Annotated in this window: 59 protein-coding genes (2 of these 59 only partly in view); 34 read left to right on the top strand and 25 right to left on the bottom strand. The window is 63.3% G+C overall.

The genetic code is table 11. The annotated features are described in order from the left end of the window. Positions 1-480: the 5' portion of an LLM class F420-dependent oxidoreductase gene (locus ACFT1A_RS08630; RefSeq protein ID WP_378446620.1), read on the bottom strand. Its footprint begins 366 nt before the window's first position; 480 of the gene's 846 nt are visible here — the first part of the coding sequence; its start codon is at positions 478-480; the stop codon falls past the left edge of the window. 181 nt (positions 481-661) lie between these two features. Here ACFT1A_RS08630 and ACFT1A_RS08625 point away from each other — a divergent pair, with 181 nt between their 5' ends. The 5 genes from ACFT1A_RS08625 (at position 662) to ACFT1A_RS08605 (ending at position 4825) form a co-directional block, all read left to right on the top strand. Beyond that, positions 662-1510 carry a class I SAM-dependent methyltransferase gene (locus ACFT1A_RS08625; protein ID WP_378446619.1) on the top strand — a complete coding sequence of 283 codons (849 nt, stop codon included), beginning with the start codon at positions 662-664 and terminating at the stop codon, positions 1508-1510. Between the two features lie 243 nt (positions 1511-1753). Continuing rightward, positions 1754-2611: an ABC transporter permease gene (locus ACFT1A_RS08620; protein ID WP_317825617.1), complete on the top strand. Its 858-nt coding sequence runs from the start codon at positions 1754-1756 to the stop codon at positions 2609-2611. Then, the gene (locus tag ACFT1A_RS08615) at positions 2608-3705 is read left to right on the top strand and encodes an aliphatic sulfonate ABC transporter substrate-binding protein (protein WP_378446618.1); all 1098 of its coding nucleotides are present in this window, start codon (positions 2608-2610) and stop codon (positions 3703-3705) included. The genes ACFT1A_RS08620 and ACFT1A_RS08615 overlap by 4 nt, the downstream gene beginning before the upstream one ends. Next, positions 3689-4516 carry an ABC transporter ATP-binding protein gene (locus tag ACFT1A_RS08610; protein WP_378446617.1) on the top strand — a complete coding sequence of 276 codons (828 nt, stop codon included), beginning with the start codon at positions 3689-3691 and terminating at the stop codon, positions 4514-4516. The genes ACFT1A_RS08615 and ACFT1A_RS08610 overlap by 17 nt, the downstream gene beginning before the upstream one ends. An 81-nt stretch (positions 4517-4597) precedes the next feature. Beyond that, complete coding sequence (locus ACFT1A_RS08605; RefSeq protein WP_007733785.1) at positions 4598-4825, top strand: hypothetical protein; 228 nt, start codon at positions 4598-4600, stop codon at positions 4823-4825. 24 nt (positions 4826-4849) lie between these two features. On the opposite strand, the gene ACFT1A_RS08600 is transcribed toward ACFT1A_RS08605, so the two are convergent. From ACFT1A_RS08600 to ACFT1A_RS08575, 6 genes are all read right to left on the bottom strand, one after another. Then, on the bottom strand, positions 4850-5038 hold the full coding sequence (locus tag ACFT1A_RS08600; protein ID WP_230814709.1) for a helix-turn-helix transcriptional regulator: 189 nt from the start codon (positions 5036-5038) through the stop codon (positions 4850-4852). Then, positions 5038-5448 carry a hypothetical protein gene (locus ACFT1A_RS08595; RefSeq protein WP_378446616.1) on the bottom strand — a complete coding sequence of 137 codons (411 nt, stop codon included), beginning with the start codon at positions 5446-5448 and terminating at the stop codon, positions 5038-5040. The genes ACFT1A_RS08600 and ACFT1A_RS08595 overlap by 1 nt, the downstream gene beginning before the upstream one ends. Positions 5449-5538: 90 nt before the next feature. Continuing rightward, positions 5539-6057, bottom strand: coding sequence for a GNAT family N-acetyltransferase (locus ACFT1A_RS08590; RefSeq protein ID WP_378446960.1), 519 nt, complete (start codon positions 6055-6057; stop codon positions 5539-5541). Between the two features lie 19 nt (positions 6058-6076). Next, positions 6077-6955, bottom strand: a complete 879-nt coding sequence (locus ACFT1A_RS08585) for an SDR family oxidoreductase (protein WP_317825615.1) — start codon at positions 6953-6955, stop codon at positions 6077-6079. Then, on the bottom strand, positions 6952-8484 hold the full coding sequence (locus tag ACFT1A_RS08580) for a flavin-containing monooxygenase (RefSeq protein ID WP_378446959.1): 1533 nt from the start codon (positions 8482-8484) through the stop codon (positions 6952-6954). Before ACFT1A_RS08580 ends, ACFT1A_RS08585 begins: the two co-directional genes overlap by 4 nt. 13 nt (positions 8485-8497) lie before the next feature. Further along, positions 8498-9502, bottom strand: a complete 1005-nt coding sequence (locus ACFT1A_RS08575; RefSeq protein ID WP_378446615.1) for a patatin-like phospholipase family protein — start codon at positions 9500-9502, stop codon at positions 8498-8500. 130 nt (positions 9503-9632) lie between these two features. On the opposite strand from ACFT1A_RS08575, the gene ACFT1A_RS08570 reads away from it, so the two are divergent. Beyond that, positions 9633-10223, top strand: a complete 591-nt coding sequence (locus ACFT1A_RS08570; protein ID WP_317825612.1) for a TetR/AcrR family transcriptional regulator — start codon at positions 9633-9635, stop codon at positions 10221-10223. On the opposite strand, the gene ACFT1A_RS08565 is transcribed toward ACFT1A_RS08570, so the two are convergent. After that, the gene (locus ACFT1A_RS08565; protein ID WP_378446614.1) at positions 10209-11300 is read right to left on the bottom strand and encodes an alpha/beta hydrolase; all 1092 of its coding nucleotides are present in this window, start codon (positions 11298-11300) and stop codon (positions 10209-10211) included. The two genes, ACFT1A_RS08570 and ACFT1A_RS08565, sit on opposite strands and share 15 nt — an antisense overlap. A 19-nt stretch (positions 11301-11319) precedes the next feature. Here ACFT1A_RS08565 and ACFT1A_RS08560 point away from each other — a divergent pair, with 19 nt between their 5' ends. The 3 genes from ACFT1A_RS08560 to ACFT1A_RS08550 are packed head-to-tail and all read left to right on the top strand — an operon-like array spanning position 11320 to position 13341. Further along, positions 11320-12084: an MBL fold metallo-hydrolase gene (locus tag ACFT1A_RS08560; protein WP_347874614.1), complete on the top strand. Its 765-nt coding sequence runs from the start codon at positions 11320-11322 to the stop codon at positions 12082-12084. Further along, entirely contained in the window at positions 12081-12746 is a 666-nt protein-coding gene (locus ACFT1A_RS08555; protein WP_378446613.1) for an alpha/beta fold hydrolase, read from the top strand. Before ACFT1A_RS08560 ends, ACFT1A_RS08555 begins: the two co-directional genes overlap by 4 nt. A gap of 43 nt (positions 12747-12789) precedes the next feature. Further along, complete coding sequence (locus ACFT1A_RS08550; RefSeq protein ID WP_378446612.1) at positions 12790-13341, top strand: SRPBCC family protein; 552 nt, start codon at positions 12790-12792, stop codon at positions 13339-13341. A 4-nt stretch (positions 13342-13345) separates the two neighbouring features. On the opposite strand, the gene ACFT1A_RS08545 is transcribed toward ACFT1A_RS08550, so the two are convergent. Further along, positions 13346-14416 (bottom strand): LacI family DNA-binding transcriptional regulator, encoded by a 1071-nt coding sequence (locus ACFT1A_RS08545; RefSeq protein WP_378446611.1) that lies wholly within the window; start codon positions 14414-14416, stop codon positions 13346-13348. Between the two features lie 149 nt (positions 14417-14565). Here ACFT1A_RS08545 and ACFT1A_RS08540 point away from each other — a divergent pair, with 149 nt between their 5' ends. Both ACFT1A_RS08540 and ACFT1A_RS08535 read left to right on the top strand, forming a co-directional pair. Continuing rightward, positions 14566-15738 (top strand): acyl-CoA dehydrogenase family protein, encoded by a 1173-nt coding sequence (locus ACFT1A_RS08540; protein ID WP_046380332.1) that lies wholly within the window; start codon positions 14566-14568, stop codon positions 15736-15738. Then, positions 15735-16883, top strand: coding sequence for a CaiB/BaiF CoA transferase family protein (locus tag ACFT1A_RS08535; RefSeq protein WP_378446610.1), 1149 nt, complete (start codon positions 15735-15737; stop codon positions 16881-16883). Before ACFT1A_RS08540 ends, ACFT1A_RS08535 begins: the two co-directional genes overlap by 4 nt. Positions 16884-16951: 68 nt before the next feature. On the opposite strand, the gene ACFT1A_RS08530 is transcribed toward ACFT1A_RS08535, so the two are convergent. Continuing rightward, positions 16952-17953 (bottom strand): NADP-dependent oxidoreductase, encoded by a 1002-nt coding sequence (locus tag ACFT1A_RS08530; RefSeq protein ID WP_378446609.1) that lies wholly within the window; start codon positions 17951-17953, stop codon positions 16952-16954. 111 nt (positions 17954-18064) lie between these two features. Between ACFT1A_RS08530 and ACFT1A_RS08525 the strand changes: the two genes are divergently transcribed. Both ACFT1A_RS08525 and ACFT1A_RS08520 read left to right on the top strand, forming a co-directional pair. Continuing rightward, positions 18065-19000: an alpha/beta fold hydrolase gene (locus ACFT1A_RS08525; protein ID WP_378446608.1), complete on the top strand. Its 936-nt coding sequence runs from the start codon at positions 18065-18067 to the stop codon at positions 18998-19000. Next, entirely contained in the window at positions 18997-19428 is a 432-nt protein-coding gene (locus ACFT1A_RS08520; protein ID WP_378446607.1) for a nuclear transport factor 2 family protein, read from the top strand. The genes ACFT1A_RS08525 and ACFT1A_RS08520 overlap by 4 nt, the downstream gene beginning before the upstream one ends. An 18-nt stretch (positions 19429-19446) precedes the next feature. Here the strand turns inward: ACFT1A_RS08520 and ACFT1A_RS08515 are convergent, their stop codons facing one another. Continuing rightward, positions 19447-20220: an SDR family oxidoreductase gene (locus ACFT1A_RS08515; RefSeq protein WP_378446606.1), complete on the bottom strand. Its 774-nt coding sequence runs from the start codon at positions 20218-20220 to the stop codon at positions 19447-19449. 235 nt (positions 20221-20455) lie between these two features. On the opposite strand from ACFT1A_RS08515, the gene ACFT1A_RS08510 reads away from it, so the two are divergent. Continuing rightward, complete coding sequence (locus ACFT1A_RS08510) at positions 20456-21367, top strand: hypothetical protein (RefSeq protein ID WP_378446605.1); 912 nt, start codon at positions 20456-20458, stop codon at positions 21365-21367. Here ACFT1A_RS08510 and ACFT1A_RS08505 read toward each other — a convergent pair. Beyond that, a complete protein-coding gene (locus ACFT1A_RS08505) occupies positions 21355-21966 on the bottom strand; it encodes a phosphoribosylanthranilate isomerase (protein WP_378446604.1) in 612 nt (203 codons plus the stop codon). The two genes, ACFT1A_RS08510 and ACFT1A_RS08505, sit on opposite strands and share 13 nt — an antisense overlap. Before the next feature lie 69 nt (positions 21967-22035). On the opposite strand from ACFT1A_RS08505, the gene ACFT1A_RS08500 reads away from it, so the two are divergent. From ACFT1A_RS08500 to ACFT1A_RS08480, 5 genes are all read left to right on the top strand, one after another. Beyond that, positions 22036-23337, top strand: a complete 1302-nt coding sequence (locus tag ACFT1A_RS08500) for an alpha/beta hydrolase (RefSeq protein WP_378446603.1) — start codon at positions 22036-22038, stop codon at positions 23335-23337. A 91-nt stretch (positions 23338-23428) separates the two neighbouring features. Continuing rightward, the gene (locus tag ACFT1A_RS08495) at positions 23429-24658 is read left to right on the top strand and encodes an acyl-CoA dehydrogenase family protein (RefSeq protein WP_230814689.1); all 1230 of its coding nucleotides are present in this window, start codon (positions 23429-23431) and stop codon (positions 24656-24658) included. 187 nt (positions 24659-24845) lie between these two features. Beyond that, positions 24846-25442, top strand: coding sequence for a CatB-related O-acetyltransferase (locus ACFT1A_RS08490; protein WP_378446958.1), 597 nt, complete (start codon positions 24846-24848; stop codon positions 25440-25442). Positions 25443-25742: 300 nt separating this feature from the next. Beyond that, positions 25743-26096 (top strand): VOC family protein, encoded by a 354-nt coding sequence (locus ACFT1A_RS08485; RefSeq protein ID WP_378446602.1) that lies wholly within the window; start codon positions 25743-25745, stop codon positions 26094-26096. Positions 26097-26184: 88 nt separating this feature from the next. After that, positions 26185-27504, top strand: a complete 1320-nt coding sequence (locus tag ACFT1A_RS08480) for a M18 family aminopeptidase (RefSeq protein WP_378446601.1) — start codon at positions 26185-26187, stop codon at positions 27502-27504. Positions 27505-27515: 11 nt separating this feature from the next. Here the strand turns inward: ACFT1A_RS08480 and ACFT1A_RS08475 are convergent, their stop codons facing one another. Then, positions 27516-28502 carry a Dyp-type peroxidase gene (locus ACFT1A_RS08475; RefSeq protein WP_378446600.1) on the bottom strand — a complete coding sequence of 329 codons (987 nt, stop codon included), beginning with the start codon at positions 28500-28502 and terminating at the stop codon, positions 27516-27518. Between the two features lie 251 nt (positions 28503-28753). Between ACFT1A_RS08475 and purL the strand changes: the two genes are divergently transcribed. The 9 genes from purL (at position 28754) to purM (ending at position 39124) form a co-directional block, all read left to right on the top strand. After that, positions 28754-31042 carry a phosphoribosylformylglycinamidine synthase subunit PurL gene (gene purL / locus ACFT1A_RS08470; RefSeq protein ID WP_378446599.1) on the top strand — a complete coding sequence of 763 codons (2289 nt, stop codon included), beginning with the start codon at positions 28754-28756 and terminating at the stop codon, positions 31040-31042. Between the two features lie 3 nt (positions 31043-31045). Then, positions 31046-32830: an alpha/beta hydrolase gene (locus tag ACFT1A_RS08465; protein WP_378446598.1), complete on the top strand. Its 1785-nt coding sequence runs from the start codon at positions 31046-31048 to the stop codon at positions 32828-32830. Then, complete coding sequence (locus ACFT1A_RS08460) at positions 32827-33483, top strand: CPBP family intramembrane glutamic endopeptidase (RefSeq protein ID WP_378446597.1); 657 nt, start codon at positions 32827-32829, stop codon at positions 33481-33483. Before ACFT1A_RS08465 ends, ACFT1A_RS08460 begins: the two co-directional genes overlap by 4 nt. After that, positions 33483-33872, top strand: coding sequence for a sterol carrier family protein (locus ACFT1A_RS08455; protein WP_214883455.1), 390 nt, complete (start codon positions 33483-33485; stop codon positions 33870-33872). The genes ACFT1A_RS08460 and ACFT1A_RS08455 overlap by 1 nt, the downstream gene beginning before the upstream one ends. 147 nt (positions 33873-34019) lie before the next feature. Continuing rightward, positions 34020-35597 carry an amidophosphoribosyltransferase gene (purF, locus tag ACFT1A_RS08450; protein WP_003940541.1) on the top strand — a complete coding sequence of 526 codons (1578 nt, stop codon included), beginning with the start codon at positions 34020-34022 and terminating at the stop codon, positions 35595-35597. Positions 35598-35787: 190 nt separating this feature from the next. Then, positions 35788-36396, top strand: a complete 609-nt coding sequence (locus tag ACFT1A_RS08445; RefSeq protein ID WP_378446957.1) for an AIM24 family protein — start codon at positions 35788-35790, stop codon at positions 36394-36396. 3 nt (positions 36397-36399) lie between these two features. Then, positions 36400-37077 carry an AIM24 family protein gene (locus tag ACFT1A_RS08440; RefSeq protein ID WP_003939918.1) on the top strand — a complete coding sequence of 226 codons (678 nt, stop codon included), beginning with the start codon at positions 36400-36402 and terminating at the stop codon, positions 37075-37077. A 13-nt stretch (positions 37078-37090) separates the two neighbouring features. Next, positions 37091-37837: an AIM24 family protein gene (locus ACFT1A_RS08435; protein WP_003939813.1), complete on the top strand. Its 747-nt coding sequence runs from the start codon at positions 37091-37093 to the stop codon at positions 37835-37837. A gap of 207 nt (positions 37838-38044) precedes the next feature. Then, positions 38045-39124 (top strand): phosphoribosylformylglycinamidine cyclo-ligase, encoded by a 1080-nt coding sequence (purM, locus tag ACFT1A_RS08430; RefSeq protein WP_003940225.1) that lies wholly within the window; start codon positions 38045-38047, stop codon positions 39122-39124. 149 nt (positions 39125-39273) lie between these two features. Here purM and ACFT1A_RS08425 read toward each other — a convergent pair whose 3' ends face one another. The 4 genes from ACFT1A_RS08425 to ACFT1A_RS08410 form a co-directional block, all read right to left on the bottom strand. Then, a complete protein-coding gene (locus tag ACFT1A_RS08425; protein WP_003940337.1) occupies positions 39274-39477 on the bottom strand; it encodes a DUF3073 domain-containing protein in 204 nt (67 codons plus the stop codon). 202 nt (positions 39478-39679) lie between these two features. Further along, positions 39680-40633 carry an asparaginase gene (locus ACFT1A_RS08420; protein ID WP_003940365.1) on the bottom strand — a complete coding sequence of 318 codons (954 nt, stop codon included), beginning with the start codon at positions 40631-40633 and terminating at the stop codon, positions 39680-39682. Further along, on the bottom strand, positions 40630-41298 hold the full coding sequence (locus tag ACFT1A_RS08415; protein ID WP_378446596.1) for an MOSC domain-containing protein: 669 nt from the start codon (positions 41296-41298) through the stop codon (positions 40630-40632). The genes ACFT1A_RS08420 and ACFT1A_RS08415 overlap by 4 nt, the downstream gene beginning before the upstream one ends. Then, positions 41295-42416, bottom strand: coding sequence for a YgfZ/GcvT domain-containing protein (locus ACFT1A_RS08410; protein WP_378446595.1), 1122 nt, complete (start codon positions 42414-42416; stop codon positions 41295-41297). The genes ACFT1A_RS08415 and ACFT1A_RS08410 overlap by 4 nt, the downstream gene beginning before the upstream one ends. A 79-nt stretch (positions 42417-42495) precedes the next feature. Between ACFT1A_RS08410 and ACFT1A_RS08405 the strand changes: the two genes are divergently transcribed. The 5 genes from ACFT1A_RS08405 to cydC all read left to right on the top strand — a co-directional run bounded on the left by ACFT1A_RS08405 (position 42496) and on the right by cydC (position 49491). Further along, positions 42496-43359 (top strand): aminodeoxychorismate lyase, encoded by an 864-nt coding sequence (locus tag ACFT1A_RS08405; protein ID WP_378446594.1) that lies wholly within the window; start codon positions 42496-42498, stop codon positions 43357-43359. Between the two features lie 154 nt (positions 43360-43513). Next, the gene (locus tag ACFT1A_RS08400) at positions 43514-45013 is read left to right on the top strand and encodes a cytochrome ubiquinol oxidase subunit I (protein ID WP_020970618.1); all 1500 of its coding nucleotides are present in this window, start codon (positions 43514-43516) and stop codon (positions 45011-45013) included. Between the two features lie 9 nt (positions 45014-45022). Next, positions 45023-46066: a cytochrome d ubiquinol oxidase subunit II gene (cydB, locus tag ACFT1A_RS08395; protein WP_003939727.1), complete on the top strand. Its 1044-nt coding sequence runs from the start codon at positions 45023-45025 to the stop codon at positions 46064-46066. Between the two features lie 58 nt (positions 46067-46124). After that, positions 46125-47813 carry a thiol reductant ABC exporter subunit CydD gene (cydD, locus tag ACFT1A_RS08390; RefSeq protein ID WP_378446593.1) on the top strand — a complete coding sequence of 563 codons (1689 nt, stop codon included), beginning with the start codon at positions 46125-46127 and terminating at the stop codon, positions 47811-47813. Continuing rightward, complete coding sequence (cydC, locus tag ACFT1A_RS08385; protein ID WP_378446592.1) at positions 47803-49491, top strand: thiol reductant ABC exporter subunit CydC; 1689 nt, start codon at positions 47803-47805, stop codon at positions 49489-49491. Before cydD ends, cydC begins: the two co-directional genes overlap by 11 nt. A 233-nt stretch (positions 49492-49724) precedes the next feature. On the opposite strand, the gene ACFT1A_RS08380 is transcribed toward cydC, so the two are convergent. From ACFT1A_RS08380 to ACFT1A_RS08345, 8 genes are all read right to left on the bottom strand, one after another. Beyond that, positions 49725-50765, bottom strand: coding sequence for a type IV toxin-antitoxin system AbiEi family antitoxin domain-containing protein (locus ACFT1A_RS08380; RefSeq protein ID WP_378446591.1), 1041 nt, complete (start codon positions 50763-50765; stop codon positions 49725-49727). Positions 50766-50908: 143 nt separating this feature from the next. Next, positions 50909-51547 (bottom strand): FABP family protein, encoded by a 639-nt coding sequence (locus tag ACFT1A_RS08375; protein ID WP_214884598.1) that lies wholly within the window; start codon positions 51545-51547, stop codon positions 50909-50911. A gap of 258 nt (positions 51548-51805) precedes the next feature. Then, a complete protein-coding gene (locus tag ACFT1A_RS08370) occupies positions 51806-52111 on the bottom strand; it encodes a DUF1416 domain-containing protein (protein ID WP_003939797.1) in 306 nt (101 codons plus the stop codon). A 2-nt stretch (positions 52112-52113) separates the two neighbouring features. Continuing rightward, entirely contained in the window at positions 52114-52947 is an 834-nt protein-coding gene (locus ACFT1A_RS08365; RefSeq protein ID WP_003939859.1) for a sulfurtransferase, read from the bottom strand. Positions 52948-53021: 74 nt separating this feature from the next. Next, positions 53022-53492, bottom strand: a complete 471-nt coding sequence (locus ACFT1A_RS08360) for a DUF4395 domain-containing protein (RefSeq protein ID WP_378446590.1) — start codon at positions 53490-53492, stop codon at positions 53022-53024. 131 nt (positions 53493-53623) lie between these two features. Next, complete coding sequence (locus tag ACFT1A_RS08355) at positions 53624-53710, bottom strand: putative leader peptide (RefSeq protein ID WP_350318872.1); 87 nt, start codon at positions 53708-53710, stop codon at positions 53624-53626. 10 nt (positions 53711-53720) lie between these two features. Next, positions 53721-54197 (bottom strand): thioredoxin family protein, encoded by a 477-nt coding sequence (locus ACFT1A_RS08350; protein ID WP_378446589.1) that lies wholly within the window; start codon positions 54195-54197, stop codon positions 53721-53723. Then, positions 54194-54973, bottom strand: coding sequence for an LmeA family phospholipid-binding protein (locus tag ACFT1A_RS08345; protein WP_347874593.1), 780 nt, complete (start codon positions 54971-54973; stop codon positions 54194-54196). Before ACFT1A_RS08345 ends, ACFT1A_RS08350 begins: the two co-directional genes overlap by 4 nt. 141 nt (positions 54974-55114) lie before the next feature. Here ACFT1A_RS08345 and ACFT1A_RS08340 point away from each other — a divergent pair, with 141 nt between their 5' ends. Continuing rightward, positions 55115-55793 carry the 5' portion of a response regulator transcription factor gene (locus ACFT1A_RS08340; RefSeq protein ID WP_003939728.1) on the top strand. The gene runs 74 nt beyond the window's last position, so 679 of the gene's 753 nt are visible here — the first part of the coding sequence; the start codon lies at positions 55115-55117; its stop codon lies off the right edge, out of view.

Raw genomic sequence — 55793 nt, 5'->3', positions numbered from 1 at the left:
TTGGCCGTCGTACGAAGCTTCTTCCTTCGACCACAGTTCTCCCATGGCTTCGAGGTACTCACGGAGTGCGGTCCGGCGTTTGTTGGGCGGTACGCCGTGGTCTGCGAGTTCCTCTGCATTCCAGCCGAATCCGACGCCGAAAACCACGCGGCCGTCGGAAAGGTGGTCCAGCGATGCGATGGTTTTTGCGAGAGTGATCGGATCGTGTTCGAGGGGGAGGGCAACGGACGTACCCAACCGGATGGTGCTCGTGACTGACGCCGCGGTACCCAGGGCGACCCAGGGGTCGAGTGTGCGCATGTAACGGTCGTCGGGTAATTCGGCGGACTGGGTTCCGGGGTGATCGGAATCCCTCGACACCGGGATGTGAGTGTGCTCCGGAACGTAGAAGGCGTCGAATCCATTCGCCTCGGCAACCTTTGCCGCCTCGGCGGGGCGAATGCCGCGATCACTGGTGAACAGGCTGAGTCCGTAGCGCACTGGTTCTCCTTCGATGGTCCGTCGAAAAACTGTAACCTGTTCCAGGATCGTTCGGATAGGTTTCCGGCCGAGTTAAATCGATTGCCGCCGTGACCGAGGTCGTGGTGAACTCGTGCGGACTTGTTGTGTGAGGTTGTGGGCCGGATAGGTTGGGGCCGAGAGGTTGGACAAGGTGGGCACCGTGGATGCAGTGCAGATGAATCGGTTGTCGTGGAATGCGGCGACTGTCGCTCACAACAGCCACAAGGGAGACCAGGCACAGTTCTTCCGCAACGGCGGGTCGACCCTGTTTCCGGAAGAAGTGGCGCTGCTCGGCGAGATTGCAGGCTCCTCGATTTTGCATCTGCAGTGCAATTCCGGTCAGGATTCGTTGAGTTTGGCGGCCCTCGGTGCCAACGTGACCGGCGTCGACCTCTCGGATTCCGCGATCGACTTCGCCCGAACCTTGTCCACGGAATCCGGCATTGCTGCCGAGTTCGAGCGAGCGGAAGTATCTGGATGGCTCCGCGAAGCTGCCGCCGCTGAAAGAAAGTTCGACCGAGTCTTTTCTTCGTACGGGACTGTGATCTGGTTGCCCGATCTCGACGAGTGGGCAGATGGGATTGCCGGTGTTCTGGCGCCTGACGGTCGATTCGTTCTGGTGGAGTTTCATCCATTTGCCATGTGTTTCGACGAGAAGTGGTCGCTGACATACCCGTACGGAGGCGGGACCCCGGTGACCGAACCCGGTGGCGTCGGCGACTACGTGGCAGATTCAGTCGACCTTGTCTTGCCGGGTGCTCCGGGAGGTGGAAACGCGCGTTTCGAAAATCCTTTCCCCTCATGTGAATTCAACTGGTCTATTGCCGAGGTACTCGGCGCGTTGCGGCGGGCCGGATTGCTGCTCGAGTCCTTCGACGAATACCCGTACGCCAACGGCTGGCAAGGATTCGAGGAGATGACCGAACTCGGCGCCAAGCGCTGGGGAGTCCCGGCCGGACGTCCCGAGCTGCCGCTGATGTATTCGCTGTCCGTTCGCTTGGCAGCCTGACGCCTATTTCCCCCGCATTTGCGGGTAATTGACGACACAGGTACTAATTACCCCCATGCCCACGACGCCACTGACACGACGCATCGCCGTCGACCTGTGCCGTCTTGGTGCTCACTGCTGTTGCTGTTGATTCCTTCCGACTCTCCTGAGTGAGAATGGCGCCTCCCTGTGCGCCTGCGTCCTTGCATATGCACTCGTAGCTGCATATGTGCCGGAATTTCCGTACGTCGAGGAAGAACAGCGATGTCGACTTCTGTCGAAGCAAAAGAACCAACACCGGCCTCGGAATCGAACCGTGAGCCGCGCCGGCCGTGGGCTTCGAGTGTGACCACCGTAGGACTGCCAGTGCTTTCGGTGATCGCATTCTTGGCGCTGTGGCAGGTCGCGGCAGCCAGCGGGACCTGGAGTGAGACCTTCGTGCCGTTTCCGAGCACGGTCTGGCATGCCTTCGTCAACACGATGACCACACATGACGGAGTGCGGGGCTACCAGGGGTATTTGCTCTGGGAGCACCTTTACATGACGCTGCGACGGGTGCTGGTCGGTGTGATCATCGGCGTCGGATTGGGCGTCATTCTCGGATTGGCCATGGGATCGGTGTCATGGCTGCGGAGTCTGCTCGAACCGTGGTTGACGTTCCTGCGTGCACTGCCGCCCTTGGCGTACTTCTTCCTGCTGGTGATCTGGCTGGGAATCGACGAGGCGCCGAAGATTACATTGCTGGCGCTCGCTGCTCTCCCGCCCGCAGCAGTGGCCACCACAGCTGCTGTCGTCGCGGCGCCCGTCGGGCTGGTCGAAGCGGCCAGAGCGTTGGGAGCTTCACGGGCACAAGTGATCCGAGACGTCGTCGTCCCGTCGGCCTTGCCGGAAACTTTCACCGGAATTCGGCTGTCGGTGGGTATGGCGTACTCGTCGGTGGTCGCAGCCGAACTGTTCAACGGCATCCCTGGAATCGGCGGAATGGTCAAGGATGCAAGCAATTACAACAACACACCGGTTGTGCTGGTGGGGATCTTCGCCATCGGATTCTCCGGCCTGATCATCGATGGACTGCTGCGGGCTGCAGAGCGCCGCGCCGTTCCCTGGAGGGGAAAAGTATGACTGACAATCTGAAGCGCAACAGTATTCCGAAGCGCAGCAGTAATCTGACGCGCAATGAGGGAAAGGCTTCCCGGACGGCGTTCACGGTGCTGATCGGTGTCCTCGCACTGGTTCTCGGTGCGTGCTCGGTGGATCATTCCGGCCAGGATTCGTCCAAGGAAACGATTCGCATTGCCTACCAGTCCTTCCCGAGTGGCGATTTGATAGTCAAGAACAACCGTTGGCTCGAAGACGCGCTGCCCGAGTACAACGTGAAGTGGACGAAGTTCGATTCGGGAGCCGATATCAACACCGCCTTCATCGCAGGTGAAATCGACTTCGGTGCAATCGGTTCGAGTCCGGTTGCCCGTGGACTCTCGGCACCGCTGAACATTCCGTACCAGGTTGCGTTTGTTCTCGATGTGGCCGGTGACAACGAAGCTCTGGTGGCCCGCAATGCAACCGGAATCAAGACCGTGGCAGATCTGCGGGGCAAGAAAGTGGCCACGGCATTCGCGTCGACCGCTCACTACAGTCTGCTGGCGGCTCTGAACCAGGCCGGACTCAGCGCAGATGACGTTCAGTTGGTGGATCTCCAGCCGCAGGCATCACTCGCCGCCTGGCAGCGAGGTGACATCGACGCCGTCTACACCTGGCTGCCGACGCTCGACGAACTGCGCAAGGACGGAACACAGTTGATCGCCAGCCGCGAGCTGGCGACGGCGGGAAAGCCGACGCTGGACCTGGGTGTGGTGTCGACCGCGTTTGCGAAGGATCACCCCGAGATCGTCGACACCTGGCGGCAGGTTCAGGCCCGCGCGCTCACGACGATCGCCACTGACCCGAACGCGGCAGCGGAAGCTGTTGCCGCGCAATTGGGCGCCTCCAAGGAAGACGCGGCAGCGCAGCTGAAGCAGGGTGTGTTCCTCACTCCCGAGCAGATCTCCTCGCCGGAATGGCTGGGCACCGAGGGCGCTCCCGGAAATTTGGCAGTGAACCTGCAGAGTGCAGCGCAATTCCTGGCCGAGCAGAAGCAGATCGACAGTGTGCCTGATCTGACGGTGTTTCAGAATGCTCTCTATGTGAAGGGGCTTCCCGATGTCCTTGACCAGTAGCGTGACCGCACAGCAGGCGGTCGGTGGGTTCGCAACCGACCGCCCGGGGGCGATCAGAATCGACACCGTCTCACACAAATACGGCCACGGCCGAGAGTCCGTAACGGCGCTCGGACCGGTATCGATCGACGTCGCACCTGGTGAGTTCCTGGTCCTCGTCGGAGCGTCGGGTTGCGGCAAGAGCACCTTGCTGCGGTTGATTGCGGGATTCGAAAACCCATCCAGCGGAACGGTTCAGGTGTCGGGATCCGACCCGATCCCCGGGTCGAGTGCGGGAGTGGTGTTTCAGCAGCCGCGGCTCTTCCCGTGGAAGTCCGTCGGCGGCAACATCGATCTGGCACTCAAATACGCCGGCGTTGCAAAGAGTGACCGCGGGCAAAGACGCGAAAAACTCCTCGACCGCGTCGGGCTGGGCGGCACTGCGGACCGGCGAATCTGGGAGATCTCCGGCGGGCAGCAGCAGCGGGTGGCAATTGCCCGGGCCTTGGCGGCCGAAACGTCGTTGCTTCTGTTGGACGAGCCCTTTGCCGCGCTGGACGCCCTCACCCGCGAGCGTCTGCAGGAGGACCTCCGCAACGTCAGCGCCGAGTCCGGGAGAACGAGTGTCTTCGTCACTCACAGCGCCGACGAGGCAGCATTTCTCGGCTCCAGGGTCGTGGTCCTGACAAGCAGGCCGGGCAAGGTCGCGCTCGATCTGAAAATCGATCTGCCACGAACAGGCGTCGACCCTGACGACCTCCGCGGCTCACCCGAATATGCGGCATTCCGAGCCGAAGTCGGCCACGCCGTCAAGGTTGCCGCTGCAGCGTAGGTACCCTGCGCGTCGACTACCAGGCGACCGCGTCGATAATAGGAGGGAGAACGTGCAGGACACGACGAACAAGGAGTGGTCATGGCAACTGAGGTGGAGTCCGGTGACCTCGTGCAGGCAGCCGGCCATGCGGGTCCGTGGACGGTAGTCGAAGTTCGCCAGGGCATGGCGCTGCTCGAACACAGTGACGGGCACAGGTTGTCGCGTCGAACGACGACGCTGACCGTCGTCCGCAAGGGCTCGGGCAAGAAGGCAACGGCCGTCGAAGACGGGAACGACGAAAACGGATCGCCAACTCTGTTCGACTGAAACCGCAGCTCGACTGATTTTCCGTCAGTTCGAGAAGACGTCGTCGACGCGTTTGTCGAAATATTCGGCGATTCGGAACGCCAGTGACAGACGTGGGTCGAAGTGACCCTTCTCGATTGAGATGACGGTCTGGCGTGTGATGCCGAGCGCGTCGGCGCACGCTTGCTGTGACAATCCGGCTGCCGTCCGGAGTTCTTGAAGGTTGTTGCGCATCAGATCTCGATAGTGGGGGTGCGGTCCCTCGACACTGCCCAGTACCGGATTCCGAAGTCGGCCAGCCCGAGGGCTGTAAACATTACGAGCGGCAGTTCGGGAGCGCCGAAGACATTGTGCGCGATCAGTGCGATCCCCATGGCAGTGATCAAGTCGGTGAACGCACCGAAGCCGGCCTTGCGACTCCATTCGGTTTCGACAGTGTCCTCAGGGTAGGCGGGGGCCTTGTTGTTCTCCGATGGAAAAAGGGCCCACGCCGACCCGATACAAGCCGGTGCCATGACGACAGCGAAGACTATGAAGGCCAACGTCTTCCGGTCGTCGGCGGTCAACGCTGCAAAAAAGCTGAAGGCCAGCGTTGCTGCGACGCCGATACCGATGATCAGGCTCCACCGTGCAGTGGTGCTCATGAAGCCTCCCAGGTGTAAGAGTTCTTTGACATGCCTGAGCGTAGGTCTACGTATGCCTGATGTCAAAGAACTCTTACATCGCGCTGCGGGTCAAGCGATCCCGAAAGGCGCGGCGTAGGAAAACTTCCCCGTCTGATCAGCGCGGTACGCGGTGAGGGTCCTGATCTGAAAGTGAGCGCCCCACTCGGCTTCCGGAGACTCGACTCCGACGTCGGTACTGGTGACGAATCCGAACCGGGGGTAGTACTCGGTGCTTCCGAGAAGCGCGAGCAGTGGCACGTCCTGGGCGTCGGCCGCACCGATTACGGCGTGCATCAGGGCCGAACCGACGCCGCTGCGCTGGTTGCCCGGCGTGACTGCCAACGGCCCGAGACCAACCGCCTCGACTTTTCCGACCCATCCGCGTGTCCCGATCACGAAACCGACGATCTCGCCGTCTGCCACGGCGACCAGTGACAACTTCGGCAAGTAGTCGTCCGAGGCGAAGAGTTGACGTGTCAGTTCGATCTCGATGGGAGTCTCGCCGGGCGGCGCCTGGTCGGCAAACGCCGCCCCGAGCAGTGAATAGACGGCGTCACGGTCGGAAGAAGTTTCGCGGCGGATGTACATGGCCACGAAACTACCCGCTTCATCTCCGATCGTGCTCCTCGTTTTCGGCCTGACGTGCCACTCGCTTTTCGTAGTCCGCACGCCCGTTCGGATCTACCGATGTCAGTGCGCGGCGATCGTCGATCACCCGGCGTCCGATATTGATCATCCATTCGGGTACCACGGCGTCGATGAGGTCCCAGCCCGCAAGGTAACGCGGAACCGTAGTTTCGGCTCGTCGATGCGTGACGGTGTCGACGACGGCTTTGGCCACGACCTCGGGTTCAACGGTCGGCATGCCCTTTCCGAGTGGCACACCGGAGGAGAGTCCGGTGCGCACGGCGCTGGGCAGGATGGCGCTGACGCTGACTCCGGAATCTGCGAATTCGACACGGGCAGAGGCCGAAAGACCCACCGCGCCGAACTTGCTTGCGTTGTACACGGCCATTCCGGGCACGGGGAGCTTGCCTGCCATGGATGCGATGTTGACGACGTGGCCGCGTCGTCGTTCCACCATGCCGGGCAGCACTGCGCGCATCCCGTGAATCGGCCCCCAGACGTTGACGTCGAGGGTGACTCGACTGGTGGCGTCGGACTCGTCGAGGAAGCCGCCGAGCGGCATCACCCCAGCATTGTTGACCAGAATGTCGATGTGACCGAATTCGCCGATCACTGTGGAGATGAACACATCCCAGGATTCGCGCGAGGTGACGTCAAGTGCGTAGCCGCGGGCCCGCGCGCCGATGGACGCGGCTGTGTCGACGGCTGTCTCCTCGTCGAGATCGCCGACGCAGACGAGTGCGCCGCGAGTTGCGAACAACTCCGCTGTGGCCCGGCCGATTCCGCGGCCGCCGCCGGAGATGACAACGACTGCTCCGTCGAGATCGATCGGCGGGTAGGTGGTGCCGAAGAGGCTCATGCGGTGTACTCCGGTTCGAGGGTGGTGGTGGGCTCAGAGGGCGTGGTATCCGACGAAGGGTTGTCGGAGAGCGTGTGGTTGTAGGCATACGGATCGAAGTCTCGTAGGCGTCGACGCATGGCGCCGGACGACCACGGCCAGTTGAAACTGTTGCGGCCGTTGACGTCGAAGAAATAGCTTTCGCAACCCCCGGCGTTGTAGACCGTGGTTCCCAGGGCTTCCTGAACCTGAGAGTTGAAGGCTGCCTGTACTTCCGGCCGCACGTCGATGGTTTGCCAGCCGTGCCGACGAGCGTGGCCGATCGCCTGCGCCACATAGTTCAGCTGGGCTTCCAAGATCATGAATGCGGACGTGTGCCCGGTGCCGAGGCTCGGCCCCAGCAGAATGAACGCGTTGGGAAATCCGCTGACGGCGGAACCGAAGTACGCCTGCGGGCTTCCCTGCCAATGGTCGTCGAGTGATCGACCTTCTCCGTCGAAAACCTTGGAGGCGATGGGCATGTCGAGGATGTGAAAGCCCGTTCCGAAGATGATGGCGTCCACCTCCGATTCCGCTCCGTCGGCGCCGATCACGGTGTTGCCGCGGATTTCTTCGACTGCATTGGCATGGACGCTGACGTTGGGTTTGCCGAGTGCCGGATAGTACGAATTCGACATGAGCAGTCGCTTGCAACCGAGGGTGTAGTCGGGTGTCAGCGCCTTGCGCAGCTTCGGATCACGGACCTGCAGGCGCAACTGGGCCGAACCGAGTTTCTGCACGATTCGCAGGATCCACGGATTGCGAAATCCCAATCCGAGCGCTTCCATGATTCCGTATTCGATGCTGCGCAGGGCTTTGTGTGCTCCCGGTACGAATCGCATGACGGACCTTTCGATCCGCGGCACGTAGTGGTCGGGTTTGGGGAGAACCCATTGAGCGGTTCGCTGGTAGAGGTGAAGTGTGGAGACTTCGGAGACGATGCGCGGAACGAACTGGACTGCCGAAGCGCCGGTACCCACGACAGCGACGCGTTTTCCGGCCAAGTCGTAGTCGTGATTCCACTGCGAGGAATGAAACACCTCGCCCTCGAACGCTTCCAGTCCGGGGATTGCCGGTGTCAAGGGTTCGTTCCACGGACCCGTGGCCGCGATCACGAAACGAGCAGTGAGTTCGCCACTGGAAGTTGTTATCTTCCACAGGGATTGCGACGCATCCCACTGTGAGGAGAGCATTTCGACCCCGAAGCGAACATGCTTGTCGATGCCGTGGCGGAGGGCCATATCGTCGATGTACTCGCGGATCTCCGGCTGCTCCGCGAACAAACGCGTCCAATCCGGATTGGCGGCAAAGGAATACGAGTACAGGCCGGACGGAACATCGCAGGCACAACCGGGATAGGTGTTGGCGCGCCAGGTTCCACCGAGCGAATCGGCCTTTTCGAGCAGGCCGAAATTTTCGATCCCGAGGCGCTGCAGATGAATGGCTGCGCCGATTCCGGAGATCCCGCCGCCGATGATCACGACCTCGAAGTGGTCAGGTTCGTTGTTCACTGAGTCTGCGCTTTCACTGGTGGGAATGGGTGGTGTGGAACGGGTGCGCATCGAGTTCACGCTTGACGCTCGCACGTGTTGTGCGCAGGGATGATTCGAAGGTGGCGAGCCGACGTCGGCCGTCCATGAAGTTGGCGCCCATGACGGCGAGATCGTCATCGGTGGCATCGATACGCAGGACCTTGGTGCCCGCAGCGCGAACCAGCTCGATCTCGCGGTCGAGGCCCTTGGACATGGCGTTGCGCAGGGCGCCGCGTTCGATGCGGGCAGCACCGCGCGCCGGCTTGAGCGTTCGAGACGCCATGGGCGCCAGTACAACCAGCTCGTCCAGCTCGAGGGGGAGCAGGAGGTCTACTGAAGCCGTGGATGCCGCGCCGCCGTCGATGTACCTGACGCCGTCGATGGTGACAGGTGGGAACCAGCCGGGAATCGCCCAGGACGCTCGAAGTGCTTCACCGACGGTCGCTTCCGGAGCCCCCTGTGCCCCGAATGCGACCCGCCGCCCCGTTCTGTAGTCCATGGATACCATGTACGCGTTCGGATGTGGGAGCCACGAATCGCCAGGGGCAAGTGATGCGGCGAGCGCGGTGAGCCAGGACGGGTCGCCGCCACCAAGCGGTGCTATGCCGCTCATCCGGCTCAGAACCGGAAGATCTCGACGCGCCACCAGTCGTGGATTGCCGATCCCCAAGCTCGGTAGTGGTGGGATTTTTCCGGGTGCCGACGCGATGTGGGCGAGGAGTTCGGGGCGGGCCGCGGGATCACCGAGTTGCATGGCGACCAGCTCGTCGACGCCGACTCCGCTGCCGAGCATCGTCACGAACTCGGCTCCGGCGGACGTGCCGATGATGGCGGTGGCTTCGCGGGGATCCCAGTCGAGTGCCTCCCGAACCGAGGCGAGCGCGGCAACGGTCCAGGCGAAGCCGAGAGTGCCGCCGCATCCGATTGCCAAGCCGCGTTTCGGCGCGCTGTTTCGCCTGAACCCGGTCGCGGTGGTGCCGGTCACTTCTGAAGTCATATTTCGGAGACTATCAGTATCTGAATAACGTGGGTACCCCAAATGTGGTTTTCCGGAGTGCGCCCGCGGGCCGCTCCCGGTATTCGGCTACCGTTGGAATCTCGATACTCAGAACCACTAGGAGGTTCCGATGGCACGATTGACCAGGCAGGAAGCGCAGGCGTTGACCCGCGAAACCTTGTTGGCGACGGCCGTCGAGCATTTTCTCGATCGCGGGTACGCCGCCGCGTCACTCGATCAGATCGCCGAGGATGCCGGCTACTCCAAGGGTGCGGTGTACTCGAACTTCAAGAACAAAGACGAGTTGTGCGCTGAAGTGCTCGGCCGAATCAGGTTGACCAAGGTCGGTGAGATCACCGCACAACTCGGAGCGAAGTCGACGCTCGACGACGCGGTGGCCGAGTTCGCGCGATGGGCCGAGCGCACGATCGGGGACCAGAGGTGGACTCTGCTCGAGGTCGAGTTCTCGGTCCGGTCACGGCACAGCGAGGACATTCGAGCGAAAATCGCGGCGGGTGCCGACCAAGTGCGCGGACTGATCGCCGGAATGGTGCAGCACCTCACCGAATCCAACAATGTGACGCCGACAATGGACCCGAATGCGGCGGCCCTTCGAATGCTCAGCGTCGGAATCGGTTTGGGACTTCAGCGTGCGATCAGCCCAGAGCTTCCCGTCGATCCGTTGGTGGACACGGTGCGCGAAATATTACTGGGTGGGTGAAACTGTCGGGCGGGCAAGGAGTACTCGCAGCATACCGCCGATCTCGGCGACAGCGGCGCGTGAACCGGCGCTCGGCCCCAGAACGTTGACGAAGCCGTGGATGAATCCGGGATAGCGTCGATCCGTCACGTGAACACCGTTGTCGCGCAATCGAGCTGCGTAGGCTTCGCCTTCGTCCCGGAGTGGATCGAATCCCGCCGTGATCACGATGGCTGGTGGCAGTCCCGCCATATCGGGGGCGCGTAGCGGCGACACCATCGGGTCGAGTCGATCGGCATCGCTGCCGAGGAAGCTGGACTCGTAGAAGTTCATGTTGGCCTCGGTCAGGAAGAAGCCTTCACCGAACGTCGTTCTCGACGGCGCCTTCTCGTGAAAGTCGGTCGCGGGATAGATCAACAGTTGTGCTGCCGGAGGGGTCTTGCCGTCGTCGCGGGCACGCAGCGCCACCGTTGCGGACAGGTGCCCACCCGCGCTGTCGCCGCCGACAGCGATCCGCGTCGGGTCTGCGCCGAACTCTTCGGCGCGGTCGACGATGTCGAGGTAGGCGGCGTAGGCGTCGTGTACCGGTGTGGGGAAAACGAATTCGGGTGCGAGCCGGTAGTCGACCGAGACGACCCGTGCGCCGGAAGTCTCGGCCAACAGGCGGCACGGAGCATCGTGGGATTCGATGCCGCCCTGCACCCAGCCGCCGCCGTGGAAGTAGACGAGCAGAGCGCCGGTGTCGGCGCTCGGAACATAGAGCCGGGCTCGAAGTGGGCCGTCGGCGCCCGACACGGAAATCTCTTCGGTGTGGACCGGTGCGGGCCGACCGCCCATCATGATCGCCGTTCGGGTCAGATTGGCGCGAGCAGCGGCGAGTGACTGGGAATCGGTTGTATGCGACGGTAGTGGCCGCGTCTTCGCGAGCGTGAGCAGCAGATGTGCGTCGGCGTCGAGCGTGTTGCCCTCGATGACGACGGGTGGACCGGTGATTCGGCGTTTCACCGCGCTGGGCAGCGCGAATGCGGCTGCCACCAAGGATGCTTCGGCGCGATCTCGAATGCTGCGGCTGTTGGCCTGCTTCACGGATTCCGACACGTGGCGCACACTACCAAGCATGACTACTGCGGCACTGTCGATCACGCAGATCGAGAACACACACCTGGTTCGGTGCGGTCACGCCAATTGGGTGCTGGTCGAAGAAGGGTCCGATCTGACGCTGATCGACGGCGGATACCCGGCCAACGGGGCCGACGTCGAACGCTCGATCGAGCAGATCGGTCACCAGCTCGGGGATGTTCGGGCAATCCTCGTCACTCACGCGCACGTTGATCACATCGGCGGAATCGCGGACATCGTGACTCGGCTCGAGGTTCCGGTCCTGATGGATCCGTTGGAGGTGCCCCACGCGAAGCGGGAGTATCTGCAGCAGTTGTCGCCGGCGAAAGCTCCGTTGCTGTTGTGGCGGCGAGGTGCTCCGAAGTGGCTTCGCGACGTGATCGGAGCGGGCGCGTTGAAAGGAGCGGAACTGCCTCACGCACAGGCCTTTGCGTCCGGTGGCGCGCTGGATATCCCAGGCCGTATCGTGCCGATTCCCACTCACGGGCACACCGACGGCCACAGCGCTTACCTGGTCCCCGACGCAGGCGTCGTCGCGTCGGGTGACGCTTTGGTGACCGGACACGCGACGTCGAGCGTTGCCGGACCACAATTTCTGGTGTGCCCTTTCAATCATGACCGTGAAGCGACGGACCAGGCGTTGGACAATATCGCCGCTGCACCTGCCGGCGTGCTGTTTCCCGGACACGGTCCGGTCTACGAAGGCAGCCTGGCTGCCGCAGTCGAACAGGCCCGAGCCGGCCGGACAAGGATGCGTCCATGACTACTGTCGAAACGGTCGACGAAGGTGCAGTGCACGGTTTCCTGCATCGGCCTGATTCTGTGTCCTTCGCGTCGCCCGTCGCCACGCTTGCACTGACTCACGGCGCCGGAAGTAACTGCGACACTGTGCTGTTGCGTGCTGTTGCCGACGGCTTTGCCGTGGCGGGAGTGCAAGTTCTCCGATTCGATCTCGCGTTTCGGGTGCGTCGAGCTTCAGGCCCGCCACATCCGTCGCGCGCTGCGGAGGATCGCGCGGGCATTGCCGAGGTGATTGCCGCTGTTCACGCGGACTACTCGGTGTCCGGACCTGTTCTGCTCGGCGGACATTCGTACGGCGGTCGGCAAGCGTCGATGCTGGCGTCGGAGAACCCAGGACTCGTCGACGGACTCGTTCTGCTGTCCTACCCACTGCATCCACCGAAGAAGCCCGAGAAGCTCAGAACGGAACACCTACCCGCGTTGAACACGCCGACGGTTGTCGTCCACGGATCGAAGGACGAGTTCGCGACCACGGAGGAGATTCGGGCTGCACTTGCGCTGATTCCCGCACCGACGCGATTGGTGGAGTTCGAGGGGGCTCGACACGACTTGTCCGTGGTGAAATTCCCGGTGGTCGAACAGGCAGTCGCCGCAGCAACAGAACTGTTCACGCTCGGACGTTGACGCGCCGGTTGCCCGTGTCGGTGGTTCCTGGTGAGATCGAAGCATGAGTGCCCAGCGGTATCAGCCCAGTGCCCTGTCCGACGTCACGGTGAGCGTCGACGGCGACGACACAGTCGTCAGCTTTCCCCGGGTGCTGCCGTATCCGGTCGAGAAGGTGTGGGAGGCGATCACCGACCCGGAGATGTTGGCGCAATGGACGCCGTACACCGCCGATCGGAATCTGAGCCGCACGGGCGACGCCGTGATCACCATGCTCACCGAGGACGGCGCCCCCGAAATGTCGTTGCCGGTCAGTGTTCACGTCGTGGAGACCACCCGGCGTCTCGAACACGAGTGGGGCCCGGACGAATTGGTGTGGGACCTGACCCCGGTCGAAGGCGGTACCCGTGTCGTGCTGACGCAGAGGTCGCGGGCTGAGGGGATGGCGTCGGCGCTCGCTGCGGGGTGGCATTTGTGCTTCGACGTACTCGATGCCCTTCTCGCGGGTGAGCCCTTCGGTCCGATCGTGGGTGAACGGGCACGCGAGTACGGCTGGGACGCGCTCAACTCCGGCTACGCGCGACGGTTGGGTATCGACGAATCTCAGGTCTGGTAGCTGCTCAGAGTTCTCGGGCGGCGGGCTTTCTGGTGGAGGCTCGCACGATGAGTTCGACGGGAAGTTTCACGGATTCGACGTTCCTGCCGGCGATCAATGCGAGCAGGTGTTCGAGCCCGGTCGCGCCGATCTTGCGGGCGGGGGACCTCACCGTCGTCAGTGGCACCGGGAGTTGGGAGACAACCGGGATGTCGTTGTAGCCGACCAGTGCAAGATCGTCCGGAATGCTCAAGCCGAGATCGCGGGCTACGCCGAGGACGCCGATGGCAATGGTGTCGCTCACCGTGAAGACGGCGTCGGGCCGTGAATCCCCACCCAGCAGTATTGCCGCGGCATCGACTCCGCCTTGAACTTCGAACTCGGACGCCACGATTCGGTGCGGCGGCAGTTCCAAGCCCGCTTCGGCCAGGGCGTCGCGGAAACCTGCGACGCGTTCACGTGACGTGCTGGCGTGATCCGGTCCGGCGATCACACCGAGATCGCGATAGCCGCAGTCCAGTAGGTGCTTTCCTGCGAGATAGCCGCCGAGGCGGTCGTCGCCGCTGACAAATGGCAGGCCGCCGTTCGGCGACGAAATTGCCGGGTCGATGTGCCGGTTCAGCAGCAAGATCGGTAGCGAGCGCAGGGGGAGTGAGTCGACAAAATCGGTACCCGGCAGGTGGATGCTGCTCAGCATGAGCCCGTCGACCTGCCGGCTGACCAGGAACTCGACGGCTTTGCGCTGCGCGTCCAGATCGTCAGGTGGGCTGGAGAGCAGGACCGAGTAACCCGCCGCGGTGGCAGCTTCCTCGATGCCCTGGAACATGGTGGCCACCACGACGTCCGTCAGCCTCGGCATCACGACGCCGATGGTGGTGGTCTTGCGGGTACGCAGGCTGGCCGCCCACAGGTTCGGTTGGTAACCAAGCTCCTCGGCAACCTGACGAACTCGGAGCGCCGAGTCCGACCAACCGTCGGCGGGCTCGGGCTGACGGAGGACCCGCGACGCCGTCGAGATGTGGACCCCGGCCTGGTCGGCGATTTCGCGCAGCGTCGGCGGACGGCCGTTGCTGCGGGTCGACGGATCGGGCGTCATCTGCGTCGGGGCTCCTGCTGTGGGTCCGGGTGTGGGTCGGAGTGAGGGTCGGGGATTGACGGGTATGTAACCGGGCTCTACTCTAGGCGATGCAAACGATTGCGCAATCGTTCTCGCAAAGGATTGCGCCCGAGAACACTGGAGGCCCCGTGACCACGCCGCAGTCCCTGTCCGAGCTTTTTGCCATCGACACCCTGCTGGACGCCGAGGAGATCGCGATCCGCGACACGGTCCGCAAGATGGTCGACGATCGCATCCGCCCGCACATCGGCGAATGGTTCGAGGCGGCAGCATTGCCGGCTCGTGAGCTGGCCAAGGAGCTGGGCGCGCTCGGCGTACTGGGCATGCACCTCGAGGGTTACGGCTGTGCCGGGATGAGCGCGACGGCGTACGGGTTGGCCTGCCAGGAACTGGAAGCTGTCGATTCGGGCATTCGCAGCCTCGTCTCGGTCCAGGGTTCGCTCGCCATGTTCGCGATCCACCACAACGGAAGTGAAGAGCAGAAGGAAGAGTGGCTCCCGCGGATGGCGGCCGGTGAAGCCATCGGTTGCTTCGGTCTCACGGAACCCGATTTCGGATCCAACCCCGGCGGCATGCGAACCAACGCAAAGCGCGACGGTGACGACTGGATCCTCAACGGCACCAAGATGTGGATCACCAACGGCTCCATCGCGGACGTCGCCGTGGTCTGGGCTCGAACCGACGACGGCGTCCGCGGATTTGTTGTTCCCACCGACACTCCGGGATTCTCCGCCCCCGAGATCAAGAACAAGATGTCGCTGCGAGCATCGGTCACCTCGGAACTGGTGCTCGAAGACGTGCGTCTGCCTGCCTCGGCGATGCTGCCCAAGGCTCGCGGACTTTCCGGCCCGCTCGGCTGCCTCAACGAGGCACGCTTCGGCATCATCTTCGGCGCGATGGGTGCAGCACGTGACTGCCTCGAGACCGCGATCTCGTACGCGCGTGATCGCAAGGTCTTCGACAAGTCTCTCGCCGCGTACCAGATCACCCAGGCCAAGATTGCCGACATGGCAGTCGAATTGGGCAAGGGGCAATTGCTCGCAATCCACCTCGGACGTCTCAAGGACGCCGGAACGGTTCGTCCCGAGCAGGTCAGCACCGGCAAGCTCAACAACGTCCGCGAGGCCATCAAGATCGCACGTGAATGCCGAACCATTTTGGGCGCCAACGGCATCACGCTCGAGTACCCCGTGATTCGGCACGCCAACAACCTCGAATCCGTTCTCACCTACGAGGGCACCTCCGAGGTTCACCAGCTGGTGATCGGTCGTGCTCTCACCGGTGAAGAAGCGTTCCGGTGACGGTAGACGCTGTCGGAGCGCTCGACGGTTTGGTGATCGCGGATTTCGGCCGCGTCCTCGCCGGTCCGTACGCCACGATGATTCTTGCCGATCTCGGCGCGGAGGTCGTCAAGATCGAGCGGCCGGGTGTCGGCGACGATACTCGCAGCTGGGGTCCGCCGTGGGTCGGGGACGAGTCGAGTTACTTCCTGTCGGTGAACCGCAACAAGAAGTCGGTCACCCTGGACCTGCGCGAGAACGCGGATCTCGAGAGTGCACGCGAGCTGGTTCGCAGCGCAGACGTAGTGGTGCAGAACTTCCTGCCGGGAACGATGGACCGTCTGGGTCTGGGCTACGACGCTGTCCGAGAAATGAATCCGCGTGCGGTCTACTGCTCGATCAGCGGCTTCGGTGGCAACAATTCTCTGCCGGGGTACGACCTGTTGATTCAGGCGGTCGGCGGATTGATGAGTATCACGGGTCCCGATTCCAAGACACCCACCAAGGTCGGTGTCGCGGTGGTCGACGTCATCACCGGCTTGCATGCCAGCGTGGGAATCCTTGCAGCGCTGCGCCACCGCGATCGAACGGGCGAAGGGCAGCACGTCGAGGTCAATCTGTTGTCCTCGTTGCTGTCCGCACTGGCCAACCAATCGTCCGGCTACGTGGCGGCGGGTGTGGTGCCCGCGGCCATGGGCAATCGGCATCCGAGCATCGCGCCCTACGAGGTGTTCGACACCGCCGCCCGCCCGCTGGTTCTCGCTGTCGGCAACGATCGCCAATTCGGTTCTTTGGTAGAGGTTCTCGGAGTTCCCGAACTTGCCGCGGATGAACGGTTCATCTCGAATCGGGATCGGGTCGCGCATCGAGAAGAGTTGTTCGACGCCGTCACTGCTGCGTTGGCCAAGGGCACTGCAGACTCGTGGTTCGAGGCGCTGACCGAGCGCGGAGTTCCGTGCGGGCCCCTCAACGACATCGCCGACGCGATAGCACTGGCGGAGCGGCTGGATCTCGATCCGGTGGTGACCATCGACGATCCGCGTCGCGATGCACCGACTCGGCAGGTAGCCAATCCGATTCGGTTGAGCGGCACTCCGGCAACCTATCGGTCGGCCCCGCCGCGGTTGGGTGAGGACAGCGTTCCCACCCCGTCGGGCGTTGGTTGACGCACGCGAATCGGCCACCGGAACACCGGTGGCCGATCTGCGTGTGTGTCTGAGTGTGTGTGTCTGACTCAGCTGACCTTCAGGACCAGCTTTCCGGTGTTCGCGCCGGCGAAGAGAAGATTGAGGCTGTCGCCGAATGCGTCGATACCGCCGTCGACGACGTGCTCGCGAGCCGTCAATTCGCCACTCTTGATCCACTTTCCGATCTGCTCCTGCGCTTCTGCATAGCGATCGAGGTAGTCGAAGACCACGAAGCCGGCCATCGTGGCGCGGTTGACGAGAAGTGACAGGTAGTGCGCGGGGCCGGGCTGAGGTTCGGTGGCGTTGTAACCTGCAATTGCGCCGCAGATGACCACCCGAGCGCCGAGGCGCAGGCGGGACAGTGCTGCGTCGAGAATCTCACCGCCGACGTTGTCGAAGTACACGTCGATACCGTCGGGTGCATTGGACTTGAGTGCCTTGTAGACGGATTCGTTCTTGTAGTCGATGGCGACATCGAAGCCGAGGTCGTCGGTGAGCCACGCGCACTTCTCCGGACCACCGGCGATGCCGATGACCTTGCAGCCGTGGATCTTTGCGATCTGGCCGACGAGGCTGCCGACGGCGCCTGCCGCGCCGGAAACTACGACGGTGTCACCGTCCTTCAGCTTTCCGACGTCGAGCAGTCCGAAATATGCGGTGACGCCGGGGAATCCGAGAGCGCCGAGCCAAGTCGGTAGGGGAGCGATCGATTCGTCGACCCGAGTGACATCGGTGCCGTCGGAAACACCGTATTCGGAAGCGCCGAACGATCCGGCGACGATGTCACCGACCTGGTAATCGGGGTGTTGCGACTCGGTGATGCGTCCGACGCCGTGGGCGCGCATGACGGAGCCGAGCTTGACCGGGGGAACGTAGGACTTGACGTCGTTGAGCCAACCGCGCATCGCGGGGTCGAGGGAGAGGTACTCGACCTTGACGACAAACTCACCCGGTCCGGCAGACGGGATCTCGGCGTCGACATATTCCCAGGTGGAAGCGTCCGGAAGTCCTGTCGGGCGGGCGGCGAGGCGTACTTGGCGGTTGGTCATCTCTCCCCTTCGGCAAAACAAATTGAACTTGAGGCCGGATTCAATATAGGTGATGGATCACGAACTGGGAAGAGTTGGATGAACCGATTGGCGACTATGTATGTTCGATCGATGAGCAATGTGCGGGTCGAAGACGTGCCTGGTTGGTTCACTCGGGCGCTGGAAGCGCCGGTCGAGACCGGTTCGGTGGAGGTCGAGGGCGCTGCGGTGCACTTTCGGGCTTGGGGGTCGGTGGGGTCGGCGGGGCCGGGAATCGTGCTGATCCACGGCGGTGCGGCCCACAGCAGGTGGTGGGACCACATCGCCCCGCAGTTGGCCGATGGGCGGCGCGTCGTTGCCCTGGACCTGACGGGCCACGGCGACAGTGACACTCGCGATGCCTACGCGATGTCCCAGTGGGCTCGCGAGGTGCTGGCGGCGGCTGAGGCCGGGGGAATCGACGGCAAGCCGATTCTGGTCGGGCACAGTATGGGTGGGATTGTTTCTTTCGTGGCCTCACATCTGCACGGCGAGCTGTTGGACGGCGTTGTCATCATCGATTCTCCGCTCAAGGCGCGTACGCCCGAAGAAGAGGCAGCTCGACGCCAGAATGCGTTCGGCCCCAAGAAGGTTTACCCCTCCAGAGAAGATGCAATGGGTCGATTCCGCTTCGTCCCGCCGCAGGACTCGGGGGTACCCGCAGTGCGTGATCATGTGGCGGCCACGTCGATGGAGGAAGTCGACGGTGGTTGGTCGTGGAAATTCGATCCGAACTTCTTTCTCCGTGTCGGCGCCGAAGATGTTCTGAGTAGTGAACCACGTTGCCGCGTAGCATATTTCCGGGCCGAGAACGGAATTGTGTCCGACCGACTCATGGAACACATGCGCGGGTTGTTCGGACCGGAGGCCATCGTGGCGGAGATTCCCGAAGCCGGACATCACGTCATGATCGATCAGCCGTTGCAACTCGTGACCGGGGTGCGAACTGTGTTGAGTGCGTGGGCCGTCACCAATCAAGTGCCGGTAAATCAAGTGGCAGGTAACGTCGAGGAAAGGGTAGAAGCATGAGCACGGAATTGACGCTCGAACCGAAAGTCGAAGCCGCCCTGCAGTTGTGGAACACCATGATCGAAACCGGTGACCTGTCGGAGCTGCCGACCATCGTAGCGTCCGACGCGCAGTTCCGGTCGCCCACCGGATTCAAGCCGTACCAGTCCGCGGATGCCGTTGTGCTCATTCTCAATACGGTGATCCAGGTCTTCGAGAACTTCGAGTACCACCGGCAGTTCGCCGGAGCCAACGGTCGGCAGGTCGTGCTCGAATTCAGTGCGAACATCGGCGACAAGAGCCTCAAGGGAATCGACATGGTCGAATTCGACGAGGACGGCAAGATCGTCGATTTCGAGGTCATGGTGCGTCCGGCCAGCGGGCTCGCCGCATTGGCTGCCGAGATGGGCAAGAGGCTCGGGCAGACGCTACCGACCTACAAAGCCTGAACCGAGTCCGGCCAGGGCTCACTTCGTACTGAATCCGCCGTTGGAGTGAAGGAGTTGTCCCGTAATCCAGCCTCCGGCGTCGGACATCAGAAATCGAACGAGGTCTGCAGTGTCGCCGGGAGTACCCAGCCGGCCGGCAGGGGTCTGAAGGGTGGCGGCCTGTCTGATCTCCGGTGTCATCCACCCTGTGTCGATCGGTCCTGGGTTGATGACGTTGGCTCTTACGCCACGTGATCCGAGTTCGACTGCGGCTGCGATGACGATACGGTCGAGTGCGCCCTTGCTGGCCCCGTACGGGAGATTGTGGGCCGCATGGTCGCTGGTGAGCGCGATGATCCGTCCGGTCACTTGACTGGCATCGTGCTGTTGCGGAAGTCGTTCGGCGAACGCTTTGATCAGCAGCCAAGAGGCGCGGGCGTTGACGGCGAAATGTCGTTCCCAGCTCTCGACGGTGGTATCGAGGATGGAGCTGTCGACGCTTTCGCAATGTGAGAGCACCAGCCCACGAAGGTCGTTCCGCGCTGCGGCAGCGTCAACGAGCTGACCGGCAGCGTCCGGCGATGCCAGATCTCCGGGAACCAGGTCGACACGGCTCCCGAGTGCGCGACACTTCTCTGCCACGTCCAGTGGATCGTGCGCTCCGCGGACGAATCCGACGCGTTCGTCATAAGGCTCCCAGTAGCCGATCGTCAGATCCCAACCATCCTCGGCGAGACCCAATGCGAGGCTTGCTCCGATCGACTTGCTCCGGCCGACACCGGTGATCAACACGGTTCCGCGCTTGTTCGGCACTGCTCGCCTCCAGAAACTTCGTGTAACTGACGCGGGACTTCCTGCAACTGACGCGCACAACTCGAGCGGTCAACCGCGGGTGAGGTCACTCCAGTTGGAAGGACCACTGTATCGGGCGAGCGGGTGCCGTCGGCCCCTCGACCTGGCAAGAGTCTTGACACGGCGCTGTTCACAGCGTTTGACTGAGATGCAAGCTCGAGTTGATTCGCCGGACTGTGTCCCGGGAGGTTGACCTATGCGCGGCAAGGGAATTGCAGGCAAGGCTTTCTCAGACGAGGGCTGTAGACGTCGAGCACGGTCGCACCGGGGGACCATCCCGGTATTGGCTTTGGTTGGGGTGTGCGTACTTTCGTTTGCCATGACTCAGACGACCGGCGCTCAACCTGTTGCGGAGACTGTCGATACCGGGTTCGTGATCCCCTTTGCCGGGGCACCTGGCTACGAGAGCGTCGCGCCCACGCAGATGACCAGTCCGGATCAGCTCAACCAGCCGCTGGGTCAACAGGTAGCGGACGAGATTGCCGCGCAGATCGGACTCGAACCAGCCGACACTTTGTCCGAGGAGCAGTATCGCGATCTCATCTCCGGCGGTGGGGTCGGGGGCAATCGCGAGGACGCCGAGGTGATCGACGAATGCGCCCGAATATTGACCAATACGAACGGGCGCCCTCTCTACTCCGGCACTACGCCGTCGGTTCTGGCCAGTTACGGGTTGTACGTGAATCCCGACGGGTTGTTGCAGAGCCCCGCCAACGCGGATGCGCCGACGCGGCAGGTGAATACGCTGATCGCTCCCGGCGGTTTTGTGGGCACCTGGCTGCGCAACAACGGTGCGACGCACACTCTGATTGCGCTCTATCAGTCGGCATACACGGTGCAGGCGGTCTACGGATTTGCAGCGCAACAGATTTCGGGTGAAGCGCAGCTGGTGACCAACACCAAAGGCGATGTGAGTTCGGAGGTCGGCATGTCGATGGCGCCGCCGCTCTGGATCGTGAACTTCGCTCTGCTCTACATCTTGAAGCCCTCACTGGCTGCAGCGATGCCTGCACACTGGGCTCCTATTCCGCCTGCTGTTGCCGACGCGGTGAAGGCGAGTCCCACCGGCCAAGTCGCGTTCAGTGACTACGCGTCCTACTTCGAGTGATCGGTCTGCCGGACAGCGCTCACGAACTTCTCGATCAAAGCATGGTCCTTGACGCCGCGGGACGATTCGACGCCGCTGGAGACGTCGACGCCCCAGGCGCCGGTGGCATCCAATGCGTCGCGCACGTTGTCCGGGGACAGTCCGCCTGCCAGGATCCACTGGCCCTGCGGGCGCGATTGCTGTTGGGCCCAGTTCCACGGCACCCCGGATCCGGCATCCGCGCCGTCGATCAGGAGTTCGTCCTCACCGAGGTCGAGGTTGTAACCGTCGCGGACGTTGCTGGAGACGACCGCGCGGATGACGGTGAGGCCGGCGTCGTGCAGCCGCTGCACTTGCTCGGCGTCGACAAGATCGTGAATCTGCACGGTGCGAAGCCCGGTGACCTCGGCGATCTCGAGGATCTGATCGATCGGGTTACCGAGAAAGACTCCGATTGCCCAGATATGGGCGGGGACTCGCGCAAGTAGTTCGACTGCGAGAGCGGGGTCGACTTTGCGGACGCTCTCGGCGAAGACGAAACCGATGGCGTCGACGCCCAGTCCCACCGTGAAGTCGACCGTGTCAACGTCGCGTAGGCCACAGACCTTGATGAATGTCACCTGATCCAGAGTACTAGCGTCGTCGTCTAGCCTCGAGCGTGCGACATTTCTACGCGCGAGAGGCTTGACGTGGACTGGCTCTACCGAATCAGTTTGATCTCGGGACCGCTGCCGGTGATCCTGACTGTCCTTGGGGTCCTGGGTGGTGTGTGGCTGCTCGGTTCGAACGTGCGGTGGTACTACCGCCGAGCGGTGCCGATTGCGGGGCTGATCGCACTGGTGATCATGATCGCCGTGTGGATCACCGTCGAAAAGGTGATCGTGCCGTTCCCCGATCCCATCGCGATGTCGATCTACGTGTGGATCGGTCTCGGTATCTACGCGCTGCTACTTCTCGGGCCGCGAATCAAGGCGGGCGGAACCGTCGCGAAGGCGGTGCTGTCCGTGGTTGCGACCGTGCTGGTCATCGTTACCGCCGCAACGCAGATCAATCTGGTCTTTGCCGCCTATCCGACTGTGGGAATTGCGTTCGGCCACGACGATTTCGACCGCATTTCACTCAGTGAAGTTCCCGGTCCGACGGATCCTGTTGTCACCGGCGACCCCACCGACACGGTGTGGAAAGCGCCCGAAGGCATGCCGATTCGCGGACGAGTCACGACTTTGCCGGTCCCCGGAACGATTTCGGGATTCTCCGCGCGTGACGCTCAGGTGTATCTGCCGCCGTCGTACTTCACTAATCCGCGTCCGCTTCTTCCTGTACTGGTGCTGATGGCCGGCCAGCCTGGCAAACCAGAGGACTGGCTTCAAGGCGGAAAGCTGACCGCGACAATGGATTCTTTCGCGCGCGATCATGCCGGGCTGGCTCCGGTTGTCGTGATCGCCGACGGAACGGGTTCGCAGATGGCCAATCCGTTGTGCACCGACTCTTCGCAGGGCAAGGTCGGCACGTATCTGGCAAAGGACTTGCCCGCGGCAGTGGCGAGTGCGTTCCAGATCGACACGAATCCGAGAGCGTGGGCCATCGGCGGGCTCTCCTACGGCGGTACCTGTTCACTACAGATGGCGACCAACTATCCCGACGTGTACCCGACATTCCTCGATCTGTCCGGTCAGTTGGAGCCTTCGCTCGGTGACCGACAGCGGACCGTCGACGAGATATTCGGCGGCGACGAGGCAGCGTTCGTGAAGGTGAATCCGATGGATCTCCTGGCGACGCGGAAGTTCCCGAACTCGGGCGGAGTGTTTGTGGTCGGAACAGATGACAACGAGTTCAAGCCCGGCCAGCAAAAGGTGTACGAAGCGGCCAAAGCGGCCGGAATGGACGCCAGGTATCTCGAGCTTCCCGGTGGTCACAGCTTTTCGGTGTGGTCCGCTGGCGTCGAACAGGAACTGGTGTGGATCTCGCAGCGAATGGGACTGATCAGCTGAATCCTGTTCCGGTTTTGGAACGTGTTCTATATTCGGTGGGTGGCTGTCGTTCGGCAGTCTCCCGATCGTTCACCGACTGGAGTTCAGGCACATGTACGAGTGGTCCGACACCGACCTGATGTTCCGCGACGCCTTGCGGGGCTTTATCGACAAAGAGGTGCGACCTCACGTCGACGAGCTCGAAAGTGGTGCGCTGCCGCCGTTCGACATCATCCGCAAGCTGTACTCGACCTTCGGTCTCGCCGACATGGCACGCGAGGGTCTCGAGAAGTCGCTGGCACGTGAGCGTGGCGATGCACCCTCCAGTGACGGTGAGAAGTCGAGCGCATTCAGCGGCGCAGGCAGCATGGGCGTTGTGCTCAACAGTGAATTGGCCGGAGTCAGCCTCGGTCTCGTCGCGTCGTTGGGCGTCAGCCTCGGATTGGCCGCCGGAACCATCCGCAGCCGCGGCACACTCGCACAGAAGGAACGCTGGCTCCCCGGCCTGGTGACTTTCGAAACCGTCGGCGCCTGGGCGATCACCGAACCGGATTCGGGCTCGGATGCCTTCGGCGGCATGAAGTCCTACGTGCGCCGCGATGGTGACGACTACATCCTCAACGGCAACAAGACCTTCATCACCAACGGACCGTACGCCGACGTGATGATCGTCTACGCAAAGCTCGACGAGGGCGACGCGTCGGTTGATCGCCGCGATCGCAAGGTGCTCGCCTTCATCCTCGACAAGGGCATGGAGGGGCTCACACAGAGCCCGCCGTTCAAGAAGATGGGCATGAACTCCTCACCCACCGGTGAGCTGTTCTTCGACAACGTCCGCATCACCAAGGATCGCCTGCTCGGCGAAACCGAGGACAGCGGAAAATCGGACGGTAAGTCCAGCGCCAAGGAGAGCTTTGCCGCCGAACGCATCGGCATCGCGTCCCTCTCACTCGGCATCATCAACGAATGTCACCGTCTGAGTATCGAATACGCGAAGTCCCGCAAATTGTGGGGACGTGAGATCGGGCAGTTCCAGCTCATCCAGCTCAAGCTGGCCGAGATGGAGGTCGCTCGAATCAACGTGCAGAACATGGTCTTCAACGCGATCGAACGCACCGCGGCCGGAGACAAGGTGAGCTTGGCGGAGGCGTCAGCGATGAAGCTGTACTCCTCGCGCGCAGCGACCGAAGTCGCGATGGAGGCCGTGCAACTGTTCGGTGGAAACGGCTACATGGCCGAGTACCGAGTGGAGCAGTTGGCGCGTGATGCCAAGTCGCTCATGATCTATGCGGGCAGCAACGAAATTCAGGTCACCCATATTGCCAAGGGGCTTCTGGGCTGACGACCGGCACGTTTTCGCGTGTCGGTCGACCGCAGCAGGAACCAGATAGTCTTGCTGCGGTCGGCGACACCGCGCCGACGGATCGGAGTTGGTAATGGACGCGTCAGATCCCACTGCGTCAGATTTCGCTGCGCCGGATCACACTGCGCCGGATCACACTGCGCCGGATTCCACCCTTGTTCATCCGATGGCCGGGCAACCGCGGGTGGTGTTGCTGAGGCCGTTGATCGACAACGCGTTGATCGAGGTAGGGGAGTACACCTACTACGACGATCCGGAGTTCGCCGAAGAGTTCGAGACTCGAAACGTGTTGCACCACTACGGTCCCGACAAGCTGGTGATCGGAAAGTTCTGCGCGCTGGCAACCGGCGTCACCTTCATCATGAACGGCGCAAATCATCGTATGAACGGTGTCTCCACCTACCCGTTCCCGATCATGGGCGGCGATTGGGCCAGGCACATGGATTTGGTGCAGGATCTGCCGTCGCGCGGTGACACCGTCGTCGGGAACGACGTGTGGTTCGGCGGGAACGTGACAGTCATGCCCGGTGTTCGGATCGGTCACGGGGCGATCGTGTCCACTGGTGCCGTCGTGACGCGCGACGTCCCGGACTACGCAATTGTCGGCGGCAACCCGGCAACGGAGATCAAGCGCCGCTTCAGTGCTGAAGACATCGAGAAGTTGGTGCGAATTGCGTGGTGGGACTGGCCGATCGAGAAGATCACCCGCCACGTCCGGGTGATCTCGGACGGGAGTGTCGCGGAACTCGAAGCGGTCGAGTGATCTCCTCGCCCGCTAGTTCGTTCGTGTGAGCGAGTAGTTCCGGACGTGAAGCAGAGTGGCGGCGACAAGACCGACAGCAAGACCTGTGGCAGTGAAGGTGATCGGGTTCGGTTCGAGGTCGAAGTGGATGATGGTCAGGCGAGCACTCCGAGGATGCTCAGGAGCAAGCCGGTCGCGATGAAAACTGCGAAGAGTGGTTCTGAAGCGCGGTCGCGCAGCGTTGTGAGTCGCATTCGAGGATCGTCTCATCTCAGCCCGAGATCGCGAGTCTTTGTCGGTGGCTTCCATTAGCGTGTGCGCATGACTCTCACACTCGGCATGATCACCTTCGACAGTCTCGATCCCGGTCCGCTCGCAACGTGGTGGGCAACGCAGTTGGGCGGAAACATCGTCGAGGAAAACGACGGTTGGTTCTACATCGTCTCGGTCCCGGACAGCGCCACCAACTTCGCTTTCCAGAAGGTCCCGGATCCCACGGCAGGGAAGAATCGCATCCATCTCGATCTGGGAAGTCCGGATCTCGACGCCGAGGTGGCGCGACTCGTCGAGGCCGGGGCAACCGAACACCACCGCGAGAACATGGACGGTTTCCGCTGGGTGACGCTCCTCGATCCTGATGGGAACCAGTTCTGCGTGTCCGGTCCGCACGCCTGAGCTGACCAGTCCTGTGCCCGCTTGATTCGGGCCCACTGAATTCGCGCCCGCTGATATCGCGGACACCTGTTCGGGCATGATGAGGGGCATGACTTCTCAGACTTCTCGGACGTCTCAGGCCGGGGCGGCTTCTCTGACCGGGGCCGACGCAGACGGCTTGTGCAGCTTCGTCGATTCGTCACCGTCGCCGTTCCATGTGTGCGCGACGGTGGCGACCGAGTTGACTGCCGGTGGGTTCGTCGAAGTCCACGAAACGCAGTCGTGGCCCGCCGAGCCCGGACGGTACTTCCTCGTGCGAGGTGGTTCGCTGATCGCCTGGAGCACCGAGGGCGTCGGAAGTACCGCTCCGTTCCGAATTGTCGGAGGTCATACCGACAGCCCGAATCTGCGGGTCAAACAGCATCCCGACCTCACTTCGGCCGGGTGGCAGATGGTGGGCCTCGAACCGTACGGCGGTGCGTGGCTGAACTCGTGGCTCGACCGCGATCTCGGTATCTCCGGACGATTGAGTGTCCGGGTGGGAAACACTGTGGAGCAGAAGCTGGTTCGCATTGACGACCCGATTCTTCGTGTTCCGCAGCTGGCTATCCACCTGTCCGAAGATCGCAAGGGCGTGACGCTGGATCCGCAGCGGCACGTCAACGGAATCTGGGGAGTGGGTTCGAAGCCCAAGTCTTTCATCGGTTTTGTCGCCGAGCATGCGGGTGTGGCCGCGTCGTCGGTTCTCGGCTGGGAGTTGATGACACACGACCTCGCGCCCAGCGCAGTGGTGGGCGTGGACAAGGAATTGGTCAGCGCCCCTCGGCTCGACAATCAGGGCACGTGTTATGCAGGGACACAAGCACTTCTGGTCGCGGCCGAGTCGCCGGGGCAGCAGGTCCCGGTGCTTGCACTCTTCGATCATGAAGAGGTCGGCAGCATGTCCGATCGCGGAGCTTTCTCGGACCTGCTGAACACCGTGCTCGAGCGGATCGTGTTGGGACGCGGTGGTGGCCGCGAAGAATTCCTGCAGGCGATGGCCGGCTCGGTATGCGCGTCGGGCGACATGGCGCACGCGACGCACCCCAACTATCCGGACCGCCACGAGCCCGCTCATCGGATCGAGATCAACGGTGGGCCGGTACTCAAGGTGAACCAGAACCTGCGATACGCCACCGACGCAGCCGGTGCAGGCGAATTCGCGCTCGCCTGCGATCAGGCAGGAGTGCCCATGCAGCGCTACGTCCACCGCGCTGATCTGCCGTGCGGCTCCACCATCGGACCGATCACGGCATCACGCACCGGACTCTCCACCGTCGACGTGGGCGCGCCTCAGCTCGCCATGCACTCGGCGCGCGAGCTGATGGGCGCGGCGGATGTCCGCATGTATGCCGACGCGCTTGGCGCCTTCCTCACGCCGCGCAGTTAGAGGGCGCGTAGTTAAAGTGCTGGGAGCCCAGTGGGCGTAGAGGGGGCAGTCGGTAGATCCTCGAAGAAGTCGGCGCTCGGTGTGAAGAACATCGAGCCCGTCACGGCCGTCGAGAAGTCGAGCAGACGGTCGTAATTGCCGCGAGGGTTGCCGAGAAACATGTTCTCGAGCATCCGTTCGGTGATCGCCGGCGTGCGGCAGTAGCCGATGAAGAAGGTGCCGATCGCGTCGTCGCCGAGGCGTCCGTACGGCATGTTGGCGCGCAGGATCTCGAGAGCCTTGCCGTTCTCGTCCTTGATTGCGTTGAGGGCTACGTGCGAGTTGGCCGGCTTCACGTCGGACGTCATCTCGATGTCCTCGAGCTTGCTGCGTCCGATCACACGCTCCTGCTCGTCGACGGTGATTGCTTCCCAGTCCCGCATCTTGTGGATGTAGCGCTGGATGTGGACGTAGCTGCCGCCTGCGAACTCGGGATCCTCGTCGCCGACCGTCACCGCCGCGACGGCGTCGCGGCCCACCGGATTCTCGGTGCCGTCGACGAAGCCGATGAGGTCGCGGTTCTCGAAGTACTGGAAGCCGTGAACTTCGTCGACGACGGTGACCGCGCCGTGCAGTCGCTTCGTGATCTGCCGAGCGACCTCGAAACACGCGTCCATGCTCATCGCGCGGATGTGGAAGAGCAGATCGCCGGGAGTCGACGGCGCCGAGTGAACGTCACCCTGTAAAGCGGTGAACGGGTGCAGTAGGGCAGGGCGCGGACCGGCGAACAGTCGATCCCAGGCCGACGATCCGATGCTTGTCACCACATCCAAACCTGATCCGGGGACGCGCAGCCCCACGGCGCGCTGCAGACCCGCGACGTCGGCGAGTAGCTCTCTTGTGGTGTTCTCGCCACCCGGATTTACGGTCGCGACCAGGAATATTGCAGCCGGAGTGAGGGGAGTGGTCACCGACTGGGACTGCGCCGTGAGATCGGACTGACGAACATCCTGGGGCATGCGAGGCCTTTCGAGGGAGAGAGTGGACCGGCCCTGACCTTAAGAAAACCGACCGGATCACCCAAACCGGGGCGGGTGTGACCGGCGATACTTCGCAGGCCCGGAGGTGTTGCGGGTGCTGCCGTCTGCGGAAGTCGTCGGCCCACACCGATAGACTGTCCCCCGGCACGTTCTTTCGTTGGGCACATTCGTGGTGTCCCGCTCCGCGCCGGCTTGCCTCTTGACTCCCGTAGGGAAGGGACCACTCTCCAGTGTCTGCTCACCAGGTCGATACCGTCACGCACGCATCGGCTGATCCCGATGCCGCTCAGCCGTTCAAGGAGCTCGGTCTCAAGGACGACGAATACGCACGCATCAAGGAGATCCTGGGCCGCCGTCCCACGGACGCCGAACTGGCGATGTACTCGGTGATGTGGAGCGAGCACTGCTCGTACAAGTCCTCGAAGGTCCACCTCGGATACTTCGGCAAGACCACCACCGACGAGATGCGCGCCAACATGCTGGCCGGTATCGGTGAGAACGCCGGCGTCGTCGACATCGGCGACGGCTGGGCAGTCACGTTCAAGGTCGAGAGCCACAACCACCCGTCGTACGTCGAGCCCTACCAGGGTGCGGCCACCGGAGTCGGCGGCATCGTCCGCGACATCATGGCCATGGGTGCGCGCCCGATCGCCGTCATGGATCAGCTGCGTTTCGGCGCTGCTGACGCCCCCGACACTCGTCGCGTCGTCGACGGTGTCGTGCGTGGTGTCGGTGGATACGGAAACTCCCTCGGCCTGCCGAACATCGGCGGCGAGACGGTCTTCGACGAGTCCTACGCAGGCAACCCGCTGGTCAACGCACTGGCAGCCGGCGTCATGCGTGTCGAGGATCTGCATCTGGCCTTCGCTTCGGGCGCAGGCAACAAGATCATCCTGTTCGGCGCACGCACCGGTCTCGACGGAATCGGCGGCGTTTCGGTCCTCGCGTCGGCAACCTTCGACGACGAGGGTGGAGACACCGGCGGACGTAAGAAGCTGCCCGCGGTTCAGGTCGGCGACCCGTTCACCGAGAAGGTACTCATCGAGTGCTGTCTCGACCTCTACAAGGCCGGCCTCGTTGTCGGTATCCAGGACCTCGGCGGCGCCGGGCTGTCCTGCGCAACCTCCGAGCTGGCTGCAGCCGGCGACGGCGGCATGCACATCAACCTCGAGAAGGTTCCGATGCGCGCCACCGGCATGACCCCGGCCGAGGTGCTCTCGAGCGAATCGCAGGAGCGCATGTGCGCCGTGGTCACGCCCGAGAACGTCGATGCGTTCATGGAGGTCTGCAAGAAGTGGGACGTCCTGGCCACCGACATCGGCGAGGTCACCGACGGTGAGCACCTCACCATCTCCTGGCACGGCGAGACCGTCGTCGACGTTCCCCCGCGCACCGTCGCTCACGAGGGCCCGGTCTACAACCGTCCCGTCGAGCGCCCGGCAAGCCAGGACGCGTTGATCGCGAACACGACCGCAGGGCTCGAGCGTCCCGAGACGGACGAAGAACTCGAAGCCACTTTGCTGAAGATGATCGCTTCGCCTGCCCTGTGCAGCCGCAAGTGGATCACCGAGCAGTACGACCGCTACGTCCGCGGCAACACCGTCCTGGCCGAGAACGCCGACGGCGGCGTCATCCGCATCGACGAGAAGACCGGACGCGGAATCGCACTGTCCACCGACGCTTCGGGCCGCTACACCGCGCTCGATCCGTACACCGGTGCCCAGCTCGCGTTGGCCGAGGCTTTCCGCAACGTGGCAGTCACGGGCGCAACGCCCAAGGCCGTCTCCAACTGCCTCAACTTCGGTTCGCCCGAGGATCCGGGTGTCATGTGGCAGTTCCAGCAGGCTGTTCGCGGCCTCGCCGACGGCTGCGCCACCCTTGGCATCCCCGTCACCGGCGGCAACGTCAGCTTCTACAACCAGACCGGATCCACGGCGATCCTGCCGACGCCGGTGGTTGCCGTCCTCGGTGTGATCGACGACGTTCACCGCCGCATCCCGACGGGCCTCGGACTCGAGCCCGGCGAGACGCTGATCCTGCTCGGCGACACCCACGACGAGTTCGACGGTTCCATCTGGTCGCAGGTCCAGCACGGTCATCTCGGTGGCGTGCCGCCGAAGGTCGACCTCGCGCGTGAGCAGCTGCTCGCGGACATCCTGCTCGCCTCCTCGCGTGACGGACTGGTCACCGCAGCCCACGACCTCTCCGAGGGTGGACTGGCCCAGGCCGTCGTCGAAGCCGCGCTGGCCGGCGAAACCGGTTGCCGCATCCTGATTCCCGAGGGCGCCGATCCGTTCGTCACCCTGTTCTCGGAATCGTCAGGACGCGTCCTCGTTGCTGTTCCGCGCACGGAAGAAACCCGCTTCACGGGTATGTGCACCGCCCGCGGCTTGCCGTGGACGCGTATCGGGGTCGTCGACGAGGGCAGTGATTCCGTCGAGGTCCAGGGACACTTCTCCGTCACGATGGCCAAGCTCCGTGAGGCCTTCGAGGGAACGCTGCCCGCTCTGTTCGGGTGATAGATGGTCGATTCCGGAGAACTGACTTCTTCTGACAGCCAGCCGCAGGAACACCACCTGCGGCTGGCTGTTCCCGCATCTCTCGAGAAGCTCGACAATCGCTTCACCGAGTGGGCGTGGGGTCTCCTCAAACTCGACTTCACCGGCATCGCGTTTGCCGCGTTCTTCTTCTGCTGGTCGTTGACTCCCTCGTTGCTGCCGCGAGATTGGCTGTTCCAAGGTCTGATCGGCGGCATCAACTCGGCCATCGGCTACGGCGTCGGTACCGCGATCGGCTGGGCTGTCGAGCGATACCTGCTCAGCGGGCGACGGTGGTGGCCACTGCCCGAACCGGTGCCGTCCGCGATCAAAGTCTTCGTTCCGGTCGCGTCCATCGTCGCGGCGATCATCATGCTGGTCTACGCGGCCGGGTGGCAACGCGAAATCGCGGCACTGACCGATGCCGAAGGCACGACCACCTCGGGCTACATCCGAACACTCGGACTGAGTCTTCTCATCGGCGGTCTGCTCATCTCGATCTGGCGGGTCCTGCACGATCTGGTGAAACTGATTGCCCGACAGCTGATGCGGCGGTTCCACTGGTCACGATCGGTGGCCAACGGTGTCGGCGTCCTGGTTGTCACCGTTCTGTTCTTCATGCTGGTCGACGGCGTCCTGGTCCGCGGAATCTACGCAGCGACCAACTCGATCTTCAGTCTGCAGAACTCGACCACTCGCGACGGCGTCGTCGAACCGCAGGATCCGATGAAATCAGGTAGCCCCGAATCTGCTGCTCCCTGGGACACATTGGGGTTCGAGGGACGAAACTTCGTCTCGCGCGGACTCGACGCGCAGGAACTCGAAGCGGCAACCGGTAAGCCGGCGATGGATCCGATTCGCGTGTACGCCGGCCTCGAAAGCGCCGAAGATCCCGAAGAGCGCATGGATCTGGTCATCAAAGAACTGGAGAGGACCGGCGCATTCCAGCGCAAGGTTCTCGTGGTCATTCCGACGACGGGTACGGGGTGGGTCAATCCCACTGCGGCACAGGCAATCGAACTTGTGCACGACGGCGACACTGCTCTTGTCGCCAGCCAGTACTCGTACCTGCCGAGTTGGATCTCGTTCCTCGCCGACCAGGAGAAGGCGCAAGCAGCCGGACGCCTGTTGATCGAGCGGGTGCACGAAAGATGGCTCCAGGAACCGGAAGCCACCAGGCCGAAGTTCATGGTCTACGGCGAGAGCCTCGGCGTCATGGCCGGCGCCGGAGCCTTCGACACACTGCAAGCGGCGCGCGATACCGCCGACGGAATTCTGTGGGTTGGCCCACCGAACGCGACGCAGTTGTGGCGTTCGATCGAGAAGAGGCGCGATCCCGGTACCCCCGAAGTAGCGCCCGTATACGCGGACGGCCTGGCCGGCGTGCGGTTCGCGGATCGCTCCGAAGACATTCCGACCGACGGGATGACGTGGCCGGAGCCGCGAGTTCTGTTTGTCCAGCACCCTTCCGATCCGGTGGTGTGGTGGTCGCCCGACCTGATGTTCAATCGTCCCGAGTGGCTCAAGGAAGTACCGGGATTCGACCGCTCACCGTCGATGAAGTGGTTCCCGGTCGTGACGTTCTGGCAGGTGTCCGCCGACCTCGGCAACGCCGCGGGAGTTCCGGACGGCCATGGTCACAATTACGGAACCTCCGTTCTGGACGCCTGGATCAGCGTTGCCCAGCCCGAGGGATGGACGGCCGCAGAAACCGAGCGGGTGCGATCGGCTTTGGTTGTCGCCGTGAAATCCGAGGGCCCGGAGAAGTGAGGGGAGCAGCCTCGATCGCGCTCTCCGCCGCCGCGATCACGTGGAGCAACGTCGTGCTTCCGGCATTCGGTCTTTCGCCTCGCACTCGCGCCGTGGTCAACACCGCGGCCGGTCTGTCGGCCATCGGAGTCCTACTCGCACGTGGTTACACCCGCGAGGAACTCGGCTTGGCGCACACCGGAATTCGTGGTGGTGCTCAGTTCGGCGGAGCCGCGGCCGGCGCAGTACTTACGGGTTACAGCGTCGCTTTGGCCGTTCCCTCCTTGCGTGCGACTCTCGCTGCCGACGAGCGAGCAGACGGCCGCGAAGACTTCCTCGAATGGATCGTCCTGCACATCCCGTTCGGCACAGTGCTCTCCGAGGAACTGTTGTTCCGTAGCGCGATGTCCGCGGTCTGGAACCGTGAACTGAACAGGCCGACCGCGCAGGCCGTTCACGCACTGACCTTCGGGCTGTGGCACGTCGCCCCCGCCCGCGGCGCCGGCGACAACGTTCCCGCAGCAGTGGCATTCACCGGTGCGTCGGCATTGCTGTTCGAGTGGCTGCACCGCCGGGGCGGCAGCGTGCTTGCCCCCGCTCTGCTGCACCTGGCCGCGAATGCCGGTGGCGCACTTGCCGTTCGTATCGCTACTCGCAGACAGGGAGTGAACTGATGCCGCCCCGCCGCGCCGTCGACCCCGCCGAATTTCGTGCCGCCGTCCTGGCCGTCGGCCCGTGGCTTCGAGATCCGGAACTGCCGAAGCCTTCGCGCAGTGAACTCGGTGCGGCAGTGAAGATGAGTGCGCGCACTCTCGAACAGATCGCCCCCGGATCGAGCGTCGAGGTGCGCGTCCCACCGTTTGTTGCGGTGCAGTGCATCGAAGGTCCGCGTCACACCCGCGGAACCCCGCCCAACGTCGTCGAGACCGACGCTCGGACCTGGTTGCAGATGGTCACCGGACTCCTCGAGTTTTCCGAGGCCGCAGGTGACGGACGAGTCGACGCATCAGGTAGCCGCGCCCCCGAAATAGCGCACTGGCTGCCCCTGCTGCGGTTGGCGTAGTGACAGAGCGGTTGGCGTAGTTACTAGAGACCATCCGGTTCGCTTCGGAGTGATCTGAGGCCCAAGGCTGCCCTCAGGGGAAGCGGGTCCCAAAATGGCCGTAGACTGTGGATGCCCCCCAACCCCTGCCCACAAAGGGAGCGCCCGGTGACTCGTGCCGATCTGTCGGTCAACAGTCCAAATCTCCTCGCTTCGAACCCGTCCGACGAGGACGAGAACGAACCCCGCGAAGAATGCGGTGTATTCGGCGTTTGGGCGCCGGGAGAGGATGTGGCGAAGCTCACTTATTACGGCCTGTACGCACTTCAGCACCGTGGTCAAGAAGCTGCCGGCATTGCGGTAGCCGACGGCTCCCAGGTGTTGGTGTTCAAGGATCTCGGCCTGGTCAGCCAGGTATTCGACGAGCAGACCCTCGCAGCGATGCCAGGACATGTCGCCGTCGGACATTGCCGTTATTCGACGACCGGTTCCACGACGTGGGAGAATGCGCAGCCCATCTTCCGCACGACCACTGCCGGTACGGGCATCGCGCTCGGCCACAACGGCAACCTGGTGAACACCGCTGAACTTGCGAGCCGCACCCGTGCGGCCGGCCTGGTCAACGACAAGCGCCCCAATGCCGCGACTTCCGACTCAGACCTCATCGGTGGTCTGCTGGCACACGCTGCCGGAGACAGCACCATCGAACAGGCCGCGATGGAATTGCTCCCCACCTTGGAGGGCGCGTTCTGCCTGACCTTCATGGACGAGCACACGCTGTACGCAGCGCGCGATCCGCACGGCATCCGCCCGCTCTGCCTCGGCCGTTTGGATCGCGGTTGGGTAGTCGCCAGCGAGACCGCAGCCCTCGACATCGTGGGTGCGTCGTTCGTCCGCGACATCGAACCCGGTGAGCTGCTCGCGATCGACGCCGACGGCGTTCGCTCCTCGCGTTTCGCGAATCCGACGCCCAAGGGCTGTGTCTTCGAGTACGTCTACCTTGCTCGTCCCGACAGCGTCATCGGTGGCCGTTCTGTCCACTCGACCCGCGTCGAGATCGGCCGTCTGCTCGCCAGCGAGCATCCCGCCGAAGGTGACTTGGTCATCCCCGTTCCCGAGTCCGGCACCCCCGCAGCCGTCGGGTACGCACAGGGCTCAGGCATTCCCTACGGCCAGGGTCTGATGAAGAACGCCTACGTCGGCCGTACCTTCATCCAGCCGTCGCAGACGATTCGTCAGCTCGGTATCAGGCTCAAGCTCAACCCGCTCAAGGAAGTCATCCGCGGCAAGCGCCTTGTGGTGGTGGACGATTCGATCGTCCGCGGTAACACTCAGCGTGCGCTCATCCGGATGCTCCGCGAAGCCGGCGCTCTCGAAATCCACGTCCGCATCGCCTCACCGCCGGTCAAGTGGCCTTGCTTCTACGGCATCGACTTCGCTTCACCGGCCGAGTTGATCGCCAACGGAGCGGGCGGGCAGGACGCGACGTTCGAGGAAATGCTCGACGGCGTGCGTCGCTCCATCGGTGCGGACACCCTCGGATACATCTCCACCGAAGGCATGATCGCCGCCACCGAGCAGCCGGCCAGCCGTCTGTGCGCCGCGTGCTTCGACGGGACCTACCCGATCGCGCTTCCCAAGGAAACGTCGATCGGCAAGAACGTCCTCGAGGGGATGCTCGAGAGCACCGCAGGTTCGACCGCCACTCGCGACAACGACAACGCGAGCGCGCTCAGCCGCCCCTGAACACCGAAAGCGCTGAACACCGAAAGCCTGAAATTCGACAGCCGAGAATCTGCCGTCCACAGCATGTGGGCGGCAGATTTTCTGTTCACGACTTTCTGTTCACGACTTTCTGTTCCACGACGCGATCTGTTCCACGACACGGCATCCGTCGTGAGCATCTGGCATAGTGCCCTCCGTGGCGCAACTGAGAATGGATGGGCACCGGGTACTGGTCGCAGACCTGGTGGGGGACACCATCAAAGCGATCAACGGCTCGATGGTGGCGTACGAGGGTGCGATCACCTTCAAGAACGCCGGTATGGGCGGTGGTGGCGGGCTGCGTGCCGCGCTGAAACAGAAGGCGGCAGGTGAATCACTGTCCCTGATGGAAGTCAGCGGTCAAGGCACCGTCTACTTCGCGGTCGACGCCCAGGACATCACGATCATCGAGCTCGACAACGACGCTTTGCACGTCGAAGCCTCACAATTGCTCGCATTGGTCGGGCAGCTGCGAACCGACGTGAAATTTGCCGGTCTCCGCGGCGCAGGTTCAGGACAGGGCTTGTTCACGACGGTCGTCAGCGGCAGTGGTCTGGTGGCCGTGCTGTCGAAGGGTGGACCGATCATCGCGCTCGAAGTCAGCCCGCAGTATCCGCTGGTTGCCGATCCCGACGCCTTCGTCGCTCACCGCGGTCAGCTGAACCAGAGCTTCGTCACCGACGTGACCTGGCGCTCCGCGATCGGCGGTGGCAGCGGTGAAGCGTTCTCGCTGCGATTCGACGGATCCGGTGTCGTCTACATCCAGCCCGAGGAGCGCTGAGCCATGCCGTTGGAATTGGTGAACAGCAAGGTCGTCAAGTCGACTCTCGCACCGGGACAGAACGTGCTCGCCCGCACCGGGTCGATGCTCTACTACACCGGCGATGTCCGTTTCATCCCGCACAGCATGGGCGGTGGCCCCGGCGCCATGCCGAACATGGGCGGTATCGCCGGGATGGCCGGCCGCATGATGTCCGGCGAGCACGCACGCATGATGGCCGCCGAGGGAAACGGTGAGGTCTTCTACGGGCACGCCGGTCTTTACGTCGAGGTCATCCACCTCGACGGTTCGTCGATGCTCACGGTCGAAGCCGACCGGCTCCTCGCACACGACGGTTACCTGCAGAGTTCGATAGTTGCTCTCACGTCGCAGGGCGGTGTGCGCGGAGCGGTACGTGGCGCTATGACCGGTCAAGGACTGTTCACGACGCAGTTGCACGGACAGGGAAGCGTCGCGGTTCTCTCGCACGGGGGCGCGATTCCGTTGCAGGTCGGTCCGAACAATCCTCAGGTCGTCGTCGACCCGCAGGCGTACGTGTGCCACATCGGTCAGATCAACGTCGACATCTCCGCGAACGTCGGCTGGCGCGAGGCCGTCGGCAAGGGCTCGGGGGAGTCCATCCAGCTGAAGATGACCGGCGCCGGCACCGTCTGGGTCCAGGCGTCCGAGCAGAAGTTCTGAGAGGGCACAGAGCATGGGTATCGAAATTCACAATCCGGCAACTCTGCCCGCCAACGACAACGTCCCGGGCAACGATTACGCCTTCTGCGTCGAGATGGCCGGGCAGCCGTGGTTCACGTCCAAGGGCGCGATGATCGCGTACTACGGAAACATCAACTTCGAGCCGCTCGGACGCACGAGTATGACGGCGATCGTCGCGGCCAGGTTCTCTTCGCCGCTCTACGCGGACGACTGGGTGCTCGCTCAGGGGCAGGGCAAGTTGATCCTCGGCGACCGCGGATTCAACATCAATTCCTACGACCTCGACGACGGCAACCTCACGATTCGCGCGGCCAATCTCCTCGCCTTCGAGACGAGCCTGGACCTCAAACAGTCCATCGTCCCAGGCTTTTTGACGCTGCTGGGGACGGGCAAGTTCCTGGCGTCGTCCAACGGGCCGGTCATGTTCGCGGAGCCGCCGCTGCGTATCGACCCGCAGGCGTTGGTGGGTTGGGCTGACTGCCCGTCACCGTCCCACCACTTCGACGCCGACTGGATGCAGAGCTTCCTGGGCGCGGTTCGCGGAAGCATGTTCGGCGCGAACACCGGCGAAGAACGCCAGTTCGATTTCACCGGAGCCGGGACGGTACTGATCCAGTCGAGCGAGAAGGTCGTCCACGACGGACACCTCCTCAAACACATCGAATCCGAGACCGTCGCACTCGGGCAGAACAGTCTGCGCGCACTGCACGCCTCGATCGGCGCGCGGCTGCAGAACTGACGTCTCGGGGTACGCGAGGTCTCACCGAGGGGGCCGGTCCGGTAGCGTATGGGCGTAATCGTCGGTATTTGTGTGCGCGCTCTGGGTCTCGAGTCGAACGATCCATCTCGCGTCACGAGGATTGCAAACACTTCACATTGCAAGACCACTTACCTGTGCACGAGCAATACGTGCTCGCGAGAAATACAAGGCTGGAGTAGTAACCCGATGACCGAGGACAGTCACCGCACCGCAGGCGCCTCCTACGCGGCAGCAGGAGTCGATATCGCCGCAGGCGACCGGGCGGTGGAACTCTTCGCCCCTCTGGCCAAGAAGGCCAGCCGCCCCGAGGTCATGGGTGGCCTCGGTGGTTTCGCCGGCTTGTTCTCCCTCAAGGGTGACTACAAGGAGCCGCTGCTCGCCGCATCGACCGACGGCGTCGGAACCAAGCTCGCTGTCGCCCAGGCGATGGACAAGCACGACACGGTCGGACTCGACCTCGTCGCCATGGTTGTCGACGACCTCGTCGTCTGTGGCGCTGAGCCGCTGTTCCTCCAGGACTACATCGCCGTCGGCCGGGTCATCCCCGAGCGTGTCGCGGAATTGGTCAGCGGTATCGCCGAGGGCTGCATCCAGGCCGGCTGCGCTCTCCTCGGTGGCGAGACCGCCGAGCACCCCGGCATCATGGCCGACGGTGACTACGACCTCTCCGCCACCGGCGTCGGTGTCGTCGAGGCCGAGAAGCTGCTCGGACCGGACCGCGTTCGCCCCGGCGACGTCGTCATCGCCATGGGTTCGTCGGGACTGCACTCCAACGGTTACTCGCTGGCTCGCAAGGTCCTGCTCGAGATCGACCGGATGAACCTGAGCGCACACGTCGACGAGTTCGGCCGCACGCTCGGTGAGGAACTGCTCGAGCCCACCAAGATCTACGCCAAGGACTGCCTGGCACTCGCTGCCGAGACCGACGTGCGCACCTTCTGCCACGTCACCGGTGGCGGCCTCGCCAACAACCTCGCGCGCGTCATGCCCAAGGGCCTGGTCGCCGAACTCGATCGCGGAACCTGGAGCCCCGCTCCGGTCTTCGCCATGATCGCGCAGCGCGGACGCGTCGAGCGCGCCGAGATGGAGCAGACCTTCAACATGGGCGTCGGCATGGTCGCCGTCGTCGCGCCCGAGGACGTCGACCGCGCGCTGGCCGTCCTCACCGCACGCCACATCGACTGCTGGACGCTCGGGAGCGTCAAGAAGGCGTCGGACGCCGCTGCAGAGCGTGCGTTCCTGGCCGGAGACCACCCGCGCTTCTGAACCGCAACGTCAACTGCCCCATCGGAGAGATCCGGTGGGGCAGTTTTTGTTTCCGCACAAGCAGGCGCGAGGCAGAAAATGGAACGCAAAAATGAGGAAGAGCGATCAGCTCTTCCTCATTTCACAGTCTGCGCGGTGGCAGTGCGCGGTCAACGCCGCCAGTCGTCGTAGTCGTCCTCTCGCGCATGCCCTTCCCTATCGGAAGTCTGGTCCGATCGGACACTGCTCCGATGCGAGTTGGTCGATCCACCTGCGAGCTCTCTTTGCAGGCTGTCGAAATCCGTGGTCGGTACGCTGTATTTCAATTCGCGTGCAACCTTGGTCTGCTTTGCCTTAGCCCGGCCGCGGCCCATGGCTGACCCCCTCGCGCTTTCGCGGGGCGGCCTGGGGAATTTGGCGGCCCCGTTTGAGTGTGTAAGTTTCCTGACACACACTCTAGCGTGGAAAAGTCGCTTCCGCTTCCACGAAGGCCTCACCGCCGTGTCTGATTGCTCTCACTATGGCCGCGAGCTGCCAGGATGCTGAAAGAACTCGTCAGAACTTTGTGAGAACTGCTCAGAAGTTTCCCGGAATTGCGCGAATCGTCCCCACTCGGGCGTCGCCGCCGAAGACCGGAGCCGACGCGAGAGCCGCCAATTCCTCGGTCCACTCCGTGTTCATCCGCTTGAGCAGAGCTGCCGCCAAGGGCAGGAGCGCTCGCTCGTGACCGTCGTCGATCTTGAGGGCGAAAGCGGAACCGTCGGGAAGCGCTCCGGCATAGATGCCGTCGTATCCGGTCTTGGAGAACAGACCCGGCACTGCGGACATCAGGCGCTGATCGTTGCGGCCCGTGCCCGAAACGAGGAAGGGGTTCTCGCGGACCGCGTCGGCCACCGCTCGTTCGGGGGAGTCGGGCTCAGCCGAGGGCAGGCGTCCGAATGCCCGAGCCAGGTTCGTGAGCGAGAGCGGCACGATCGGGAGACCACAACCGTCGATGCCGAGTTCCTGTTCTTCCTCACCACTGAGATCGAAGATCGTCTCCTGGATCGCGAGCTGCAGGGGATGGGTCGGCTCCATGTACGTCTCGAGCGGCCAGTCGTTCACGACGCACGTCGCGAGCATCGCGGAGTGCTTGCCCGAGCAGGTCATGTAGATGGGGCTGGGAAGCTCACCCGCGGCGATCAGTTCGGCTCGGGCCAGTTCGTTGCCCGGGAGGTCGGACGGGCACTGCAATTGGTCGACACCGAGTTGATAGCGAGCGAGAAGCGCGGCGACCAGTTCGATGTGATCGGCCTCGCCTGCGTGTGAGGACGACGCGACGGCCAACTCTTCCGGGCTGGTGGGTGCAAAGCCGTTACGAAGCGCAGCGACGGCCTGCAGCGGCTTGTTCGCGGAGCGGGGGTAGATAGGTGTGTGAATTTCCCCGAGTCCGACAACGACCTCGCCGTCGGCGCCGAGAATGACGGCCGATCCGCGGTGCACGCATTCGCGGAATCCGGAGCGGACTACTTCCACCAATTCGATACTCACGAGTGCACCTGCGCTTCTGCTTGTTCGATGAACCTCTGGACACGCGCGGTGACGTTCGGTGCAAGATCGGTGTGTTCTGCGAGTAGCCGTCGAAGCCGCTCAGGGTCCGTTCCGGCGAAGACCTCGCGAACAGTCACTCCGTGATCCGGGACGTGGACTCGGGTGACCGAGTCTCCCGCGGCGATCGTGCCGGTCCGGTTGACGCGAAGATAGGCGCCGACGTCGGTCCGCTCGGTGAATCGCTTGACCCAGCCCTTCTCCGCGGCCCAGATGCCGAAGGTGCCACACGGGACGCGGGGAGCGGTCACTTCGAGTTCGAGAACGTCCGACGCCTCGGCTCCGGTGATGTGCCAACGCTCGCCGATCACGGCGTCCGTGACAAGCATCCCGCTGATGTGGAGATTCTCGCCGAACCATCCGGGGCCGAGAGGTCGGCCCAATTCGTCCGACCAACGCTGGGCTTCGTCGCGCTGATAGGCGTAGACAGCTTGGAAGGCGCCGCCGTGGAACTCGGTGTCACAGACGTAGTCGCCGCCGAGTCCGAGTCGGCCGACAGCGACGCGGCCGTCGACGGGACGCTTGTCGATCGCGGTTCGCGGGACGCGCCTGACGCCACTGTCACGTTCGGTGTGGAGGACGCAGACCGCGTCGACGGTGCCCGTCACTTTCCGCGCAATCGGTTGACAGCCTCACGTCCGGCCTGGGGTGCGTCGTCCGCGACGATCGAGTCCGGGTCGATGGACGCGGCGCTGGGGCCGGCCATGAGTTCGGTGTCGACCGGAATGTTGCGCTTGATCAGAGCGAGCGCGATAGGGCCGAGTTCGTGATGATTGACCACGGTGCCGACGCGTCCGACGGCTCGTCCGCCCGCGGTGATCGGGTCACCCGGTTCCGGGACGGCTTCGGCGCTGCCGTCGAGGTGCAACATGACGAGATGGCGAGGCGGCTTGCCGAGATTGTGAACCCGGGCGACGGTTTCCTGACCGCGGTAGCAGCCCTTGTCGAGGTGGACGGCGCCGTGCTCGGCCGGCCCGCCGATCCAGTGGACCTCGTGCGGGATCGTCCGCTCGTCGGTGTCCAGTCCGAGGCGTGGCCTCGTCGCTTCGACGCGCAGTGCCTCGAAGGCCCAACTTCCGGCGGGCTTCGCGCCGGCATCGGTCAGCTTGGTCCACCACGCCGCCAATTGCTCACGTGGGACGAGGAGATCGAAAGAGTTCTCGGTGGGCCACGGCATGCGGCGGACAAATCCGCCGTCGGCCAAGGCGAGAGCGTCGTAGGCCTCGGTGGGTGCCTGAACCTCGAGTGCGGCGAGGACAGTTGACGCTTCGGGTCCGATCAGGCTCAGGACCGCGAGTTCGTTGCCGTCTCGGGGCTCGGCCTTGGACCAGAACACCATCTTCTTCAAGAAGGAGAGGAGGTCCGGTCCGCGGTCGGCCTCGGTGTCGATCCAGGTGACACCTGCCAAGTCTGTCTGCACGAAGTGGTGCTCGACGCGTCCGTTGACGTCCAGGCTCAGATTTTCGGCGCTCTTGCCGTCGGGGAGCGCGGAGATGTGCTGGCTCGAGATCGTGTGCAACCAGGTGAGGCGTTCGTCGCCGGGAATGGCGATCACGAATCTGTGACTGCGGTCGACCACCACTGCTGCGCGCTGCGCGGTTCGCTGTTCACCGAGGGGATCGCCGTAGTGCCATGCGACACCGATGTCGGCCGAACCGTCCGGTGCGGTGACCGCGCCGGGGGAAGTCAGAAGTGGGCTGTTGGGCACAAGAGCGTTGTCGACCACAAGACCAGTCTAGGAGTGTGGGCGGGATCGCGGTTACAGGGCGGCCCCGGCGGCTTGGCGGATCGTTAGGGTTGATGGCATGCCTGATCGCGTATTGGTGACTCTCGACCATGAGGTGCTCGATGCTGACGCACCGTTTCTGCACGCCGACGACCTGGCGGTGGTGCGCGGCGACGGAGTCTTCGAGACGCTGTTGGTGCGCGACGGTAGGGCGCGGGTGGTCGAGGGACATCTGAGTCGACTGGTTCTGAGCGCGCGGGCGCTGGGTCTGCCCGCCCCCGTTCTCGATGACTGGCGTCTGGCGATCGAGATGGCAGCCGAGGAGTGGGGGACAGAGAAGGAAGGCGCTCTTCGTCTTGTTCTGACCCGCGGCCGTGAGAGCGGTGACAAGCCGACAGCCTTCGTGATGGTCGGCCCGGTGGCTGATCGGGTCAGGCAGGTCCGTGAATCGGGGCTGTCGGTGATGACTCTCGAGCGAGGTTTCTCCGTCGATCTCTCCGCCCGGGCACCCTGGCAACTACTGGGCGCGAAGACGTTGTCCTACGCAACCAACATGGCAGCGCTTCGATATGCGGCGAATTTGGGTGCTGACGATGTGATCTTCGTCAGTTCCGAGGGCAATGTGTTGGAGGGACCACGCTCGACGGTGGTGATCGTTCGGGACAGGACTTTGATCACACCTCCTCCCGCACAGGGCATTTTGATGGGTACGACGCAGCGTGCCCTGTTCGACGTTGCCGGCAGTGCGCGCTTCGATTGCCGATACGAAACCCTCCGACCTGCGGATTTGATTGCGGCCGACGGAGTGTGGCTGGTTTCGAGCGTCACGTTGGCCGCGCGTGTCCATACACTCGACGGGCTCGCATTGCCAGAGCCGAAGGTCTCCGAGGAATTCGCGGAATTGGTTGAACGTGCAATTGATTCGGATTCAGCAGGGCGATAGGCGAATAGGAATCGCGACAGGTCTCTACTACATTTGGTAGTAGCAAAGTCCTGCGGTCCAAACCGGACAGCAGTACCGTGTCCGCAGGGGCCGAGCGACTGCCCGCGTCTCGAACCCCGAAGCCTGTCCCAGGGCCCTACTCTCGGAGTAGCCAATGGATACTTTGGACGTCTCCAGGTGGCAGTTCGGTATCACTACCGTCTACCACTTCATCCTTGTTCCGCTGACCATCGGACTTGCACCGATGATCGCGATCATGCAGACGATGTGGGTGGTCACCAAAAAGGACCACTGGTATCGGCTCACCAAGTTTTTCGGCAAGCTTTTCCTCATCAACTTCGCACTCGGTGTAGCCACCGGCATCGTGCAGGAGTTCCAGTTCGGCATGAACTGGAGCGAGTACTCGCGATTCGTCGGTGACGTCTTCGGAGCTCCACTCGCGTTGGAAGGCCTTGTCGCCTTCTTCATGGAGTCCGTCTTCATCGGACTCTGGATCTTCGGTTGGGGCAGGCTGCCCAAACTTGTACACCTGGCATGTATTTGGCTCGTGGCGATCGGCGTCAACGCGTCGGCGTTCTTCATCATCGCGGCCAACTCGTTCATGCAGCATCCGGTCGGTGCGACGTACAACCCTGAAACCGGTCGTGCCGAGCTCACCAGCATCTGGGAGTTGTTGACCAACAACACCGCTCTCGCTGCCTTCCCGCACGCGGTTGCCGGCGCCTTCCTGACGGCGGCGACGTTTGTAGCCGGCATCAGTGGTTGGTGGATGGTGCGGAACATGCGCCGCGCCAAGCAGGCTGAGGCCGCCGAAGCCGAACGTCTCGAAACCGATGCACGAACGATGTACCGCCCGGCAACACGATTCGCCTTGCTCGTCATGATCGTGGCCGGAATCGGCATCATCTACACCGGTGACGTCCAAGGCAAGCTCATGTTCCAGCAGCAGCCCATGAAGATGGCGTCGGCGGAATCGCTGTGCGACACCGAGATGGATCCGGATTTCTCGATTCTCACTATCGGCACTCACAACAACTGTGACAGCGTGACGCACGTTCTGAAGGTGCCGTTCGTTCTTCCATGGTTGGCCGAGGGCAAGTTCACCGGCGTCGAACTGCAAGGCGTGAACCAACTGCAGGAGCAGGCAGAGCAAGACTTCGGACCGGGCAACTACCGACCGAATCTCTTTGTCACGTACTGGTCTTTCCGCGCCATGATCGGCCTCGCCGCCGGTTCGGCAGCACTGGCTCTCGCGGGACTGTGGGTCACTCGTAAGGGGCGGGTCCCGGACCAGAAGTGGTTCGGAATCCTCAGCCTCGTCGCGATTCCCACTCCGTTCATGGCGAACAGCGCCGGCTGGATCTTCACCGAGATGGGCCGTCAGCCCTGGGTGGTGCATCCCAACCCGACCGGCGTCGACATGATCAGACTGACTGTCGACCAAGGTGTTTCGGACCACGCATCGGCGACCGTCTGGGCTTCGCTGATCACCTTCACCCTCCTGTACGGAGCGCTGGGTGTCGTCTGGTTCAAGCTGATCGTGCGATACGCCAAGGAAGGCCCGTTGGAGCACGACATGCATCCGCCGGGCGATACAGATCATGACGAGCCGGAAGATCCGGACAAGCCCAAACAACTGTCGTTCGCGTACTAGGAGGCGATCATGGGACTTCAAGAAGTATGGTTCGTGCTCGTCGCAGTACTGTTCATCGGTTACTTCGTCCTCGAAGGGTTCGACTTCGGTGTCGGAATGCTCATGCCGATCGTCGGCAGAGGCAGTGACCTCCCGGCCGATACGCGTCGACGGGTGGCGCTCAACACGATCGGCCCGGTGTGGGACGGCAACGAAGTGTGGCTGATCACGGCCGGTGGCGCGATGTTCGCGGCATTCCCGGAGTGGTACGCGACGTTGTTCTCCGGGTTCTATCTACCGCTGCTGATCATCCTGGTGGCCTTGATCGTTCGGATCTGCGCCATCGAATGGCGGAGCAAGATCGACGACGACAAATGGCGTCAGCGTTGCGACTGGGGCATCATCTTCGGCTCCTGGGTCCCGGCAGTTCTCTGGGGCGTGGCTTTCGCGAACATCGTTCGGGGCGTGGCGATCAACGCCGACAAGCAGGTCGAGTCGGGATTCTTCGATCTGCTCAATCCTTACGCACTGCTCGGCGGTCTGACCACCGCGCTGGTGTTCGCTCTCCACGGCGCTGTGTTCCTGGCGCTCAAGAGTGCCGACGAGGTTCGTGAAGATGCCGTGAAAATTGCTGCACGACTGGCAATTCCAGCCATTCCTGTCGCCGGCGGATTCGTTTTGTGGACGCAACTCGCCTACGGCAAGGGGTGGACGTGGATTCTGGTAGCCGCCGCTGCTGCTGCACTGATCGGCGTCGTCTTCCTGACGCGGGCCGAGCGCGAAGGCTGGGCCTTCGTTCTCACCTGTGTGGCCGTCATCGCCACTGTCGTGCTGCTGTTCGCCTCGCTGTTCCCGAACGTCATGCCGTCGACGCTTGATCCGGCGTACAGCCTGACCATCGAGAACGCGTCGTCGAGTCCGTACACGCTCAAGGTGATGACGTGGGCCGCGGCATTCATGACGCCGGTGGTGATCATCTACCAGGGTTGGACGTACTGGGTGTTCCGTCAACGCATCTCCTCCAAGCAGATTCCGGCGTCGATCGGCCTGCGATTCAAGGAGAAGACGTGGTAGTGGCAAACCCGCAATCACACAAGATTCGAATCACGAAAGAACTGACGGTCGAATTCACGTGACTATCGAAGTAGGCGACGCTCCCACCACTCGGGAGCGTCGCCGGGGGCCGATCGACCCGCGGCTGTGGCGACATTCCGCTTCTGCGCGCGGCTATCTGATCCTGACTGTTGCTCTGTCGATGGTGAACGTCGTGATGGTCATCGTCGCGGCGCTCATGATCGGCCGGGTGCTGGCCGGAGTGATCACCACTCGAACTGTGGATGTTTCTTCGTGGACAACCGAATTGGTTGTTCTAGGCGCAGCTGTGGCGGTCCGAGTTCTGGGGACTTGGCTGCAGACCAGGTATGCGCACCGGGCGTCGACTCGCGTGGTTGCCGAGATCAAGAACGGCGTGCTGACGTCGGCGACGGCGATGAGCCCTCGCGATCTCGATCCTCGGCGTGACGAGATCGCGACCGTGGTCACCCGAGGTGTCGACGGTCTTGGCCCGTACCTGACGGGATACCTTCCGGCTCTGGTCTTGTCGGTGACGCTGACACCCATCACCCTGATAGTCATTGCGGTGCAGGACATGACGTCTGCGGTCATCATCTTCGTGACGCTGCCGCTGATCCCCATCTTCATGATTCTGATCGGCTTGCTGACAAAGGGTAAGTCGGAGAAGACGCTGGCAGCGATGACCACGTTGTCTTCGCAACTGCTCGATCTGCTTGCCGGTTTGCCGACGCTTCGGGCGCTCGGTCGTCAGCAAGGTCCTGCCGAGCGCGTCCGTGAACTCGGTGACGCTCATCGGCGAACGACGATGTCCGCCCTCCGCGTCGCGTTCCTGTCCTCGATGGTGTTGGAACTGCTCGCAACACTCTGCGTTGCATTGGTGGCCGTGAGCATCGGCCTGCGACTGGTGTACGGGGACATGACACTCGAGCCGGGGATAGTCGCGTTGATCCTCGCGCCCGAGGTATACCTGCCGCTCCGAATGGTGGGAACCCAGTTCCATGCCGCCGAGGACGGAATGGCCGCAGCCGACAAGGCATTCGAGGTTATCGAGGCCGATTCTGCCGCGCCGGAGGGTGGTAGCACGACGGTAGTCGCTCGCGGCGCCGACATCGTCTTCGACGGCCTCGGCGTGGCCTCTCGTGGGGGAGTCGCGCCGTCTCGACTTTCTGCCGTTGCGTCGCCAGGGAAGATCACCGTGCTCACCGGTCCCAACGGTTCCGGCAAGTCGACGGCAGTGCACGCGCTACTCGGGCTGATCGAACCGAGCAGTGGGCGCGTGACGGTCGCCGGCGTCGATGTCCGAGACCTGGACGAGCACGCGTGGTGGAGTCAGTTGGCCTGGCTACCGCAACATCCGGTCCTCCTGCCCGGCACCATTCGCGAGAACCTCGATCTCACCGGGGCTGTCGAGTCGCAGGCATTGGCTCGAGCTGCGGCCGCGACGGGATTCGACGCGGTACTGGCTGAGCTGCCTGCGGGCGCCGAGACCGTGATCGGCGTCGGCGGCACTGGTCTGTCGTTGGGGCAGCGGCAGCGCCTGGCCCTGACACGCGTGCTTGCCTCGGACCGCGCGGTTCTTGTCCTGGACGAACCCACCGCTCACCTCGACTCCGATTCGGAAGGGACAGTGTTGGCTTCTCTGAGAGCACGAGCGGAGCGCGGCGACACCGTGGTCGTGATCGGCCACCGTCCGAGTGTGCTCGCCGCGGCTGACCGGATCGTCGAGGTGCGCGCTCATGAGAAGTGATACTCACGATCCGCTTCTGCGTGCTCTGCGGCTACTGGAACTTCGGCCACGACGCGTACTGACGGCGGTAGCGGCGGGCGTCGCCACACTCGGCAGCGCCCTCGCCTTGGCCGCGCTGTCTGCGTGGTTGATCACGCGGGCCTGGGAGATGCCTCCCGTTCTCGACCTCAGCGTTGCGGTGGTTGCCGTACGCGCATTGGGAATCTCGCGTGGTGTCTTCCGCTATCTCGAGCGATTGACCACCCACGACGTCGCGTTGCGCGGCACCACCGCAGCGCGGTCGAGGATCTACCAGCAGTTGGCAGCGGGAGATCCCGCGGCCGCCGCCGGACTACGACGCGGTGACCTGCTCTCACGTACCGGCGCCGATGTGGACGCGCTGGGCGACGTCGTCGTCAAAGCACTGATCCCGATTGCGGTTTCGGTTGTCCTCGCGTTCGCTGCGGTGGGAATCTTGTTGTTCATCTCCGTTCCGGCCGCGCTCATTCTGGCTGTTGCGCTGGCAGTGTCCGGGATCGCGGCACCCTGGCTGTCGGCTCGTGCTGCTCGACTCGCCGAGGCCGACAGTTCTGCTGCCGCAGCTCGATTCAGTGAGTCTGCGGTGACGGCCCTCGACCATTCCGCCGAGCTCCGGGTATCGGGCCGCTTGGATCAGGCGGTGAGCGAGGCAGTCTCCGCCGAGAACGAGGTGGTCGACGCGACCGATCGTGCGGCGGTACCGAGTGCCTTTGCCGCCGCCGCGACGCCTCTCGCAATCGGCGTGAGCGTCCTCGGGGCTCTACTGATCGGAATCGCGCTCTACGGAACCACCGACATGTCACCGATGTCCATGGGAATCCTTGTACTGCTTCCCTTGTCGGCTTTCGAGGGAACCGCGATACTGCCCAGCGCAGCGGTGGCGTTGACCAAGGCGCGGCTGGCGTCGGCGCGCATCATGGCGGTTCTCGATCGAGCGGACGAGGAACACGTCGAAGGTGACCGTGCGTGGCCGGAGGACGGGGTCCTGAGTGTGCACGCGTTGCGGGCGGGTTGGCCCGGGGGGAAGGTGACCGAACCGCTGTCGGTGGATCTTCCTCGCGGTGCTCGTGTTGCCGTCGTCGGCGAGAGTGGATCGGGAAAGACCACTGCGCTGATGACGATGGCGGGACTGCTGCCGCCCGTCGCGGGAACAGTTCGTGTTGACTCGGTGGACGTTTCGGATATCGATCCGGCCGAGCTGCGTCGGCACGTGGGGTACTTCGCCGAGGACGCACACCTCTTCGAGACGTCGGTACTCGAGAACCTGCGCGTCGCACGCGGTGACCTCACCGTCGAGGACGCGGAGAAAGCACTTGCCGCAGTCGGTCTCGGCGATTGGCTGGCGGAACTGCCGGACGGGCTCGACACCTACCTGGTCGGCGGTATGCGAGCGGTTTCGGGCGGTGAGCGTCGTCGGTTGCTGTTGGCACGCGCGATCGTCTCGCCCGCGGAGGTACTGCTGCTCGACGAGCCGACCGAACACATGGACGCGGAGGCAGGCGCTCAGTTGCTTCGCGAGTTGCTCGATCGCGACGGAATGCTGGTCGATTCTTCGCGAACGGTTGTTGTCGTCACCCACCAACTTCCGGCCGGTACTGGAGCTGACCAGGTGATATGCGTCGGAAAAGTTTCTGTGGAAAATACGTTGCCGTCATCGTGAAGTGGGCGTACTTTCTCCAGTACACAAGGAAGGAGGTGGTCTGAAATTGAAGTACAGACGGACGCGTGAGGTGGCTGCCAGCTAGCCGCAATCGCTGACGGAATTCACTTACCGCGCGAGCGGCCGGCGAATCCCAGGCAGCCACCCGACCCCCGAGCCCCCGATCAGTCCGACCGGGACCCCCGCGAAAGCGAGGGTGTGGCTCGGGGGTCGCTTCGTGCTGTGCGCCTTTGTTAACCCCCGGCGGTTAATAAAGGCGCACAGCGTGGACAAGGATTAGGCCCCCACCATCCACCGCGCTCGAGGATCGCTCTGACCTCGGCTGCAGTTCGGCACGAGGCTCCCTCCACCTCTTCCCAACCGAAGACCAGTGTGGCGTTGCCTGACAGTTCGGATGCGTTTCCTCGCCGACGATCACGCAGTGCAGTCGCCCGAGAAGAGTGGAAGGCAAATCCGTCGAGTCGAACGATCAGTGCGACACCGCAATTGCGGTAGTCGACGTCCTCGTAGAGAGTTCTCCCATCAACGAGGACCGGCGATTGCCGTCTCGCCTCCGGCAAACCGTGTGCGCGCTCGACTTCGATTGCGTAGCGATGTTCGAGTACTGACTGGACGCCGCGATCCAGGAGGTCCAGTGTCGAGGACAGCGCTTTGACATATCGCCGCGGCCGGCGGCACTCCATTCGGGTGCGTAGTGCCATCTGTGACACCTTGCACGCCGTGGCCGAGCGGACCAGAGAACGAGCGGCGTCACGAGCTGACGGCTCTGCCACCGCCAGGTCAATTGCGGTGTCGGCCAGCGACGTACGAGCAGGCTGAGTGGCTACCCCGATATGGGCTTGAGCGCGTGAACGATGAACGATCACTCCGGGATGGGCAGTGGACCACCCCAACGGAACGGGGCGCGTCGGGGAGCGTTCAGGTCTGAACGTCGGATTCTGACAGCGCGAGGATCGTCCGTATCGGACCGTGATGTGGACCGGCAGTTCGGACTCGATGTGCGTGAGTCCCCACTCTTCGGCAGCAGTCCGATGACTCAGATAAGTTTCACCGCCGCCGAACAGAAGTGCAGCTTCGAGAATCATTGCTCGGTTGAGTGGGCCGTTGGTAGTGGATTGAACACCGTGGAGGACGGTTGTCCATTGACCCGATTCGACCAGATGCTGGATGCGCCGCGGCGAATAGCCGAAAGGGCGCAGTTGTTTGTTGGTCGCGAGTCCGTGTTGGAAGTCGAAGAGTCTTCGGAGATCAGGATCGATGTAGTCGCAGCTCATGCGAATACCGTGGGATCGCAGTCCGACAGGAATCGGCCGAAGATGCCGCCGGAAGCCCGCCTGTGGAATTTGGCGGTGCTTGTGGATGAATCTGCTGTGCGCCTTTATTAACCGCCGGGGGTTAATAAAGGCGCACAGCAGGACTAACCGATGTAGCGCGTCAGTCGCGCCGAGAGACGCGGTTCCAGGCCACCGTCAGACATGATCCGCTCTTCGACGTACGCGAGGTCGCCGCCTTCAACGATGCCGTACAGGCGCTTCGCGCCGCCGTACAGTGCACCGGACTGGCTGCGGATCACCACGTCGGTGGCAAGTTCCCACGACGCCTGGGTCAGTGCACGACCGTAGTACATTTCGACGACGCCGGAGCTGTGGCTGAGCAGGAGTTCGACGACTTCCTGGTTGACGCTGCCGGGGATGCCGTCGCCGCCCATGCGCCAGTAACCGCTCTCACGCAGATCGGGGCTCACGTACTCGCCCTCGGCGTCGAGACGCCAGGACCGGGACTCCCAATTGAGGTAGGGGCCACCGTCGTGAGAGATGACGATCTGCTGACCGAAGGCGTAGTCGCCGGTCTCGTCGTGCCCTTCGCCTTCGCCGCGCCAGACGCCGACGAGGGGGAGTAGTGCGAGGAGTTCGGGATTGATGTCCGGGCCGAGGCGCAGGTTTGCGGTGTCCTCGGGCAGCGGAAGGTCCGGCAGGGTCGGAATGTTGAGTGACGCCGTCGACTTGGAGCGCTCGACGGCGATGGCGACAGCTTCGTCCCCGCTGCCGCGCCTCACGGCACCTGCAGCGGCGGAATCGTCAGCGGTCGCGTCGGACCCTGAATCCGGAGCCTGGCTCACGACTCGTCGGTGACCAAGCGGTACACGACGTACACGGAGAACCAAGCGATCATGACGGATGCGAGTGCGAGGAGTACCTCGAAGAAAATGACCACGGGTACATCTTAGACCGCGGCGACCGACCGGAAAAATCGGGCGCCGGAATGCAGAAGGCCCCGCACCGAAGGGGTGCGGGGCCGCCTGCCGAAGCAGGAATTACTTGCTGACGGTCACGTCCACGTTGTGCACGCCCGAGCCCTCGGGAGCGACGGTGGAGGTGCCGTTGCCCGAGCTGGACAGTGCACGCACGGTCCACTCGCCCGGAGCGGCGAAGAAGCGGAAATCGCCGGTTCCCGATGCCACGACCTCGGCCGTGAACTCTCCGGAGCCGTCGAGCAGACGCACGAATGCGCCGCCGATGGGCTGGCCGTCAGCCGCGAGGACGCGGCCGGTGATGACCGTTTCCTTCTCGACGTCGACGCCGGCAGGCAGGGTCTGGCCCTGGGTAGGTGCTCCACACATGATCAGGCTCCCAATTCGATCGGTGCGCCGACGAGTGAGCCGTATTCGACCCAGCTGCCGTCGTAGTTCTTGACGTTGTTCTTGCCGAGGATCTCCTGCAGGACGAACCAGGTGTGGCTCGAGCGCTCGCCGATGCGGCAGTAGGCGATCGTTTCCTTGGTGTCGTCGAAGCCCTTCTCCGCGTACAGCTTGGCGAGGTCGTCGTCCGACTTGAAGGTGCCGTCCTCGTTGGCGGTGGTGCTCCACGGGATGTTGATGGCGCCGGGGACGTGGCCGCGCTGCTGTGCCTGCTCCTGCGGAAGGTGCGCGGGGGCGAGGATCTTGCCGGAGAACTCGTCAGGGCTGCGAACGTCGACGAGGTTCTTGCTGCCGATGGCGTCGATGACCTCGTCGCGGAATGCGCGGATCGAGAAGTCGGGGGTCTCGGCCTTGTACTGAGTGGCTTCGCGGTTGACGGCATCCTTGGAGAGCGGGCGTCCGTCGAGTTCCCACTTCTTGCGGCCGCCGTCGATCAGCTTGATGTCCTGGTGGCCGTACAGCTTGAAGTACCAGTACGCGTACGCGGCGAACCAGTTGTTGTTGCCACCGTAGAGAACGACGGTGTCGTCGTTCGCAATGCCCTTGGCGGAGAGCAGATCCGAGAACTGCTCCTGGTTCAGGAAGTCGCGTCGGACGCCGTCCTGGAGGTCCTTGCGCCAGTCGAGCTTGACTGCACCCTCGATGTGGCCGCCGTCGTATGCGCTGGTGTCCTCGTCCACCTCGACAAAAACGGTCTTGGGGGTGTTGAGGTTCTGCTCAGCCCAGTCAGCGGAGACTAGGACGTCGGAGCGAGCCATGGTGTTCCTTTCGATGTGGTCTTGCATCGGTCGATATCTAGCAGGGGTTCAGCAGGGTTGTGTGGCAAGCGCTTTCACGCGGTGGTAGCGCGGCCGGTATTTCGCAGCCTTGCGACGAGTGGGTAGATCTGGCAGCCGAGGCAGATGCCGAACGCGGCGTTGAGCAGGGCCGCGAACAAGGCGAAGCCGGTGGCAACGGTGCCGACGATCGTCGACCCGGCCAGGAAACCGACCGTGCCGGCGAGTGCGAAGACGAAGCCGACGAACTGCGCGAAGCGAAGTGGCGCTACGGGTTCGCGTTCGCTGACCGGCGAGATTCGCGGCGCGACGAGCTTGCCGAAGATCTGGCCGTACGGGCTGCGCTTGGGGCCGAGTACCGCTCCGATCGCGAAGACGATCGCCTGCAGGGCGAGAAGCGCGGTGGCGGCGGGCAGAGAGAAGGTCGAGAGAATGAGCGTGAGTACGAGTACGCCGGTGGTGACCCATGCTGCGAATCGAGGTCCGCGGACGTCGACTTGCTCGAGTTGGGGTGTGGTTGTGGACATCGGGAGTGCTCCTGCGCTGGATTGCATGGTGCTTGCCTGGACCGAGAAAACGGGGACGCAAAAGTCCCGTTCGGTGAATTGATCACGTGAGCGAAAGCTCGAGAGTCAGAGAGAACTGACGGATGTGGTGATCAGCAACAGGTACAGCAACAGCCCCCGAGGCGGCACAGGTCTACTGCGCGGCGTCGGGTGAGCATCAGCTCGTGGCGGGTTTGCACGTCGGCGAGTTTACCCCGAATTCTCGGATTTTGGCTCGTGGGGTCCGGATAGTGGTACGAGCGCAGCTTTCAGGTCGGCTGCGGACGGCACTCCGGACACTCGGAACTGTTCGTCGAGACCACCGTCGAGGATGAACGTGGTGGGTAGGGACAGGACGCTCATTTCGCGTGCCAGGGCCGGTTCTTTGTCGATGTCGAGTTCGATCTCCACCGGCGGGCGGGGAGCGTCGGCCATCGAAACCACGACCTGGCCGACGACGCGCCGTACTGCTGCACACGGTCCGCACCAGTCGGCGGAGAAATGCAGTACGACGGGTCCGCCGTTCGGCGACGCGACTCCGGCGGCGCTCAGCAGTTCGAGGCGGCTGTCGGTGCTGCCGGCTGCGGACGTGGCGGTGGCTCGGACCGCTCCGTTGCGCGATTTGAGAAAGAGCCCGACCGCGACGACGGCTACGAGCGCGACCAGCAGAATTGTGATCCCGGTCATCGGTTCTGCAGCTCTGCGAGATCGATCGTCGTGTTTTCGGCGCTGCCTTCGATCACGATTCTTCCGCCTTCTGCGTAGACCAGGCTCGGCTGGATTCCGTAAGGGAGTGCCTGCGGATCGATCGTGTAGCTGAACAATCCGAGGACTACGGGCTCGAGTGCTGCGGGGATCGAGAAATCGGCTTTGCCCTCAGGACCGAAGTACAGGTTGCTGGCGACGATCTTGACCTGCCCACCTTCCAGAACCAGGTTGGCCTGCACGCTCACGGCAGTCTCGACCGGGCCGACGGCAACCGTTCCGGTCAGCACGACGGCGCCCGCGGTGCTGGCGCCCGTTCCGCCGCTGCCCCCAGTGCCGTCCGACTTGTTGGCCGGCGGCGAAGATACCTGCAGGTCAGGGATGTTGAGCAGCTTTCCGAGGTCGGTGGCGTTGATTCCCATCCGGCCGTCGAGTTTGTCGACGGGGAGCTGGGTGACGTTGCCGTTCACGATGTCGGAGAAGGGCACGGTGACCCCGCGCAGGTTGGCCTCGACGGTCACTTCGCCGACCACGTCGCTCTGGACGCCGGTGGCTCTGACGTAGACGTCCTTGTACTTCCCGCCGAGTGCCTGGGTGAGGAAGGGGAACCCGTTGAAGGTGACCTCGGGGTCCGCCTCGAGTGACGCGCCGGTTCGGAGCTCGCGGGAAACCCGATACTCGGCGTACGCGGCAGCGCCGAAATCGGCCACCAGTCCGAGGCCGAGGAGGAAGACGATGCCGATGATCAGTTTGCGCACCGCACCATTGTGACGGACTCCGGTCGGGGTTCGATGCGACGGCCCCGGTACCAGGCACGCTAATGTAGTGACCGACCAAAAGCGTCGAACTACTCGAGCGTTGCCCTCGCGGGTTGCGCGGGCTACTAGATAGGAGGCCGTGTGGAACTGCTCCTCCTCACCTCCGACCCCAACCCGGAAGCTGTACTACCGGCGTTGGCGTTGCTGGCGCACTCGGTTCGGCCTGCCCCCACAGAGGTTTCCTCGCTTCTCGAAGCGAGTTCCGCGGACGTGGCGTTGGTAGATGCGCGCACCGATCTTGCTGCCGCGCGCGGTTTGTGTCGACTGCTCGGAAGCACGGGATCTGCAGTACCTGTGGTCGCCGTACTCACCGAAGGCGGACTCGTCGCAGTCAATGCCGACTGGGGGCTGGACGACATCCTGCTTCCCGGTACCGGTCCGGCGGAGGTGGACGCCCGATTGCGGTTGTTGGTCGCCCGCAGCGGCGGTGTGGCCAGTCCGGAAGCGTCGGGAAAGATCACGCTGGGCGAATTGGTTATCGACGAGGGGACGTACACGGCACGACTGCGTGGACGGCCCCTTGATTTGACTTACAAGGAATTCGAGCTGCTCAAGTACCTCGCGCAGCACGCCGGGCGGGTATTCACCCGTGCGCAGTTGTTGCAGGAAGTGTGGGGTTACGACTTCTTCGGTGGCACCAGGACGGTCGACGTCCACGTGCGTCGTCTGCGGGCGAAACTCGGCACCGAATACGAGTCCTTGATCGGTACAGTCCGAAATGTCGGATACAAGGCAGTGCGTCCGACCAGGGCCAAGGGCG

The organism is Rhodococcus sp. NPDC057135, assembly GCF_042670865.1.
GTDB lineage: Bacteria > Actinomycetota > Actinomycetes > Mycobacteriales > Mycobacteriaceae > Rhodococcus_F.
Note: the sequence above shows the minus strand (reverse complement) of the source record. Positions and strands in the feature narration are given on the sequence as shown.

Bases quoted from the DNA above. Each gene is read 5' to 3' on its own strand.
- ACFT1A_RS08620 (WP_317825617.1), top strand. From the start codon at position 1,754: ATGTCGACTTCTGTCGAAGCAAAAGAACCAACACCGGCCTCGGAATCG.
- ACFT1A_RS08615 (WP_378446618.1), top strand. From the start codon at position 2,608: ATGACTGACAATCTGAAGCGCAACAGTATTCCGAAGCGCAGCAGTAAT.
- ACFT1A_RS08610 (WP_378446617.1), top strand. From the start codon at position 3,689: ATGTCCTTGACCAGTAGCGTGACCGCACAGCAGGCGGTCGGTGGGTTC.
- ACFT1A_RS08605 (WP_007733785.1), top strand. From the start codon at position 4,598: ATGGCAACTGAGGTGGAGTCCGGTGACCTCGTGCAGGCAGCCGGCCAT.
- ACFT1A_RS08600 (WP_230814709.1), bottom strand. From the start codon at position 5,038: ATGCGCAACAACCTTCAAGAACTCCGGACGGCAGCCGGATTGTCACAG.
- ACFT1A_RS08595 (WP_378446616.1), bottom strand. From the start codon at position 5,448: ATGAGCACCACTGCACGGTGGAGCCTGATCATCGGTATCGGCGTCGCA.
- ACFT1A_RS08590 (WP_378446960.1), bottom strand. From the start codon at position 6,057: ATGTACATCCGCCGCGAAACTTCTTCCGACCGTGACGCCGTCTATTCA.
- ACFT1A_RS08585 (WP_317825615.1), bottom strand. From the start codon at position 6,955: ATGAGCCTCTTCGGCACCACCTACCCGCCGATCGATCTCGACGGAGCA.
- ACFT1A_RS08575 (WP_378446615.1), bottom strand. From the start codon at position 9,502: ATGACTTCAGAAGTGACCGGCACCACCGCGACCGGGTTCAGGCGAAAC.
- ACFT1A_RS08570 (WP_317825612.1), top strand. From the start codon at position 9,633: ATGGCACGATTGACCAGGCAGGAAGCGCAGGCGTTGACCCGCGAAACC.
- ACFT1A_RS08560 (WP_347874614.1), top strand. From the start codon at position 11,320: ATGACTACTGCGGCACTGTCGATCACGCAGATCGAGAACACACACCTG.
- ACFT1A_RS08555 (WP_378446613.1), top strand. From the start codon at position 12,081: ATGACTACTGTCGAAACGGTCGACGAAGGTGCAGTGCACGGTTTCCTG.
- ACFT1A_RS08550 (WP_378446612.1), top strand. From the start codon at position 12,790: ATGAGTGCCCAGCGGTATCAGCCCAGTGCCCTGTCCGACGTCACGGTG.
- ACFT1A_RS08545 (WP_378446611.1), bottom strand. From the start codon at position 14,416: ATGACGCCCGATCCGTCGACCCGCAGCAACGGCCGTCCGCCGACGCTG.
- ACFT1A_RS08530 (WP_378446609.1), bottom strand. From the start codon at position 17,953: ATGACCAACCGCCAAGTACGCCTCGCCGCCCGCCCGACAGGACTTCCG.
- ACFT1A_RS08525 (WP_378446608.1), top strand. From the start codon at position 18,065: ATGAGCAATGTGCGGGTCGAAGACGTGCCTGGTTGGTTCACTCGGGCG.
- ACFT1A_RS08520 (WP_378446607.1), top strand. From the start codon at position 18,997: ATGAGCACGGAATTGACGCTCGAACCGAAAGTCGAAGCCGCCCTGCAG.
- ACFT1A_RS08510 (WP_378446605.1), top strand. From the start codon at position 20,456: ATGCGCGGCAAGGGAATTGCAGGCAAGGCTTTCTCAGACGAGGGCTGT.
- ACFT1A_RS08495 (WP_230814689.1), top strand. From the start codon at position 23,429: ATGTACGAGTGGTCCGACACCGACCTGATGTTCCGCGACGCCTTGCGG.
- ACFT1A_RS08490 (WP_378446958.1), top strand. From the start codon at position 24,846: ATGGCCGGGCAACCGCGGGTGGTGTTGCTGAGGCCGTTGATCGACAAC.
- ACFT1A_RS08485 (WP_378446602.1), top strand. From the start codon at position 25,743: ATGACTCTCACACTCGGCATGATCACCTTCGACAGTCTCGATCCCGGT.
- ACFT1A_RS08480 (WP_378446601.1), top strand. From the start codon at position 26,185: ATGACTTCTCAGACTTCTCGGACGTCTCAGGCCGGGGCGGCTTCTCTG.
- ACFT1A_RS08475 (WP_378446600.1), bottom strand. From the start codon at position 28,502: ATGCCCCAGGATGTTCGTCAGTCCGATCTCACGGCGCAGTCCCAGTCG.
- ACFT1A_RS08465 (WP_378446598.1), top strand. From the start codon at position 31,046: ATGGTCGATTCCGGAGAACTGACTTCTTCTGACAGCCAGCCGCAGGAA.
- ACFT1A_RS08455 (WP_214883455.1), top strand. From the start codon at position 33,483: ATGCCGCCCCGCCGCGCCGTCGACCCCGCCGAATTTCGTGCCGCCGTC.
- ACFT1A_RS08445 (WP_378446957.1), top strand. From the start codon at position 35,788: ATGGATGGGCACCGGGTACTGGTCGCAGACCTGGTGGGGGACACCATC.
- ACFT1A_RS08440 (WP_003939918.1), top strand. From the start codon at position 36,400: ATGCCGTTGGAATTGGTGAACAGCAAGGTCGTCAAGTCGACTCTCGCA.
- ACFT1A_RS08435 (WP_003939813.1), top strand. From the start codon at position 37,091: ATGGGTATCGAAATTCACAATCCGGCAACTCTGCCCGCCAACGACAAC.
- purM (WP_003940225.1), top strand. From the start codon at position 38,045: ATGACCGAGGACAGTCACCGCACCGCAGGCGCCTCCTACGCGGCAGCA.
- ACFT1A_RS08425 (WP_003940337.1), bottom strand. From the start codon at position 39,477: ATGGGCCGCGGCCGGGCTAAGGCAAAGCAGACCAAGGTTGCACGCGAA.
- ACFT1A_RS08405 (WP_378446594.1), top strand. From the start codon at position 42,496: ATGCCTGATCGCGTATTGGTGACTCTCGACCATGAGGTGCTCGATGCT.
- ACFT1A_RS08400 (WP_020970618.1), top strand. From the start codon at position 43,514: ATGGATACTTTGGACGTCTCCAGGTGGCAGTTCGGTATCACTACCGTC.
- cydB (WP_003939727.1), top strand. From the start codon at position 45,023: ATGGGACTTCAAGAAGTATGGTTCGTGCTCGTCGCAGTACTGTTCATC.
- cydC (WP_378446592.1), top strand. From the start codon at position 47,803: ATGAGAAGTGATACTCACGATCCGCTTCTGCGTGCTCTGCGGCTACTG.
- ACFT1A_RS08380 (WP_378446591.1), bottom strand. From the start codon at position 50,765: ATGAGCTGCGACTACATCGATCCTGATCTCCGAAGACTCTTCGACTTC.
- ACFT1A_RS08370 (WP_003939797.1), bottom strand. From the start codon at position 52,111: ATGTGTGGAGCACCTACCCAGGGCCAGACCCTGCCTGCCGGCGTCGAC.
- ACFT1A_RS08365 (WP_003939859.1), bottom strand. From the start codon at position 52,947: ATGGCTCGCTCCGACGTCCTAGTCTCCGCTGACTGGGCTGAGCAGAAC.
- ACFT1A_RS08360 (WP_378446590.1), bottom strand. From the start codon at position 53,492: ATGTCCACAACCACACCCCAACTCGAGCAAGTCGACGTCCGCGGACCT.
- ACFT1A_RS08350 (WP_378446589.1), bottom strand. From the start codon at position 54,197: ATGACCGGGATCACAATTCTGCTGGTCGCGCTCGTAGCCGTCGTCGCG.